Source organism: Alteraurantiacibacter aquimixticola, assembly GCF_004965515.1.
GTDB classification, from domain to species: Bacteria; Pseudomonadota; Alphaproteobacteria; order Sphingomonadales; family Sphingomonadaceae; genus Alteraurantiacibacter; species Alteraurantiacibacter aquimixticola.
The window spans coordinates 114,279-170,670 of the sequence record NZ_SSHH01000002.1 but is presented as its reverse complement, the minus strand read 5'-3'; the positions used below and the strand labels follow the sequence as shown (position 1 = coordinate 170,670).

Annotated in this window: 56 protein-coding genes and 1 tRNA gene (2 of these 57 only partly in view); 35 read left to right on the top strand and 22 right to left on the bottom strand. The window is 63.8% G+C overall.

The window, feature by feature from the left end:
- Positions 1-388 carry the 5' portion of a DNA topoisomerase IV subunit B gene (gene parE, locus E5222_RS07280; RefSeq protein ID WP_136693111.1) on the bottom strand. It extends 1,613 nt beyond the left edge of the window, so 388 of the gene's 2,001 nt are visible here — the first part of the coding sequence; the start codon lies at positions 386-388; its stop codon lies beyond the left edge, outside the window.
- Between the two features lie 74 nt (positions 389-462).
- On the bottom strand, positions 463-1,620 hold the full coding sequence (locus E5222_RS07275; RefSeq protein WP_136693110.1) for a penicillin-binding protein activator: 1,158 nt from the start codon (positions 1,618-1,620) through the stop codon (positions 463-465).
- Between the two features lie 38 nt (positions 1,621-1,658).
- Here E5222_RS07275 and rsmI point away from each other — a divergent pair, with 38 nt between their 5' ends.
- Genes rsmI through E5222_RS07255 form a run of 4 tightly spaced genes read left to right on the top strand, consistent with a single transcriptional unit; the run spans position 1,659 to position 4,528 of the window.
- The gene (rsmI, locus tag E5222_RS07270; protein ID WP_246021600.1) at positions 1,659-2,507 is read left to right on the top strand and encodes a 16S rRNA (cytidine(1402)-2'-O)-methyltransferase; all 849 of its coding nucleotides are present in this window, start codon (positions 1,659-1,661) and stop codon (positions 2,505-2,507) included.
- Complete coding sequence (locus E5222_RS07265; RefSeq protein WP_136693109.1) at positions 2,504-2,854, top strand: YraN family protein; 351 nt, start codon at positions 2,504-2,506, stop codon at positions 2,852-2,854. The genes rsmI and E5222_RS07265 overlap by 4 nt, the downstream gene beginning before the upstream one ends.
- Positions 2,855-2,889: 35 nt before the next feature.
- On the top strand, positions 2,890-3,858 hold the full coding sequence (gene gshB, locus E5222_RS07260) for a glutathione synthase (RefSeq protein WP_136693108.1): 969 nt from the start codon (positions 2,890-2,892) through the stop codon (positions 3,856-3,858).
- A 58-nt stretch (positions 3,859-3,916) separates the two neighbouring features.
- Positions 3,917-4,528, top strand: coding sequence for a DedA family protein (locus tag E5222_RS07255; protein ID WP_136693107.1), 612 nt, complete (start codon positions 3,917-3,919; stop codon positions 4,526-4,528).
- Here E5222_RS07255 and E5222_RS07250 read toward each other — a convergent pair.
- Both E5222_RS07250 and hemW read right to left on the bottom strand, forming a co-directional pair.
- The gene (locus E5222_RS07250; protein ID WP_136693106.1) at positions 4,525-5,421 is read right to left on the bottom strand and encodes a tyrosine recombinase XerC; all 897 of its coding nucleotides are present in this window, start codon (positions 5,419-5,421) and stop codon (positions 4,525-4,527) included. The two genes, E5222_RS07255 and E5222_RS07250, sit on opposite strands and share 4 nt — an antisense overlap.
- Positions 5,418-6,569, bottom strand: a complete 1,152-nt coding sequence (gene hemW, locus E5222_RS07245) for a radical SAM family heme chaperone HemW (RefSeq protein WP_136693778.1) — start codon at positions 6,567-6,569, stop codon at positions 5,418-5,420. Before hemW ends, E5222_RS07250 begins: the two co-directional genes overlap by 4 nt.
- Before the next feature lie 44 nt (positions 6,570-6,613).
- Between hemW and E5222_RS07240 the strand changes: the two genes are divergently transcribed.
- Positions 6,614-7,138, top strand: coding sequence for a CAP domain-containing protein (locus E5222_RS07240; protein ID WP_136693105.1), 525 nt, complete (start codon positions 6,614-6,616; stop codon positions 7,136-7,138).
- A 1-nt stretch (position 7,139) separates the two neighbouring features.
- Here E5222_RS07240 and rdgB read toward each other — a convergent pair whose 3' ends face one another.
- Both rdgB and rph read right to left on the bottom strand, forming a co-directional pair.
- Entirely contained in the window at positions 7,140-7,769 is a 630-nt protein-coding gene (gene rdgB, locus E5222_RS07235; protein WP_136693104.1) for an RdgB/HAM1 family non-canonical purine NTP pyrophosphatase, read from the bottom strand.
- The gene (rph, locus tag E5222_RS07230; protein ID WP_136693103.1) at positions 7,766-8,479 is read right to left on the bottom strand and encodes a ribonuclease PH; all 714 of its coding nucleotides are present in this window, start codon (positions 8,477-8,479) and stop codon (positions 7,766-7,768) included. The genes rdgB and rph overlap by 4 nt, the downstream gene beginning before the upstream one ends.
- 65 nt (positions 8,480-8,544) lie before the next feature.
- Between rph and hrcA the strand changes: the two genes are divergently transcribed.
- Together hrcA and grpE are read left to right on the top strand one after the other, a co-directional pair.
- A complete protein-coding gene (hrcA, locus tag E5222_RS07225; RefSeq protein WP_136693102.1) occupies positions 8,545-9,588 on the top strand; it encodes a heat-inducible transcriptional repressor HrcA in 1,044 nt (347 codons plus the stop codon).
- A 12-nt stretch (positions 9,589-9,600) separates the two neighbouring features.
- Positions 9,601-10,200: a nucleotide exchange factor GrpE gene (gene grpE, locus E5222_RS07220; RefSeq protein ID WP_136693101.1), complete on the top strand. Its 600-nt coding sequence runs from the start codon at positions 9,601-9,603 to the stop codon at positions 10,198-10,200.
- A 100-nt stretch (positions 10,201-10,300) separates the two neighbouring features.
- On the opposite strand, the gene E5222_RS07215 is transcribed toward grpE, so the two are convergent.
- The 3 genes from E5222_RS07215 to E5222_RS07205 all read right to left on the bottom strand — a co-directional run bounded on the left by E5222_RS07215 (position 10,301) and on the right by E5222_RS07205 (position 11,903).
- On the bottom strand, positions 10,301-10,774 hold the full coding sequence (locus E5222_RS07215) for a hypothetical protein (protein ID WP_211196116.1): 474 nt from the start codon (positions 10,772-10,774) through the stop codon (positions 10,301-10,303).
- A gap of 137 nt (positions 10,775-10,911) precedes the next feature.
- On the bottom strand, positions 10,912-11,415 hold the full coding sequence (locus E5222_RS07210) for a vgr related protein (protein ID WP_425456251.1): 504 nt from the start codon (positions 11,413-11,415) through the stop codon (positions 10,912-10,914).
- A complete protein-coding gene (locus tag E5222_RS07205; protein WP_169053517.1) occupies positions 11,412-11,903 on the bottom strand; it encodes a copper chaperone PCu(A)C in 492 nt (163 codons plus the stop codon). The genes E5222_RS07210 and E5222_RS07205 overlap by 4 nt, the downstream gene beginning before the upstream one ends.
- Before the next feature lie 209 nt (positions 11,904-12,112).
- Here E5222_RS07205 and dnaK point away from each other — a divergent pair, with 209 nt between their 5' ends.
- From dnaK to E5222_RS07190, 3 genes are all read left to right on the top strand, one after another.
- On the top strand, positions 12,113-14,047 hold the full coding sequence (dnaK, locus tag E5222_RS07200) for a molecular chaperone DnaK (RefSeq protein ID WP_136693098.1): 1,935 nt from the start codon (positions 12,113-12,115) through the stop codon (positions 14,045-14,047).
- A 71-nt stretch (positions 14,048-14,118) separates the two neighbouring features.
- Entirely contained in the window at positions 14,119-15,249 is a 1,131-nt protein-coding gene (gene dnaJ / locus E5222_RS07195; protein ID WP_136693097.1) for a molecular chaperone DnaJ, read from the top strand.
- A gap of 68 nt (positions 15,250-15,317) precedes the next feature.
- Positions 15,318-16,220 (top strand): MBL fold metallo-hydrolase, encoded by a 903-nt coding sequence (locus E5222_RS07190; protein ID WP_136693096.1) that lies wholly within the window; start codon positions 15,318-15,320, stop codon positions 16,218-16,220.
- Here the strand turns inward: E5222_RS07190 and E5222_RS07185 are convergent.
- Entirely contained in the window at positions 16,217-18,529 is a 2,313-nt protein-coding gene (locus tag E5222_RS07185; protein WP_136693095.1) for a patatin-like protein, read from the bottom strand. The two genes, E5222_RS07190 and E5222_RS07185, sit on opposite strands and share 4 nt — an antisense overlap.
- 70 nt (positions 18,530-18,599) lie before the next feature.
- Between E5222_RS07185 and radA the strand changes: the two genes are divergently transcribed.
- The 9 genes from radA to E5222_RS07140 all read left to right on the top strand — a co-directional run bounded on the left by radA (position 18,600) and on the right by E5222_RS07140 (position 29,677).
- Positions 18,600-19,967, top strand: a complete 1,368-nt coding sequence (gene radA, locus E5222_RS07180; RefSeq protein ID WP_136693094.1) for a DNA repair protein RadA — start codon at positions 18,600-18,602, stop codon at positions 19,965-19,967.
- Between the two features lie 13 nt (positions 19,968-19,980).
- Positions 19,981-20,490 carry a CvpA family protein gene (locus tag E5222_RS07175; RefSeq protein ID WP_136693093.1) on the top strand — a complete coding sequence of 170 codons (510 nt, stop codon included), beginning with the start codon at positions 19,981-19,983 and terminating at the stop codon, positions 20,488-20,490.
- On the top strand, positions 20,490-20,921 hold the full coding sequence (locus E5222_RS07170; protein WP_136693092.1) for an iron-sulfur cluster assembly scaffold protein: 432 nt from the start codon (positions 20,490-20,492) through the stop codon (positions 20,919-20,921). Before E5222_RS07175 ends, E5222_RS07170 begins: the two co-directional genes overlap by 1 nt.
- 33 nt (positions 20,922-20,954) lie before the next feature.
- Complete coding sequence (locus E5222_RS07165; RefSeq protein WP_136693091.1) at positions 20,955-22,598, top strand: MFS transporter; 1,644 nt, start codon at positions 20,955-20,957, stop codon at positions 22,596-22,598.
- Positions 22,585-23,637 (top strand): alanine racemase, encoded by a 1,053-nt coding sequence (alr, locus tag E5222_RS07160; RefSeq protein WP_136693090.1) that lies wholly within the window; start codon positions 22,585-22,587, stop codon positions 23,635-23,637. Before E5222_RS07165 ends, alr begins: the two co-directional genes overlap by 14 nt.
- Before the next feature lie 87 nt (positions 23,638-23,724).
- Complete coding sequence (gene phaR / locus E5222_RS07155; protein ID WP_136693089.1) at positions 23,725-24,276, top strand: polyhydroxyalkanoate synthesis repressor PhaR; 552 nt, start codon at positions 23,725-23,727, stop codon at positions 24,274-24,276.
- Positions 24,277-24,399: 123 nt separating this feature from the next.
- Positions 24,400-25,944, top strand: a complete 1,545-nt coding sequence (proS, locus tag E5222_RS07150; protein WP_136693088.1) for a proline--tRNA ligase — start codon at positions 24,400-24,402, stop codon at positions 25,942-25,944.
- Between the two features lie 37 nt (positions 25,945-25,981).
- Positions 25,982-27,334 carry a M28 family peptidase gene (locus tag E5222_RS07145; protein ID WP_136693087.1) on the top strand — a complete coding sequence of 451 codons (1,353 nt, stop codon included), beginning with the start codon at positions 25,982-25,984 and terminating at the stop codon, positions 27,332-27,334.
- Positions 27,335-27,379: 45 nt separating this feature from the next.
- Positions 27,380-29,677 carry a ribonuclease R family protein gene (locus E5222_RS07140; protein WP_136693086.1) on the top strand — a complete coding sequence of 766 codons (2,298 nt, stop codon included), beginning with the start codon at positions 27,380-27,382 and terminating at the stop codon, positions 29,675-29,677.
- Positions 29,678-29,820: 143 nt separating this feature from the next.
- Here E5222_RS07140 and E5222_RS07135 read toward each other — a convergent pair whose 3' ends face one another.
- On the bottom strand, positions 29,821-30,273 hold the full coding sequence (locus E5222_RS07135; RefSeq protein WP_136693085.1) for a universal stress protein: 453 nt from the start codon (positions 30,271-30,273) through the stop codon (positions 29,821-29,823).
- Between the two features lie 142 nt (positions 30,274-30,415).
- Here E5222_RS07135 and E5222_RS07130 point away from each other — a divergent pair, with 142 nt between their 5' ends.
- The 4 genes from E5222_RS07130 (at position 30,416) to E5222_RS16520 (ending at position 33,948) form a co-directional block, all read left to right on the top strand.
- Positions 30,416-31,678: a pyruvate dehydrogenase complex dihydrolipoamide acetyltransferase gene (locus E5222_RS07130; protein ID WP_136693084.1), complete on the top strand. Its 1,263-nt coding sequence runs from the start codon at positions 30,416-30,418 to the stop codon at positions 31,676-31,678.
- A gap of 233 nt (positions 31,679-31,911) precedes the next feature.
- Positions 31,912-32,244, top strand: a complete 333-nt coding sequence (locus tag E5222_RS07125; protein WP_136693776.1) for an acyl-CoA thioesterase — start codon at positions 31,912-31,914, stop codon at positions 32,242-32,244.
- 11 nt (positions 32,245-32,255) lie between these two features.
- Entirely contained in the window at positions 32,256-33,665 is a 1,410-nt protein-coding gene (gene lpdA / locus E5222_RS07120) for a dihydrolipoyl dehydrogenase (protein WP_136693083.1), read from the top strand.
- Positions 33,666-33,780: 115 nt separating this feature from the next.
- A complete protein-coding gene (locus tag E5222_RS16520) occupies positions 33,781-33,948 on the top strand; it encodes a hypothetical protein (RefSeq protein ID WP_169053516.1) in 168 nt (55 codons plus the stop codon).
- Positions 33,949-33,990: 42 nt separating this feature from the next.
- Here E5222_RS16520 and E5222_RS07115 read toward each other — a convergent pair whose 3' ends face one another.
- From E5222_RS07115 to E5222_RS07105, 3 genes are read right to left on the bottom strand one after another with little or no spacing between them, the layout of a single operon-like run.
- Complete coding sequence (locus E5222_RS07115) at positions 33,991-34,719, bottom strand: TadE/TadG family type IV pilus assembly protein (protein ID WP_211196115.1); 729 nt, start codon at positions 34,717-34,719, stop codon at positions 33,991-33,993.
- Positions 34,719-35,306 (bottom strand): TadE/TadG family type IV pilus assembly protein, encoded by a 588-nt coding sequence (locus E5222_RS07110; protein ID WP_136693081.1) that lies wholly within the window; start codon positions 35,304-35,306, stop codon positions 34,719-34,721. Before E5222_RS07110 ends, E5222_RS07115 begins: the two co-directional genes overlap by 1 nt.
- On the bottom strand, positions 35,306-37,276 hold the full coding sequence (locus E5222_RS07105) for a Tad domain-containing protein (protein WP_136693080.1): 1,971 nt from the start codon (positions 37,274-37,276) through the stop codon (positions 35,306-35,308). Before E5222_RS07105 ends, E5222_RS07110 begins: the two co-directional genes overlap by 1 nt.
- A 159-nt stretch (positions 37,277-37,435) precedes the next feature.
- Between E5222_RS07105 and E5222_RS07100 the strand changes: the two genes are divergently transcribed.
- The gene (locus E5222_RS07100; RefSeq protein WP_136693079.1) at positions 37,436-37,858 is read left to right on the top strand and encodes a hypothetical protein; all 423 of its coding nucleotides are present in this window, start codon (positions 37,436-37,438) and stop codon (positions 37,856-37,858) included.
- Positions 37,859-37,894: 36 nt separating this feature from the next.
- Here the strand turns inward: E5222_RS07100 and E5222_RS07095 are convergent.
- Positions 37,895-37,984 (bottom strand) — tRNA-Ser (locus E5222_RS07095).
- A 188-nt stretch (positions 37,985-38,172) separates the two neighbouring features.
- On the opposite strand from E5222_RS07095, the gene E5222_RS07090 reads away from it, so the two are divergent.
- The 11 genes from E5222_RS07090 to mazG all read left to right on the top strand — a co-directional run bounded on the left by E5222_RS07090 (position 38,173) and on the right by mazG (position 48,065).
- Positions 38,173-39,039 (top strand): DUF8021 domain-containing protein, encoded by an 867-nt coding sequence (locus E5222_RS07090; protein WP_136693078.1) that lies wholly within the window; start codon positions 38,173-38,175, stop codon positions 39,037-39,039.
- Positions 39,040-39,152: 113 nt separating this feature from the next.
- Positions 39,153-40,193 carry a lytic murein transglycosylase gene (locus tag E5222_RS07085; RefSeq protein WP_136693077.1) on the top strand — a complete coding sequence of 347 codons (1,041 nt, stop codon included), beginning with the start codon at positions 39,153-39,155 and terminating at the stop codon, positions 40,191-40,193.
- Positions 40,177-41,106, top strand: coding sequence for an SPOR domain-containing protein (locus tag E5222_RS07080; protein ID WP_169053515.1), 930 nt, complete (start codon positions 40,177-40,179; stop codon positions 41,104-41,106). Before E5222_RS07085 ends, E5222_RS07080 begins: the two co-directional genes overlap by 17 nt.
- Positions 41,107-41,150: 44 nt before the next feature.
- On the top strand, positions 41,151-42,308 hold the full coding sequence (locus E5222_RS07075) for a D-alanyl-D-alanine carboxypeptidase family protein (protein ID WP_136693076.1): 1,158 nt from the start codon (positions 41,151-41,153) through the stop codon (positions 42,306-42,308).
- Complete coding sequence (gene tmk, locus E5222_RS07070; RefSeq protein WP_136693075.1) at positions 42,305-42,934, top strand: dTMP kinase; 630 nt, start codon at positions 42,305-42,307, stop codon at positions 42,932-42,934. Before E5222_RS07075 ends, tmk begins: the two co-directional genes overlap by 4 nt.
- Positions 42,931-43,890 carry an AAA family ATPase gene (locus tag E5222_RS07065; protein ID WP_136693074.1) on the top strand — a complete coding sequence of 320 codons (960 nt, stop codon included), beginning with the start codon at positions 42,931-42,933 and terminating at the stop codon, positions 43,888-43,890. The genes tmk and E5222_RS07065 overlap by 4 nt, the downstream gene beginning before the upstream one ends.
- Positions 43,883-45,445, top strand: coding sequence for a methionine--tRNA ligase (gene metG / locus E5222_RS07060; RefSeq protein WP_136693073.1), 1,563 nt, complete (start codon positions 43,883-43,885; stop codon positions 45,443-45,445). Before E5222_RS07065 ends, metG begins: the two co-directional genes overlap by 8 nt.
- On the top strand, positions 45,445-46,221 hold the full coding sequence (locus E5222_RS07055) for a TatD family hydrolase (protein ID WP_136693072.1): 777 nt from the start codon (positions 45,445-45,447) through the stop codon (positions 46,219-46,221). The genes metG and E5222_RS07055 overlap by 1 nt, the downstream gene beginning before the upstream one ends.
- On the top strand, positions 46,218-46,985 hold the full coding sequence (locus E5222_RS07050; protein WP_136693071.1) for an MBL fold metallo-hydrolase: 768 nt from the start codon (positions 46,218-46,220) through the stop codon (positions 46,983-46,985). The genes E5222_RS07055 and E5222_RS07050 overlap by 4 nt, the downstream gene beginning before the upstream one ends.
- Positions 46,982-47,206, top strand: a complete 225-nt coding sequence (locus tag E5222_RS07045; RefSeq protein WP_136693070.1) for a hypothetical protein — start codon at positions 46,982-46,984, stop codon at positions 47,204-47,206. The genes E5222_RS07050 and E5222_RS07045 overlap by 4 nt, the downstream gene beginning before the upstream one ends.
- A 97-nt stretch (positions 47,207-47,303) precedes the next feature.
- Entirely contained in the window at positions 47,304-48,065 is a 762-nt protein-coding gene (gene mazG / locus E5222_RS07040; protein ID WP_136693069.1) for a nucleoside triphosphate pyrophosphohydrolase, read from the top strand.
- Positions 48,066-48,071: 6 nt separating this feature from the next.
- On the opposite strand, the gene E5222_RS07035 is transcribed toward mazG, so the two are convergent.
- The 7 genes from E5222_RS07035 to E5222_RS07005 form a co-directional block, all read right to left on the bottom strand.
- On the bottom strand, positions 48,072-48,866 hold the full coding sequence (locus E5222_RS07035) for a Stf0 family sulfotransferase (protein ID WP_136693068.1): 795 nt from the start codon (positions 48,864-48,866) through the stop codon (positions 48,072-48,074).
- Entirely contained in the window at positions 48,863-50,134 is a 1,272-nt protein-coding gene (gene hflX / locus E5222_RS07030) for a GTPase HflX (protein WP_246021597.1), read from the bottom strand. The genes E5222_RS07035 and hflX overlap by 4 nt, the downstream gene beginning before the upstream one ends.
- Positions 50,135-50,190: 56 nt before the next feature.
- Entirely contained in the window at positions 50,191-50,760 is a 570-nt protein-coding gene (gene hfq / locus E5222_RS07025) for an RNA chaperone Hfq (RefSeq protein WP_136693066.1), read from the bottom strand.
- Between the two features lie 148 nt (positions 50,761-50,908).
- Positions 50,909-52,306 (bottom strand): nitrogen assimilation response regulator NtrX, encoded by a 1,398-nt coding sequence (gene ntrX, locus E5222_RS07020; protein WP_136693065.1) that lies wholly within the window; start codon positions 52,304-52,306, stop codon positions 50,909-50,911.
- A 19-nt stretch (positions 52,307-52,325) separates the two neighbouring features.
- The gene (locus E5222_RS07015) at positions 52,326-54,560 is read right to left on the bottom strand and encodes a sensor histidine kinase (protein WP_136693064.1); all 2,235 of its coding nucleotides are present in this window, start codon (positions 54,558-54,560) and stop codon (positions 52,326-52,328) included.
- Between the two features lie 76 nt (positions 54,561-54,636).
- Entirely contained in the window at positions 54,637-56,049 is a 1,413-nt protein-coding gene (locus tag E5222_RS07010) for a sigma 54-interacting transcriptional regulator (RefSeq protein ID WP_136693063.1), read from the bottom strand.
- Positions 56,050-56,061: 12 nt separating this feature from the next.
- Positions 56,062-56,392 carry the 3' portion of a two-component system sensor histidine kinase NtrB gene (locus tag E5222_RS07005; RefSeq protein WP_246021596.1) on the bottom strand. It continues 734 nt past the right edge of the window, so only the last 331 of its 1,065 coding nucleotides appear in the window; the start codon falls outside the window, past its right edge; it ends in the stop codon at positions 56,062-56,064.

Here is a 56,392-nt window from a genome sequence, read left to right as displayed (position 1 = left end):
GGCCGCCGCTGGTGGCATAGGCCTTGCCGGAGAACTTGCCGCCCGAATGCAACGTGGTGAGGATCACTTCGAGCGTGGACTTGCCGGGGAACTTGGGATGCTCGTCCACCGGGATGCCGCGGCCATTATCGGTGATGGTCAGGCGCCCAGGAGTTCCAGGTTCTTCCTCCAGCACCATTTCGATGCGGTTGGCATGGCCGGCGACCGCCTCGTCCATCGCATTGTCGAGCACTTCGGCGGCGAGGTGGTGCAGCGCGCGGTCATCTGTGCCGCCGATATACATGCCGGGGCGGCGGCGGACGGGCTCGAGCCCCTCCAGCACCTCGATCGAGGAGGAATCATAATCGCCGCTGGTGGCGGAGGCGTTTTCGAACAGGTCGTCGCTCATATACCAGCTATAGGCCCGCGGAATCCGCGGATACAAGCAGGCAGGGCGAACTTATCGACTGTCTGGGAAGCGCGTCAGAACTGCGAGGGCGCGGCATCGACCACGCGTACGTCGCCATCGCCCACTTCGCGCACCTCGAAGGCCCGCTCGCCCACGCCATCGCTGCGGAAGCGGAATGCGCCGTCTAGGCCGAGGAAACCGCCTTCATCCGCAAGCTGGCGGATCGGGAAATCCTCGCCCGGATCCCAGTTGCGCGCGATACGCAGCGTCAGCAGCACCGCGTCATAGCCGAGCGTGGCGATGCGATAGGGCTGCGCGCCGAAACGCGATTCATAGGAATTGGCGAACTGGCGATAGCGTCCATCCGAAACGGCGGAGAACCACGCGCCTTCCATTGCGTCCGCGCGGGTGAGCGTCGTCTCGCCGCTCCACAATTCGGGGCCGATGATGGAGGGCAGGGCCTCGCCCGCTTCCTTCAACTCGCCTGCGGCCATGGCTGCAAGGCGCGCGCCATCGGCGATCAGCACAGTATCGAACCCGCCGCGCCCGTTCAGCCGGGTGGCGGCGCTGACGATGGAGGTATTGCCCCGGTCATAGGTCTCCGCATCGACAAGCGTCGCGCCATTGGCGTCCACCGCGCGTTGCAGTGCGGCGGCGGCGCGCTGGCCGTATTCGCCATTGGGCACCAGCACCGCAAAGCGGCGCGCACCCTGATCGATGGCGAAGCGCACGGTCCGCTCGATCGACTGTTCGGGCACGTGGCCCATCACGAAGACGTCTCGCGCGGCAACGCCCGTATCGTTGGAAAAGGTGATCAGCGGCACATCCGCCGGGCGCGCCTGTGCCAGCACGGCAGAAACATCCTCGCGGATCAGGGGGCCAAGGATCAGCGCATTGCCATCCTGCACCGCGCGCGAGGCAGCAGTGCCCGCGCCATTGGACGTGTCATAGGTCGTGATGCGGATATTCTCCGCATTGGTATCGAGCAGCGCCATGGTGGTGGCGTTGGCGATCGACTGGCCGACCTGTCCGTTCGCCCCGCTCAGCGGCACGAGCAGCGCAATGCGGTGGCGGCCGGCATCCTGCGGCAATACCGTATCGTCCGGCACTTCGACCGGTCCCGTAACAGGGCCGGTGACCGGACCGCCTTCGCCGCCGGGGATGACCTGGCACGCCGCCAGCGCCATGCTTCCCAGCACAATGGCCAGTCCGCGCTTCCAATTGCCGAACATGCTTGCTGCCTCCACTCAATCTGGTTCATGAGGGGGCCGTGACACAGGCGCCCCATACCGAAAGACTTGATCCCGGCCTCTATATAGTGGCGACCCCGATTGGCAATCTCGGGGATATGACTTTGCGGGCAAAGGAGGTGCTGGAGCGATGTGACGCGATCGCCTGCGAGGATACAAGGGTGACCGGCAAGCTGCTGAAGCTGCTGGGTATATCCAACAAGCTGTGGCGCTATGACGACCATGCTTCCGAAGCCGATCGCGAGCGTTTGCTGGCCGCGATGCAGGATCAGGCGATTGCACTGGTGAGCGATGCCGGCATGCCGCTGGTGTCCGATCCGGGATACCGCCTCGTCCGCGAAGCACGCGCGGCGGGAATTCCCGTCACCGCCTTGCCCGGGGCGAGCGCGCCGCTCCTCGCCCTTGCCATGTCGGGCATGCCCAATGACCGCTTCCTGTTCGGAGGATTCCTGCCGGTAAAGGAGAAGGCGCGGGCGGACCTGTTGGCTGAACTCGCGCCGATCCGCAGCACGCTTATCTTCTTCGAGACCGCGCCGCGCCTCACCAAGTCGCTCACCGCCATTGGCGAGCAGCTGCCCGGACGCGAGATCGCCGTCGCGCGCGAATTGACCAAGCTGCATGAGGAATGCCGCAGCGGCAGCGCCCATGATCTGGTCGCGCATTACACCGACCATCCGCCCAAGGGGGAGATCGTGCTGCTGGTCGGCCCGCCGGTCGAGCCCCATCCGGGCAAGTTCGATATCGATACCTTGCTGATGGATGCGATGGAGACCGCCAAGCCCAGCCAGGCCGCCTCGCAAGTGGCCAAGATCACCGGGCTGGAACGCCGCATGCTCTATACCCGCGCGATGGAGCTGAAGGGCCAGTGAAGCGCCAGAAGGCGGAAAAACGCGGGCGGCAGGGCGAAGCGCGCGCTGCTGCGTGGTTGCGGCTGAAAGGCTGGCACATCATCGATACGCGCGTGAAAACCCCGGTGGGAGAAATCGATATCGTGGCCAAACGCGGCGGCCTCGTCGCCTTTGTGGAGGTGAAGTGGCGCAGCAAGGCGGAGGACCTCGACCATGCGATCGACGCCTACCGCCTGCGCCGCGTGGCCGCAGCGGCCGAAGCGGTGGCGCACCAATATGCGCGCGAGGGGGAGGATATCAGCGTTGACGTGATCCTCCTTGCGCCGCGCACATTCCCTCGCCACATCACCAATGCCTGGCAGCCCTGACCCTTCGACAAGCTCAGGATGAGCGGAGAATTCTTATGTCCCTACGCGTCGCCGTCCAGATGGACCCGATCGAGACCATCAATATCGCAGGCGATTCCAGCTTCGCGCTGATGCTGTCGGCGCAGGCGCGCGGGCACAAGGTTTGGCATTATGATGTGTCGACCATCGCTTATGAGGATGGGCGTATCACCGCCTGGGCCTCGCCCGTCACCGTGCAGCGCGTCGTCGGCGATCACTTCACCAAGGGGGAGCTGCGCAAGATCGACCTCGCCACGGATATCGACGTGGTGCTGATGCGGCAGGATCCGCCCTTCCACCTCGGCTATATCAGCACGGCGTTGCTGCTCGACCGGCTGAAGGGCACCACACTCGTCTCCAACGATCCGCGTGAAGTCGTGAACGCGCCGGAGAAGATGTACGTCCTCGATTACGCGCAATTCATGCCGCCGACGCTGGTGGCGCGCCATCTGGAAGATGTGCGCGAGTTCCAGGCCAAGCATGGCTCGGTGGTGGTGAAGCCGCTGCATGGCAATGGCGGCAAGGCGATCTTCAAGATCGATGAGCAGGGCACCAACACCTCCGCCCTGTTCGAAGTGTTCAACTGGACCTGGCCCGAACCGCATATGGTCCAGCCTTTCCTTCCCGAGGTTGAACGGGGCGACAAGCGCATCGTGCTGGTCGATGGCGAGTTTGCCGGTGCGATCAACCGCAAGCCGGGGGAAGGGGAGTTCCGCTCCAACCTTGCGCAGGGCGGCTATGCCGAAGCGGCGGAGCTGACGCCGGAGGAAGAGGCGATCTGTGCCGCCATGGGCCCGGATTTGAAGCGGCGCGGCCTCGTCTTCGTGGGAATCGACGTGATCGGCGGCAAATGGCTCACCGAAATCAACGTCACCAGCCCCACCGGCATCGTCGCGATCGACCAGTTCAACGGCACCGATACGCCGGGCCGGATCTGGGATGCTTTGGAGCGTCGGCACGCCGCCATGGTGGCGAGCTCAAGTTAAGTTGAGCTATTGTGGAAAATCCGGTGAACCCTCCGCCGGCGCCATGCGTTAGGCTTTCATGGAACAGTTGATCATCGAGGCGATCCGCCAGGGCGGCTACGTCGGCATCTTCCTGCTGATGGTGCTGGAAAATGTCGTCCCGCCCGTGCCCAGCGAAGTGATCATGGGCATTGGCGGCCTGCTGGTGGAGCGCGGCGAGATGCAGTTCTGGCCGCTGCTGCTGATCGGCACTGCCGGGACTGTCGTTGGCAATTATTTCTGGTACTGGATCGGCGACAAATGGGGGTTCGAGCGGCTTGAGCCCTTTATCGATCGCTGGGGCCGCTGGCTGACCGTGGACTGGGAGCAGCTGGTCAGGGCGCAGGTCTTTTTCGCCAGGCACGGCCACTGGGTAATCTTCTTCCTGCGTTTCTCGCCCTTCCTGCGTACGATCATCTCGCTGCCGGCGGGCCTGACACATATGCCCAAGGTGAAGTTCCTCTTCTTCACCTTCGCCGGATCGCTGATCTGGAATGCCGGGCTGATCAAGGGCGGGGAATGGCTGGCGGGCTATCTCGCCGAATCCGAGCACATCATCGGCTGGCTGATCATCGGTTTCGTCGTGCTGGGAGCGGTAGGCTATCTCTACCGTGTGCTGACATGGCACCCGCGGGAGCCGAGCGAGGACTAGTCCTTCTCGCGCGGATGGGCGCCGCGATAGGTTTCCAGCAGCGTGGCCGCATCGACCTTCGTATAGATCTGCGTCGAGCCGAGGCTGGCATGGCCGAGCAGTTCCTGCAGCGTTCGCAGATCGGCGCCCGCGCCAAGGAGGTGCGTGGCGAAGGAATGGCGCAGCGCATGCGGCGTGGCGCTGGCGGGCAGGCCCAGCGCCTTCCGCGCCTTGGCCATCGCCTTTTGCACCATGCCCTGCCCCAGCGCGCCGCCCTTGGCGCCCTTGAACAGCGGGCCAGTGGGGGTGATCGGCCAAGGGCAGAGCTTGGCATATTCGCCCACCGCCTCGCGCACGATCGGGATGAGCGGGACGACGCGCTGCTTGCCGCCCTTGCCGGTGACCGTCAGCACTTCGCCCAGCGGCACATCCGCGCCTGTCAGCGAGAGCGCCTCGGCAATGCGCAGGCCCGCGCCATACATCAGCAGCAGCACCGCCCGGTCGCGCGCGCCGATCCAGTGATCGCTGGCGAGGCCTTCCACCAGGTCGGCCATGTTGGTCGCATCGTCCGGCGTTACGGGGCGCGGCAGGCCCTTCTTCACGCGCGGGCCGCGCAGGCGCGGGGCGGCGGCGTCGTCCTCGCCCAATTGCTCGCGGGCGAAGGCGAGGAAGCCCTTGAGTGCGGAGAGTTCGCGCGCGGCAGAGACATTGCCGAGCCCTTCGGAGCGCCGCCGCGCCATCTGCAGCCGCAGCGCGCCCGCTTCCAGTCGCGCCACATCCGCCCAGCTTTCCGCCCCCGTCTGGTCGAGCAGCCGCGTCGCCGCGCCGAGATAGGCGCGCACCGTATGCGGCGATCGGCGGCGGGCATTGGTCAGGTGGTCGCCCCAGGCCTCGAGCAAATCAGGCTTGCTCATGCGGCAACCAGCCCGTCCGCCACCACGCGCGGCAGGATGGCATCGAGCAACGGCATTCCGGCGGGGGTGACGGTGATATGCGAGGCTTCGCGGGTGACGAGGCCGTAGGACGCAAGCTGCTCCAGTTCGGCGAAATCGACCAGCTGTTCTTCGGGAAGAGCGAAACGGCGGGCGAGGGCGGCGATGTCCAGCCCCTCGGCCAGCCGCAGCCCCATCAGCAGCGCTTCGGAGGCCTGCTCGGGTACAGGAATGGCAAGCTCATGCTGGCAGCCCGATCCGCGCTCTTCGACCGCCGAGAGCCAGTTCTCCGGCTTGCGATGCCGCTGCGTCGCCATTCCGCTACGACGCCCATGCGCGCCGGGGCCTATGCCGACATAGTCCTGGTATCGCCAATAGGTGAGGTTGTGGCGGCTTTCCTCGCCGTGTCGCGCATGGTTGCTGATCTCGTAGGCGGGCAGCCCCGCCGCCGAAGTCAGCTCCTGCGTCAGCGAATAGAGGTCCGCAGCCGCATCGTCGTCGAGCGGCGCGAAATCGCCCTGCCGCACCATGGTGGCAAACTTGGTCCCCGGCTCGATGGTCAGCTGGTAAAGCGAGAGGTGCGACGTGCCCAAACCAAGCGCGCGCGATAGCTCCGCCCGCCATTCCTCCGGCGTATGACCGGGCAAGGCATAGATGAGGTCGAATGAGACCCGCTCAAACACGTTCTGTGCCGTCTCGAGCGCTCTCAGCCCCTCTTCCGCACTGTGTAGCCGCCCCAGGAATCGCAGCTTCGCATCGTCGAGCGCCTGCAGGCCGAGCGAGGCGCGGTTGACGCCTGCACTCGCCAGATCGGCGTAATTCCGCGCCTCGACCGAGGAGGGATTGCCCTCCAGCGTGATCTCGATCCCCTCGGCAAATCCCCACAGCGCCTCCGCCTCTCGCAGCAGCGCTTCGACGAGGGCAGGGGGCATCAGCGAGGGCGTTCCGCCGCCAAAGAAGATCGAGCTCAGCTTCTCGCCGCTCGCAAGCGCCGCCTCCGCCCGCATGTCGGCGACCAGCGCCGCCTGCCAGCGCGCCACATCCACGCCATCGCGCACATGCGAGTTGAAGTCGCAATAGGGGCATTTCTTCAGGCAGAAGGGCCAGTGGATGTAGAGCGCGCGCGCCATCATGCTTCAGATTTCGTTAAAACAACTTCTGCAATCTCGCGCTTATGGGACGGGTTCGCAAGCTTTGCGCCGCTCTGGCGGCTTCTGCGCTGGGCATTGCCGCGCCGCTGGGCGCGCAGGACCAGCCTGCCAGCGCCTTCGAACACGAATTCCTGACCGCGCATAATGAGGAACGCCGCGATGCCGGTGTCCCGCCGCTCGCCTGGAGTGACGAGCTGGCCGAGGAAGCGCATGCTTGGGCACGCCGCCTCGCTCGCCAGGGGCGCCTCCAGCACGCCAGCCGCGACGAGCGTGGGGACAAAGGCGAGAACCTCTGGATGGGGACCGCCGCGCTCTATAGCGCGCGCACCATTTTCAGCACATTTGTCGCCGAAAAGCGCCATTTCATGAACGGGAGCTTCCCCAATGTCTCGCGCACCGGACGCTGGCGCGATGTCGGCCATTATACGCAGGTGATCTGGCGCGAGACGCAGCAACTGGGCTGCGCGGTGGCACGCAACGATGCGCATGATTTCGTCGTCTGCCGCTATTGGCCTGCGGGCAATTGGTACGGTCGTACCCCGCTTTGAGCTAGACGCCGAACTGGTCGGCCACCAGCTTGGCAAAGGCATCGGCGCGGTGGCTGATGCGGTGCTTTTCCTCCGGAGCGATCTCGGCAAAGGTCTGCTCGCGACCGGCTGGAACGAAGACCGGGTCGTAGCCGAAGCCCATTTCCCCGCGCGGAGGCCATGTCAGCGTGCCGTCCACCCGGCCTTCATAGACCGCATGCTCCCCATCGGGCCAGGCGAGCGCGAGGACGCAGGAGAACCACGCATCGCGCGGCACATCTGCGCCCTTGGCCTGCAACATGCCTTCGACCTTGCCCATGGCCATGTACCAGTCGCGCCCGGGAGGTCCTTCGAAATGACGCGTCTCCGCCCAGTCGGCAGTATAGACGCCGGGGCGGCCATCGAGCGCGGCGACCGACAACCCGCTATCATCGGCGAGGGCGGGGAGGCCCGAAGCCTCCGCCGCCGCGCGCGCCTTGATCAGCGCGTTCTGGACGAAGGTCGTGCCCGTCTCGGGCGGTTCGGGAAGGCCCAGCGACCCGGCGGAGATGCAATCCAGCCCATAAGGCGCGAGCAAGGCCGAAATTTCCTTCAGCTTGCCCGCATTATGCGTGGCGATCACCAGCTTTCCCGAACCGATTTTCCGGGTCATTTCACTGCGGTGCCCTGAGCCGTGAAGATCTGTCCGCAACCGATATTGGCGAGGCGCAGCAGGCGCAGCAGGCCTTCCTCGTCATAAGTCGCGCCTTCGGCCGTCGCCTGCACTTCGGCGATCTGGCCGCCTTCGATCAGTACGAAATTGGCATCGGCATCGGCAGAGCTGTCCTCGTCATAGTCGAGATCGAGCACCGGGTTGCCCTGGTAGATGCCGCAGGAAATGGCGGCGATCTTCGCGGTGATGGGGTCATGCTTGATCGCGTCGGCCTCCATCAGCTTGTTCACCGCCATGCGCAGCGCCACCCAAGCGCCGGAGATCGAGGCGGTGCGCGTGCCGCCATCGGCCTGGAGCACGTCGCAATCCAAGGTGATCTGCCGCTCGCCGAGCTTGTTGAGGTCGCACACGGCGCGCAAGCTGCGGCCGATCAGGCGCTGGATTTCCTGCGTGCGCCCGCTCTGCTTGCCCTTTGCCGCCTCACGGCTGCCGCGGGTGTGGGTTGCGCGCGGGAGCATCGAATATTCGCCGGTGACCCAGCCCGAACCCTTGCCGCGCATCCACGGCGGCACGCGCTCTTCCACGCTGGCGGTGCACAGCACGCGCGTATCGCCGAAGCTGATCAGGCAGCTGCCCTCGGCGTGCTTGGTGAAACCGGTTTCGATAGTGATGGCGCGCATTTCGTCTGCGGCGCGGCCGGAAGGTCGCATGGAATTCTCCGATAATGGGACTCGATATTGCCAGCGCGGCCCTAGCGCCTAGATAGGGCGATGTCATGGCATCTCCACCGATCACTGAATTGACGACCCGTGCGCGCGATGTCTTCCGCCTGGTGGTGGAGGATTATCTGGCGAGCGGGCAGCCGGTGGGATCGAAGACCCTGGCCGCGCGCGGCGGCCTCAACCTCTCGCCCGCCTCGATCCGTTCGGTGCTGAGCGACCTCGAGCAATTGGGCCTGCTCGCCGCGCCGCATACCAGCGCGGGGCGCATGCCGACCGAGACTGGCCTGCGCCTTTTCGTTGACGGCATGATGCAGGTGGCGGAGCCCACGGCGCAGGAACGCGCTGCGATCGAGGCGCAGCTGGCGCGGCCCGGCCCGATCGAGGAAGCGTTGGAGAATACCAGCACGCTCCTCTCCGACCTGTCCGGCGCGGCGGGTATGGTGATGGTGCCGCAACGCGAACCGCGCCTGACGCAGATGAATGTCGTCCCGCTCGATGCCGGGCGCGCGCTTGTCGTGCTGGTGGGTGAAGACGGGCATGTGGAAAACCGCGTGCTCGACCTGCCGGCGGGGATCGCCAGCGGGGCGCTGCAGCAGGCGAGCAATTACGTGACCGCAAGGCTTGCCGGTCGCACATTGCCGGAGGCGGTGAGGGCGATCGAGACCGAAATCCGCAGCGGTCAGAGCGCGCTCGACGATGCGAGCCGCGACCTTGTCGAACGCGGCATCGTGACCTGGAGCGAGGATGCCGCGCGGCGCAAGGTGCTGATCGTGCGCGGGCAGGCCAACCTGCTCGACGAAAGCGCGCTGGGCGATATCGAGCGTATTCGATCCCTGATCGATGACCTTGAAAACAAACAGACAATTGCCGATCTTCTCGACAGTGCGAAGGAGGCGGAGGCGACGCGCATCTTTATCGGCGCGGAAAATCGCCTATTTGCCCTGTCGGGTTCCTCCGTTATCGCCGCCCCCTATCGCGACCGCGAGGGCAGGGTGGTCGGCGTTTTGGGGGTTATCGGGCCGACGCGCCTCAACTATGCGCGCGTGGTGCCCATGGTGGATTTTACCGCCCAGTCACTGGGCAAGAGAATTGGATAGTCAGAAAAGTCGATGAACGAGAACGATAGCGAAAACGGCCGGAAGCAGGATCCCGAAGTCGAAAAGGAACTGGAAGGCGTGCCCGAAGAGTTTCTCGAAGGGGAAGGGTATCCCGAGGGCGAAGGCTTCCCGGAAGAAGACGAGGATGCGCTGGCTATGCTGCGCGGCGAGCTGGAAGAAGCCAAGCAGCAGGTCCTCTATGCCCGCGCCGAAACGCAGAACGTGCGCCGCCGGATGGAGAAGGACGTTGCCGATGCGCGCGCCTATGCCGCGACCGGCTTTGCCCGCGATATCCTCTCCGTGGCGGACAATCTCGCCCGCGCATTGCAGGCCGTGCCGGAAGAAATGCGCGAGCATTCCAAGCTGGAAGGCCTCGTCGCCGGTATCGAGGCGACGCAGCGCGAGCTCGACAAGGTCTTCGGCCAGCACGGCATTAGCCGCATCGCCGCCATGGGCCTGCCGCTCGACCCCAACCAGCACCAGGCGATGATGGAAATTCCCACCAATGATGCCGAACCCGGCACGATCGTGCAGGAAATGCAGAGCGGCTACATGATCAAGGACCGCCTGTTGCGCCCCGCCATGGTCGGCGTGGCGAAGAAGCCGGACTGACCGTAGGGAAACAGCCGGGACGCAATGTCCCGGCTGCGATGGTTGTGGCCAAGGCGAACGGCGGGGACACCGCGCCTAAGCGGCGGGTGCCCTGTCGCGGCTATTCGCTGACGAGTTCGGAAATCTGCAGCGTGGCGGTTTCAAAGGAACTATCGGAATAGGTCCCAACCCAAATCTCGTAACGACCGCTCATGGGTTTTTCGAAACGCAGTGACGGGTTCAGGCCTTCGCCACCATCGTCGTTGCAATACCAACGCCCGTCCGGGGCGTTGATGACCAGCGTCGTATCCGCATCGGAGGCGACCGAGATGATCAGCGGCAGGCTGCCGCTCGAATAGCGCAATCGGAAATCAGGATTGTTGGCGATAAACCCGCTGCACGAACTGCCGAGTTCGCTGGCGGCAACGCTGCCGCCCGACTGGAGGTTGACGGAGTACGGGTCTGGCGTGAAGCCCGAGCTTAGATCGATCTCGCCATAGGCGGGGGTGCCGCCCGTGTCTTGTGCCGCTGCCGGAATCGCATGGGCAGCAACAGTCATTGCGGCCATTGCCGCGATCTTGAATACGGTATTCATCGATAAACCCCCTGATTTCAGTGCCCGCCGTTCCTCTCGGCATAAGGGCAACCTTGCGACCACGGCGATTACCCTATCGTTCACCCATTTCAAGGACCTGAGTGAGCCTATACGGTGTTCGTCATATGCGGGGTGGTTTAACTGGACGAAGCAAAGGGAAGAATGCCGGCATAGGTTTCATATGGCGCGGCTCCGGGAATCTTGGCTCCCTTGCGCAGCAGGAAGGCGTGTTTGACGATCTCCGCCTGCTGTTCGATCCCATAGCGGGTGAGCGGCCAGCCAGGCTTCAGGCTGTAATCGTAGCGGCACCAGGGATGGCGGTGGAGGACGAGGTACCAGTCCCCGCGCGTCTGCGTCTGCCAGACATGTGTCATCTCATGGATGAAATGCGCCTGGCTGTGGAGCGCGGCCGTCGCAAAGTCCTCACAATAGGACTGTCCATGTGGATGGAAGTGCAGGTGACCGCGCGGCGCCATGGTCACCTTCCTGGGGTGGAAGGGAAACCACTTACGGCGCCGGATCATCACCTTCTCATAGGAGATCGCACCGCCGAAGACGGAGCGCGCCAGCGCAACCTCGCCTTCGCTCAGCGGCCGCTCGCCACCGACGGGGCAGGATTGCGTTGGCGCGTCCAGTGTTATTCGCCTGCTTCGTATTCTTCGCCGGGCGCGAGCAGCGTGACCGGGAAGCTGACCTTGTCGCCGCGCACGAAGCTGAGCGTGACTTCGAGCTCTTCACCGGCTTCCAGACCCTCGGGCAGGCCGAACACCATCACATGCTTGCCGCCCTGCTCGAAGGTGACGCTCTCGCCGGCAGGGACGGGTACCTGCAACAGTTCCTGCATGTCCATCTGACCGCTCCATTCGGCAGTCTCGTGGAATGTCGCGCTGTCGGCGCCGATCACGCTGGCGGCGCGCAGCATCTGGTCTTCGCTGCCCTCATTGGTGATCGTGAAATAGACCGAGCCGGGATTGCCGGCCACGGCAGGCAGGTTCATCCGCCCGTCGGTGACCGAAATGCCTTCGGGCGCTTCGGGAGCGGTCTGGACCGGCGCTTCAGGCTCGCTGCTGCAGGCGGCGAGGCCAACCACGAGTGCGGAGGCGGCGAGGCTGGCAAGAATACGTCTCATTTCGGGTCTTTCCCCCTTTTGTTCATTGTCATGCATCCTATTGCGGGGACAGCATACTGCCAAGTGGCGCGCATCCCTTGTCCGGCAAAAAAGCGCACCTATATCCGCCCTCGAACGATCTGTTCTTATTCGAGCCGCCAAGAGGTTTTGCCGTGGGACATGGGAAACCGGCTGTGCGGCGTCCAACGTAAGGAAAGAGTGGGGAATCCATGAGCAAAGTTATCGGTATCGACCTTGGTACGACCAACTCCTGTGTCGCCGTGATGGACGGCGGCAAGCCCAAGGTTATCGAAAATTCGGAAGGTGCGCGCACGACGCCCTCCATCGTCGCCTTCACCAAGGACGGCGAACGCCTGATCGGCCAGCCTGCAAAGCGCCAGGCCGTGACTAATCCAGACAATACGCTTTTCGCGATCAAGCGCCTGATCGGCCGCCGTTTCGACGATCCCATGACCAAGAAGGACATGGAACTCGTCCCCTATGACATCGTCAAGGGCAAGAATGGCGATGCATGGGTCAAGGCCGGCGGCGAAGACTATTCTCCCAGCCAGGTTTCCGCCTTCATCCTGCAGAAGATGAAGGAAACCGCCGAAAGCTATCTCGGCGAAACCGTGACGCAGGCGGTCATCACCGTCCCTGCCTACTTCAACGACGCGCAGCGCCAGGCGACCAAGGATGCCGGCCAGATCGCGGGCCTTGAAGTGCTGCGCATCATCAACGAACCGACTGCCGCGGCGCTCGCCTATGGCATGGACAAGGAAGACGGCAAGACCATCGCCGTTTACGACCTTGGCGGCGGTACCTTCGACGTCTCCGTCCTCGAAATCGGTGACGGCGTGTTCGAAGTGAAGTCGACCAATGGCGACACCTTCCTGGGCGGTGAGGATTTCGACGGCGCGATCGTCGAATATCTGGCGGACCAGTTCAAGTCGAAGGAGAACATGGACCTCCGGACCGACAAGCTGGCCCTGCAGCGCCTCAAGGAAGCTGCGGAAAAGGCCAAGATCGAGCTCTCCAGCTCGCAGTCGACCGAAGTGAACCTGCCCTTCATCACCGCGCGCATGGAAGGTGGCTCGTCCACCCCGCTGCACCTGGTGGAGACCCTCAGCCGTGCGGACCTCGAAAAGCTGGTCGACAAGCTGATCCAGCGCACGCTGGAGCCGTGCAAGAAGGCTCTCGAGGACGCGGGCGTCACCAAGGACCAGATCGACGAGGTGATCCTCGTCGGCGGCATGACCCGCATGCCCAAGGTGCGCGAAGTGGTGGAGAAGTTCTTCGAAGCCAAGCCGCATACCGGTGTGAACCCCGATGAAGTCGTCGCCATGGGTGCTGCCATCCAGGCCGGCGTGCTGCAGGGTGACGTGAAGGACGTGCTGCTGCTCGACGTGACCCCGCTTTCGCTGGGTATCGAGACACTGGGCGGCGTGTTCACCCGCATGATCGACCGCAACACCACGATCCCGACCAAGAAGACCCAGACCTACTCCACCGCCGAGGACAACCAGAACGCGGTGACGATCAAGGTCTTCCAGGGCGAGCGCGAGATGGCGGCTGACAACAAGCTGCTGGGCAATTTCGACCTCGTCGGCATCCCGCCCGCGCCGCGCGGCGTGCCGCAGATCGAGGTGACTTTCGATATCGATGCCAACGGCATCGTGTCGGTGGCCGCCAAGGACAAGGGCACCGGCAAGGAACAGACCATCAAGATCCAGGCATCGGGCGGCCTGTCCGATTCCGATATCGACCAGATGGTCCAGGACGCCGAGAAGTTCGCCGAGGAAGACAAGAAGCGCCGCGCCTCCGCCGAAGCGCGCAACCAGGCCGATAGCCTGGTGCACACGACGGAGAAGCAGCTCGAAGAAAACGGCGACAAGGTCGATGCCGATACCAAGGCTGCCGTCGAGGCTGCCCTGGCCGAGGCGAAGACCGCGCTGGAAGGCGACGATGTCGATGCCATCAATGCCAAGGCGCAGGCGCTGACCGAAGCGGCCATGAAGATGGGCCAGCAGATCTACGAAAAGGAACAGGCCGCGGCCCAGTCCGAAGGTGGTGACGCCGGCGCAAATGCCGATGCTTCCTCCGATGACGAGGACGTTGTCGACGCCGAGTTCTCCGAAGTCGACGAAGACAACAACAAGGGTTGATTACCCAGATGCAAACCAGCACCGCCACCGATGCCCCCGCATCGGTGGCGGTCGGGTTTTGAGGGGGCCGCATGTCTGCGACCGAAGTCGATTTCTACTCTCTTCTCGAAGTCAGCCGCGATGCCGATGGCGACACCATCAAGCGTGCCTATCGCAAGCTGGCGATGAAGTACCACCCGGACCGCAATCCGGGCGATGACGAATGCGAAGCGCGTTTCAAGGCGATCAGCGTCGCCTATGATTGCCTGAAGGACCCGCAAAAGCGCGCCGCCTATGACCGCTATGGCCACGAGGCCTTCACCAGCGGCATGGCCGGCGGTGGCGGCGGGCCGGGCGGCGGCGCCGATTTCGGCGACCTGGGTGATATTTTCGAGACCATTTTTGGCAGCGCCTTCGGTGGCGGCGGCGGGCGTGCGCGCCCGCGGCGCGGGGCGGACCTGCGCTATGACATGGAGATCGGCCTGGAAGAGGCCTTCCATGGCAAGAATGCCGAGATCGAAGTGGAAGTTGCCACCGCCTGCGACACATGTTCGGGCAGCGGCGCCGCGCCGGGTACGTCCAAGCGCGGCTGCAATACCTGCAACGGTCATGGCAAGGTGCGCGCGCAGCAGGGCCTGTTCGTGATCGAGCGGCCGTGCCCGGTCTGCCACGGTCATGGCGAAGTGCTGGAGCAGCCATGCTCCGATTGTCGGGGCGAGGGACGGGTGGACCAGCTCCAGCGGCTCGATATCGAAATCCCGCCGGGCGTCGACAATGGCACGCGCATTCGCCTTGGCGGCAAGGGCGAGGCGGGGCCGATGGGCGCGCCTCCGGGTGATCTCTACATCTTCATCCATGTCCGCCCGCACACAGTGTTCGAGCGTGAGGGAACCGCGCTGTTCACCCGCATGCCGATCAGCTTCACCACGGCAGCCCTTGGCGGCTGCGTGGAAATCCCCGGCCTCGATGGCGAGACGCATAGCATCGATATTCCCGCCGGTATCCAGTCGGGCCGCCAGCTCCGGAAGCGTGGCGCGGGCATGCCCGTGCTGCAGGGCAGGGGGCGCGGCGACCTGGTGGTGGAAGTGGCGGTCGAAACGCCGACCAAGCTCTCCGCCCGCCAGAAGGAAATCCTGCGCGAGTTCAAGGAAACCGAGACGGGCGACGAATGCCCCGAAAGCCGCGGTTTCTTCGACCGGCTGAAGGACGCCTTTTCCGGCTAGGATCTCGCGAATCGACAGGGTGACGCTGCCGCGTTAGTCTCCCCGCCAAAAGATGGGGAGGATCAACCATGCGCAATGTCGCCCGTATCGCCTTGTTCGCCAGTGCTGCCGTCGGCGCCACCGCCGTCTGGGCGCAGCAGGATATGAGCGAGGTGGAAATCACCGCGCAAGAAGTCGCGCCCGGCATCGCCGTGCTGTTCGGCAATGGCGGCAATATCGGCGTTGCCTATGGTGAAGACGGCACCGTGCTGGTGGACGACCAGTTCGCCGAGCTTTCGGGCAAGATCCAGCAGGCGGTGGCCGATCTGGGTGCCAGCCCCACGCGCTTCCTCGTCAACACGCATTACCATTTCGACCATGCCGGCGGGAATGAGAACTTCGGCAATGCCGGGGCGACGATCGTCGCGCATGACAATGTCCGCAAACGCCTCGCCGATGGCAGCAATGTGCTGGGCAATGTGACGCCGCCCGCGCCCAAGGCGGCGCTGCCAGTCGTCACCTATGACAAGGGGATGAGTTTCCACCTGAATGGCGACGTGATCGACGTCATGTTCCTTGGCGGCGGCCATACCGATGGGGACAGCGTGGTGCGCTGGCGCAATGCGAACGTCGTCCATATGGGCGACATGTTCATGCATAATGCCGGCTGGCCCTTCATCGATGTGGGATCGGGCGGCAATGTCGAGCACCTGCTCAATTCGCTGGGCCAGGTGATCGCCATGACCGATGCCGAAACCGTGATCATTCCCGGCCATGGCGAAATCGCCACGCGCAGCGACCTGATGGCTTTCCGCACCATGGTGCAGACCGGCGTCGACCGGGTGAAGGCGCTGAAGGATGGTGGCTCCACGCTGGAGCAGGCGTTGGCTGCACGTCCGGTGGAGGGGCTGCGCAATGTGGATGGCGGCTTCATCGCCGACGACGCCTTCGTCACCGCCGTGTGGCAGAGCCTGGAGGCGCATAACCGCTAGGGCGTCATCGCCTTTACCTCGGCGCGGATACCGGAAATGAGCGAGGGATCGGCTCTCAGCCGCTCTTTCTCCTCGTCCAATATCGCCAGGAACAGTTCCTGCTTCATTGCACGGCATTCGCTATCGGGCATTGGCTCGGGCAGGGTGGAGCAGATCAAATCCACCATTCGCTCGGCGCCGTGGAGGCGGCCCCAGAGATAGTCGTTCTCGCGATAGGCGCGGCTGAAGAAGGCCCCGAAATTGTAGAACTCGATCCCGCGCAGGCAGGCTTCCGCCCCGCCGCCGCGAATGGCGCTGGCATCGTCCGGCGAGATGCGATCCACCTTGATCGGGTCGAACTCGGTCAGGCCCTCATTGCGCATCAGCGGCAGCGTGGCGACGTCGTAGAAAGGGAAGCCGAGATAGGCGAGCAGCATCTTGCGCCGCAGCGGCTGGCACATCTCCTCCAGCCCCTCGGCGAGGATTTCCTCGGCCTTGATGTCCACGCCGGCGAGGTCCCGCTTCTCCGCCAGATGATCGAGCACGGCGCCCGGATCGGTCAGTACGCTTTCGGTCAGCTCGGCAAAGCCCGGTCCCAGCGCCTCCTCGCCATCCCTCTCGAAATAGAGCGAGAGCACGCGGAAGAGCATTTCTCGCGCCTTGTCGCGATCAGCATCGGTGATTTCCGCATCATCCTCCCAATCGCGCGACAGGCGGCGGGTGAGCAGGCGCAACCGGCGAATGCGGAAGCCCAAATCATGTGCGCGCAGGAAGGCAATCGCCTCGTCGCTCGCCCCGCCTTTCGGGTTGGCGAGGCTGGCGAGGCCATTTGCCTCCAGATGCGCACGCAAGCGGCGGGCGATGGTCGGGTGGTCGGATAGCTGCGGGCCATTGCCATATTTGACGATCAGCCGCGCGAGCCGGTCGAGAATGCCGCTGAACTTTGCCTGCGCATAGGAGTGGAAGGAATAGCCCGCCTGCTCCGCCGCCGCCTGCTGCGCCTTTTCGCGCCAGTTGGCGAGGCGCTTGGTCGTGGGCCGGTCGAGGAAAAAGGTGCGGCCGAACAGCCTGTCCACCGCTCGCTCCACATCCGGACGCAAGGCGGCAAGGATATGCGCCATGCGCGTTGCTTCGCGCGACATGTTCTGAATCACTTCCAAATTGTCGCGGATCGGCTGTTCGCGCGGGATCGAGGAGACCGAGCCGAGGATCGCCTTGAAGAAGCCGACATCGGTGCGCCGCGCCCCCGTCCGCATGCGCCGGTCTGGCGTGGGATCGATATAGACGAAGCGCCGGTCCACCTCGCGCTGGGCCGGGCGGTCCTTCAGTGCATCGAGCGCTTCGGAGAAGGGCGCATTGACCAGAACCGAGCCATCGACCAGCGACACGCCGCCCAGTTCCTGGTCCCGCACATGAACCGGCATCACCCTCTGCAGGAATTGCGCTCGATTGTCCCAGGCAAGGCCGCGCAGGTCCGCGAGTTGATCGATCTCCTCCAGCTTCAGGGGAGGAAAAGCGCCGGGAAAGCTCGCAGTGGACCGTGCCGCAAGCGTCAGCTCCAGCGGATTGGCGAGCGAGATGCCCGATTGCGCCGGAACGCGGGCGCGGAAGCCGATCGGCAGGCGATGCTCGCTCTCCTCCACCAGCGGCGGAGAATGGAGTTGCAGCGCTTGCAGATAGCCGTGGAAGTCGGTGGCGGTGACGAACAAATCCATCGGATGGCCCGCCGGAAGCAATGGATCACCCGCCGGAGCCTGCTCCATCGCGGCAAGCGCATCGGCCAAAAGGCCCGAAAAGCCGATCCCGGAAAAAGGCGGCTGGAACCAGCGGCTGCGGACAAAGCGAGCCAGCTTCTTGCGCACCTCGCGCCGCATTTCGGGCGCGACGCTCTCCTGCACCACGCTGTTCGGGCGCGATAGCAGGTAGCGCACGACTGGCGGCGCCCAGAATTTTGCCACCCAGGTCCACAATTGTGCTTCGGGGTCGAGCAGCCGGTCTACATCAGCGTTCTTGAGCCACAAATCCGTCAGCGGATCGAGCGACTGGCCCGAATGCACTGCCTGCGCAAGGAACACGGCATTGATCCCGCCTGCGCTCGCCCCGGTGAGGATGTCGGGCAGAACGCGCAGCCGTATCTGCTGCTCGCTCTCCACCCGCTCCAGCAACCGGCGATAGATCCGCTCACCCGGCGTCAGCTCCCCCACACCGGAATGGAAGGAGCGGCTGGCGCGCGTCAGCTTCCAGATCTCCTTGGTGACGCCATGCATGTAGACCGCCAGGCTGATCCCGCCGTAGCAGATAAGGGCAATGCGGAGTTCCTTCTGGCGCATTCCCCATGTCTGGCGCGGGGAAAGAGCAAAGGCAATTGCGTTCCACCTATGTTCTGGTTATTCGTCCACCATGGCAAAGCCCAAACGCAAATATGTCTGCACCGAATGCGGCAGCGTGTCGCACCGCTGGCAGGGGCAATGCCCCGATTGCGCGGAATGGAACACGCTGGTGGAGGAGGCGCCCGAAACCAAGTTCGCCGCCAAGCATGACCTTTCCAGCGGGGGCAGGGCGATCATTTTCGAATCGCTCGACATGCCCACCAAGCCATTGGCGCGCACCACTACGGGCCTTGCCGAATTCGACCGCGCTTTGGGTGGCGGGGTCGTGCCGGGAAGCGCGATCCTCATGGGTGGCGAGCCGGGCATCGGCAAGTCGACACTGCTGCTGCAAGCCGCCGCCGCCATCGCCCGCGCGGGCAAGGATGCGGTCTATGTCAGCGGGGAGGAGGCGACCGGGCAGGTGCGCATGCGCGCCGGGCGGCTGGGCCTTGCCGATGCGCCGATCCGCCTCGCCGCCGCGACGTCGGTGCGCGATATCCTCACCACTTTGGCCGACGGTACGCCGCCTGCCTTGCTGGTGGTCGATTCGATCCAGACCATGCATTCGGACATGATCGAAGGCGCGCCCGGAACGGTCAGCCAGGTGCGCGCCTCCGCTTTCGAGCTGATCCGCTACGCCAAGGAAAACGGCGTGGCACTGGTGCTGGTCGGCCATGTCACCAAGGACGGCAACATCGCCGGGCCGCGCGTGCTCGAACACATGGTCGATGTTGTGATGAGCTTCGAGGGTGAACGCAGCCACCAGTACCGCATATTGCGTGCGCTCAAGAACCGCTTCGGTGCTGTGGACGAGATCGGCGTATTCGCGATGGAAGGCGACGGCCTGGCCGAGGTTTCCAACCCCTCAATGCTGTTCCTTTCGGGGCGTGAGGAGCCGGTGGCGGGCAGCGCGGTCTTCCCGGCGCTGGAAGGCACGCGGCCCGTACTTGTGGAAATCCAGGCGCTGATCGTGCGGCTGCAATCGGGCGCGACGCCGCGCCGGTCGGTGGTTGGTTGGGAATCGAGCAGGCTTGCCATGCTACTGGCGGTGCTCGAATCGCGCTGCGGGCTCAATTTTTCCTCGGCTGAGGTCTATCTCAATGTCGCAGGCGGATATCGCCTGTCCGATCCCGCCGCAGACCTTGCGGTGGCCGCCGCGTTGGTCTCGGCATTGGCGGACAAGCCGCTGCCCCTGCGCAGCGTGTGGTTCGGCGAAGTCTCGCTTTCGGGAGAGATTCGCCCCGTTGCCCATTCGAACCTGCGGGTGAAGGAATCGGCCAAGCTCGGCTTCGATCAGGCATGCGGCCCGGCGGATGACGGGCAGAGTGTTGCAAAACTGCGCTATTCGGGAATATCCGGGCTCATGGCACTCGTTGACCGGGTGATGGCAACCGCATAATCTGAAATACGACATGAACGCTTTCGACATTATCGTGCTGATTATTCTCGGCATCGCGGCCATTGGCGGTTTCCTGCGTGGATTCGTGCAGGAGGTTCTCTCGCTTGCGGCCTGGGGCGTGGCGATTGCCGCGATCTACTTCCTCCACACCGACCTTACGGCGCTGATCTTCCAGTATATCGGCACGCCGGTGGCGGCGTCGCTTCTGGCCTTCGCCTTCCTGCTGCTGATTCCCTATGTCGCCATGCGCATGATCGCCCGGCGCGCGGGTGATGGTGCGCGCAATTCGCTGCTCGGCCCGATCGACCGCGTGCTGGGCTTCGGCTTCGGCGCAGTGAAGGGCATGATCATCGTGGTGATGGCCTTCTCCATGCTGGCGCTGGGTTATGACACGGCGTGGGGCGTTGCCGGGAGGCCGGCATGGATGACGACCGCGCGCACCTATCCCTTCGTCAATGCCAGTGCAGAGGCGATGGTGAAGCTGATCGAGGAGCGGCGCGCGGTGCTGAATGGCGAGGGATGATGAGCGCGGAGAAGCTCTATACGCCCGAATTGCTGGCTCTGACTGTCGAACTGGCCGGATGGCCGGCGATGGAGAACCTGCCGTTCCATGGCGAAGCGCGCTCCACGACTTGCGGCAGCACGCTCGCGCTCGACGTGTCGCTGGATGACACCGGGCGGATCGAAACGCTGGGCATGCGTGTGCGGGCATGCGCGGTAGGGCAGGCCTCCGCCGCCATTTTCGCGCGCCATGCCAAGGGTATGAACCTTGAAGAAATGCTCGCCGCGCATGACCGGATCGAGGGCTGGCTGGATGGCGAGGCGCCCATTGCCGAATGGCCCGACCTCGTCCTGATCGCTCCCGCACGTGACTATCCGGCGCGCCACGGCGCAATAATCTTGCCGTGGAAGGCCGCCATATCGGCACTATCCAGCGCACCCGCTGCAAGCTAGGCACCATTCCTTACGGAAAGTCGGGGGGAAGTGATGGCAACGGACAGCCAGGGTGTGCAGCATGAACCCAGCGCGAAGGAAGTGCGGCTCGTTATCGCAGCATCCTCTGCGGGCACGGTGTTCGAATGGTATGACTTCTTCATCTACGGCACGCTCGCTACGCTGATCGGGCAGGCCTTCTTCCCGGCCGATAACGAGACGCTGTCGATCCTGCTCGTCTGGGCGGGTTTCGCGGTCGGCTTCGGTTTCCGTCCGCTGGGTGCGATCCTGTTCGGCTATCTGGGCGACAAGCTGGGGCGGAAATACACTTTCCTCGTCACGGTGACGCTGATGGGCATTGCGACCGCTGGCGTTGGCCTTGTGCCGGGCGCCGAGACCATCGGCCTGTGGGCACCCGCCATCGTGCTGCTCTTCCGGGTGTTGCAGGGCCTTGCTCTGGGCGGCGAATATGGTGGCGCGGCGATCTATGTTGCCGAGCATGCCCCGGCCGAAAAGCGCGGCCTTTACACCAGCTTCATTCAGGCGAGCGTGGTGGGCGGTTTCGTCCTTTCCATCATCGTGGTGATTGCCTGCCGCACGCTGATCCCGGCCGAGGAATTCAATGCCTGGGGCTGGCGGGTGCCGTTCCTGCTGTCCATCGTGCTGCTGCTGATCAGCCTGTGGATGCGCATGAAGCTGTCCGAAAGCCCGGTGTTCCAGGCGATGAAGGCGGAAGGCAAGATGTCCGCCAACCCGTTCAAGGAAAGCTTCACCTATCCCGGCAACCACAAGCGCATCTTCATCGCGCTGTTCGGCATCACCGGCATCCTGACCACGATCTGGTACACCGCCTTCTTCAGCGGCCTTTCCTTCCTGCGCGGACCGATGCGGATGGAGAATTCGCTGGTCGAATGGATCCTGCTGATCGCCGGTCTCGTGGCGATGAGTTTCTACATCGTCGTCGGCAAGTGGTCGGACAGGGTGGGGCGCAAGAAGCCCATCGTGCTGGGCGCGGGGCTGACCCTGGTGCTGCTCTTCCCGGTCTTCTGGGGCATTGGCGCGCTCGCCAATCCAGGCCTGCAGGAAAGCGCGCGGGCGGCTCCGGTGACGGTGGCGGGACCGGAGTGCAGCTTCGATCCTTTTGCCGAGGTGCAGGATAGCGATTGCGGCAAGCTGCTGGAGGATCTGACCAGCCTCGGCATTCCCTATGATATCGCCGATGCGGGATCGGAAACCGTCGCGCTGCAAGTGGGCGCCACCAGCCATGCAATGAATGGCGAGGGGGCGATCGCTTGGGACGATGCTGTCTCCCGCCGAGGTCAGGTGCAGCAATGGCTGGAGGAGGCGGGGTACGACTTCTCCCGCCAGACGCCGCCGCTGCTCAACATATTGGGAATTATCGCCCTGTTGCTGGTACTGGGAATGCTTTCGGCGCTGACATATGGCTCGGTCGCTGCGCTGCTGACCGAGATGTTTCCGCCGCAGATCCGTTACTCTTCCATGTCCATCCCCTATCATATCGGCGCAGGCTATCTCGGCGGGTTCCTGCCGCTGATCGCCGGTTTCATCGTCGCGACGACCGGCAATGCCTATGCCGGCCTGTGGTATACGTGGGCGGTGGTTGCCTTCGGGCTGGTCGTGGCCTGGTGGGGCCTGCCGGACGGGCCGCCACGCGATTTCTCCGATGAGCATAGCTGAGCCGCCCCCCGCCACGCTGCGGCTGCGGATCGACCGGGAGGCGCTGGCGGATAACTGGCGCGCGCTCGCGCGGCTTTCCGGCAAGGCCAAGGCCGGGGCGGCGGTGAAGGCCGACGCCTATGGGATCGGTATCGATCACGCCGTGCCGACCCTGCGCAATGCCGGTTGCGAGATCTTCTTCGTCGCGCATTGGGGTGAAGTGACCGCACTGTTGCCGCACGTCCCGGCAGGGCAAGTCGCCGTGCTGCATGGCGTTGGCTCCGCTCAAGAGGCGCAATATGCCCGCGCCACAGGTGCGATCCCCGTCATCGACAGCCTGAAGCAGGCTGCGCTGTGGCAGGAGAGCGGGGGAGGGCGCTGCCACCTGATGGTCGATACCGGCATCAACCGCCTTGGCATTGCCCCGTCCGAAGCGGGCGATCCGGCGGTTGCCGCGCTGGAGGTCGACGTGCTTATGTCGCACCTCGCCTCCGCCGATGAGGACGTGCTGCTCAATGCCTTGCAGCTGGAGCGTTTCAGCGAAGTCGCCCCTCTCATCTCCCACAAGGCGCTCAGCCTCGCCAACAGTGCGGGGATTGCGTTGGGTAGTGACTATGCCTTCGACCTGACGCGCCCGGGCCTTGCGCTTTATGGCGGCATCCCGCGGCCAGAACTGGAAGGCGTCATTCGCCAGGTCGCTTTTCCCGAAGCCGCGGTCATCCAGCGCCGCCGCATCTCGGCGGGTGACAGCGTGGGTTACAACGCCCTGTTCACGGCAACACGAGAGATGGAAGTCGCCACCGTCTCCATCGGCTATGCCGACGGCTTCCTGCGTTCGCGCGGGCCGGGCACAATGCTGCACTTTGAAGGCCACCCGCTTCCCGTGATCGGCCGCGTTTCGATGGATATGATCGTGGTGGATTGCAGCACCTGCGAAACCCTGCGCGAAGGCGATTTCCTCGCCATTCCCTTTGCTTTGCCGCAGGTCTCCGCTGCATCGGGCCTGTCGCAATATGAGCTGCTCACGACCTTGGGATCGCGCTTCGATCGCTGTACCTGAATCGCACAGGCGAATGTCCATGATTGCCATGCCGATGTTGCAGGTGCTAAGCGCTTAGCAATCGCAAAAAGCAGGGAAGCGTCGGCCATGGCCTCCAAGAACGACAAGGGCGACGAGCCCATCATTATCAAGAAATACGCCAACCGGCGCCTCTACAACACCCAGTCCTCCAGCTACATCACGCTGGACGATCTGGCGCGGATGACGCGCGAAGGCGTGGATTTCCAGGTGCTGGACGCCAAGACCGGCAGCGACATCACCCATGCCATCCTGACCCAGATCATCATGGAGGAAGAGGCGAGCGGAGAGCAGATGCTGCCCGTCAGCTTCCTGCGCCAGCTGATCTCCATGTATGGCAATTCGATGCAGGCGATGATGCCGTCCTATCTCGAAGCGACGATGGACAATTTCCGCGCCAATCAGGCCAATCTGCAGGAAGCCTTTAAATCGAGCATGGGCCCCGATGCCTTTGCCAAGATGGCCGAAACCAACATGGCGATGTTCCAGGCCGCGGCCGAAGCCTTCATCCCCAAGGGCGGCAAGGCGGCCAAGCCCGCTGCCGGCGACGATGATGATCTGGACGAACTGCGCGCGCAGATGAAGGCGATGCAGGACAAGCTGGACAAGATGGGCGACTGAGCCGCCCCGGCCAGCCTCCAGCCTCCAGCCACCTACAATCCACACAACTCAGCCCTCGACTTGTCGCCCCCATGGCGGCAAGGGGAGGGCGATTGTCATTTCAGCAGGGTAATTGCCACCGCCATGTCCGCCATCCGCCACGCCTTGAACACGAAGCGCGAAGACGATTTCGCCGCCTGGTACCAGGAGGTGATCTCCGCCGCCGACATGGCCGAGGAGTCGGGTGTGCGCGGCTGCATGGTTATCAAGCCGTGGGGCTATGGCATCTGGGAACGCATCCAGCGCCTGATGGATGACCGGATCAAGGCGGCAGGCGTGCAGAACTGCTATTTCCCGATCTTCATCCCGCTCGCCAATTTTGAGCGTGAGGCGGAGCATGTCGAAGGCTTTGCCAAGGAAATGGCCGTGGTGACGCATCACCGCCTGATCGCTGACGGCAAGGGCGGGCTGATCCCCGATCCCGAAGCCAAGCTGGAAGAGCCGCTGGTGGTGCGCCCGACCTCCGAAACGATCATCGGCGATGCCATGGCGCGCTGGATCCAGAGCTGGCGCGACCTGCCGCTGCTGACCAATCAGTGGGCCAATGTCGTGCGCTGGGAAATGCGCACCCGCATGTTCCTGCGCACCAGCGAATTCCTCTGGCAGGAAGGCCATACCGCCCATGCGACCCGAGAGGATGCGCTGGAAGAAACGCACCGCGCGCTGGAAATGTATCGCGCTTGCGCCGAGGATGACCTCGCCATGCCCGTGATCGCTGGCGAGAAGCCGGAGAATGAGCGTTTTCCGGGCGCGGACGAAACCTGGTCGATCGAGGCGATGATGCAGGACGGCAAGGCGCTGCAGGCCGGCACCAGCCATTATCTCGGCACCAATTTCGCCCATGCGGCGGGCATCAAGTATCAGGACAAGGAAGGCGGCGAGCAGTTCTGCCACACGACCAGCTGGGGCGTCTCCACGCGCCTCGTCGGCGGCATCATCATGACGCATGGCGACGATGACGGGCTGCGCGTGCCGCCGAAGATCGCGCCGCATCAGATCGTCATCCTTCCCATGCTGCGCGACAAGCCCGAGGATGGGGCCGTGCTCGCCTATTGTGAGGAAGTACGCGCCGCTCTCGCCGACCAGTCCGCGCTGGGCGAACCGATGCGCGTGCTGCTCGACAAGACGCCGGGCAAGGCGGCGGGCAAGCGCTGGGACTGGGTCCGCAAGGGCGCGCCGATCATCGTCGAAGTCGGTCCGCGCGACATGGAGAACGGCAAGCTCGCCGTGCTGCGCCGCGACCGGCTGTGGAATCCTGACAACGGCAAGCCCAATTTCGACTTCGCCGACCGCGATGCCTTCATCGGTGGCGCAGCGGACATGCTGGGCGAGATCCAGCAGGCGCTGTTTGCCGAGGCGCGCGAACGTCGCGATGCGAACATTACGCGCGGCGTCACCAGCATGGACGAGGTCGCGGCGCACTTCGCCGAGGACAAGCGCTATCCGGGCTGGGTCGAAGTCGAATGGTCGAAGCCGAGTGGCGAGACGCTGGATAAGGTGGTCGAGCAGCTGAAGGCGCTCAAGCTCACCCTGCGCAATGTCCCGCGCGGTGGCGAAGCGGCGAGCGGCACCTGCATCTTCACCGGCGAACCGGCGGTCGAGCGGGTCTTGGTCGCGCGCGCCTATTGATCTTGCGGCAGGCCATATCCTGCGCATAGGATTGCCTATGCGCATCCTGCCCCTGCTCGCCATCCTGATCGCCGCGCCCGTCGCTGCGCAGGACGATCCCGCCGCCCCCGTTTCCGAACAGCGCCTTCGCGCCGATGTGGAGGCCATGGTTGCCTTCGGCACGCGCCACACTTTGTCCGATCCCGACGATCCGGAGCGCGGCATTGGCGCCGCGCGGCGCTGGGGCACGGCGGAGTTCGAGGCGATATCAGCGGCCTGCGGCGGGTGCCTCGAGATCGTCCATCCCGAGCGGGTCGTCACCGGCGACCGCATTCCCGAAGGCGTGCTGATCCAGAACGTCGTCGCCATCCAGCGCGGCAGCGAACGGCCTAACGAGGTCGTCATCGTGCAGGGCCATATCGACAGCCGCGTGTCGAACGTGATGGATGCGGTGAGCGATGCGCCGGGCGCGAATGACAATGCCAGCGGCAGCGCGCTGGTGTTGGAGGCGGCGCGTGTCCTTAGCCAGCGGCAATACCCGACCACGGTAGTCTACGCGCTGCTCTCGGGCGAGGAGCAGGGTCTGTTCGGCGGTCACCTGATGGCGGATTACGCGCTGGAGCAGGGCTGGACGGTGAAGGCCGTGCTCAACAACGATGTGGTCGGCGGCTCCTGCGGATCGGACGGCACTTGCGACAATGCGCATGTGCGCGTCTTCTCCGAAGGCGTGCGCGCCGATGCGGACGATGCCACGCGCGCAGCGATGCGCAGCCGAGGCGGGGCGAATGACAGCCCCAGCCGCAATATCTCGCGCTGGCTGGACGGGTTGGCGGCGGACTATCCCGACGGCCTCGACGTGCGCCAGACCTGGCGCAGCGACCGCATGGGGCGGGGCGGGGACCACCTCCCGTTCCTCGAACGCGGATTGCCCGCGATCCGCTTCTCGGTCGCGATCGAGGATTACGAGCACCAGCACCAGGACCTGCGCGTCGAGGATGGCACCACTTACGGCGACACGGTGGACGAGATGGACTTCCCCTACCTCGCTGAGGTGACGAAGCTGAATATCCGCGCGCTGGATAGGCTTGCTCGCGCACCGATGCCTCCAATGGTGGAAGTGGACGGGATCGTCAGGCCCGACGTTGGTCTGCTGATCCACCAGGTGCAAGGCGCTGCCAGCTATGACGTATGGTACCGCCCCACCGACGCGCGCGATTGGCAATGGCGCGCCAATATCCGCCCGGAAGACATGCCCGAAGGCAGGCGAGACGATCCCATCGACGTGGTTCTCTATCCCGAACGCGGGGACGACTGGATATTCGGTGTCAGCTCAGTCGCCGCAGACGGAAGCTCCAGCCCGGTGACAAGCGGCGTGCCGGGTGGCGATTTCTACCCGCTGGCGGGCGAATAGCGGGAAAGCTTGTCTTTTTGCGCCCCTGCGCCCACATCGCAGGACATGCCATCGCGCCCTAAAAACCCCCACAAATTCGTCGGCCTGCCCAGCAAGGAGCAGGTGCTCGACTTCGTCAAATCGTCCGAAACCACTGTCGGCAAGCGGGAAATCGCCAAGCATTTCCGGCTGAAGGGACAGGAAAAGATCGCCTTGAAGGCCTTGCTCAAGGACATGGCCGAGGAAGGGCTGATCGACGGGAAGAAGAGCGCCTTCCACCGCATGGGCGGCGTGCCCAAGGTCACCGTGCTGCGCGTGGTCGAGATCGACGAGGGCGAGCCTGTGGCGATCCCCGAAAGCTGGCAGCCCGACGATGCGACACCGCCGCCGCGCTTGCGCGTGATCGAGAAAAAGAAGCAATCCGCCCTTCGCGTGGGTGACCGAATTCTTGCCCGTACCGAGGAAGCGGGACGCGGGTGGCTCGCCCATCCGATGAAGAAACTGCCTTCGCAGGAAGGCGCGATGCTGGGCGTGATCGAGATCGACCGTTCGGGCAAGGGCTGGCTGGCGCCCGTGGACAAGAAGATCCGCAATGCCTCGCCCGTCTCCGACCTTGGCGGGGCTGAGGAAGGGCAGTTGGTTCTCGCCGAACCCGCCGGCCGCTCACCGCGATCGGGCGTCAAGGTGATCGAGGTGCTGGGCGACCCACTCGCCCCGCGCTCCTACAGCCTGATCGCGATCCACAAGTTCGGCATCCCGCACACATTCTCCGACCTCGTGCTGAAGGAAGCGAGTTCGGCGGCGCGCCTGACGCTGTCCGAGGAGAAGCGCGAGGATTTGCGCCATATCCCGATCCTCGCCATCGACCCCGCGGATGCGCGCGACCATGACGATGCGATCTATGCCGCGCCGGACGGGAAGGGTGGCTTCAACGCACTCGTCGCGATTGCCGACGTGTCCTACTATGTCCGTCCCGGTGGCGCGTTGGACCGCGAGGCGCGGCGGCGCGGCAATTCGGTCTATTTCCCCGACCGCGTCGTGCCCATGCTGCCCGAAGTGCTCTCTGCCGATGCCTGTTCGCTCAGGCAGGACGAGCCGCGCGCGGCCATGGTCTGCCACATGCATATCTCCGCCGATGGCCTCGTCAGCGACTGGCGTTTCAGCCGCGCGATTGTGAAGATCGCGGAGAACATCGCCTATGAGGATGCGCAGGCACGGATCGACACGGGCAAGGCGGACGACAATCTCAAGAACCTGTTTGCTTGCTGGAAGGTGCTCGAAAGTGCGCGCAGCGACCGCGATCCGCTGGAGCTGGAACTGCCCGAACGCCGCGTGATGCTGGACGAGCAGGGCCGGATTGCGGAGATCGCCGTGCGCGACCGGCTCGATGCGCATCGCGTGGTCGAGGATTTCATGATCGCCGCCAATGTCGCGGCGGCCAAGGCGCTGGAGGCGAAGGCCAGCCCGGTAGTCTATCGCATCCACGAACCGCCCACGCGCGAAAAGCTGATCGCGCTGAAGGAATATTTCGATTCGATCGGCAAGAATCTGGCGCTGGGGCAGGTGGTCACGCCCGGCCTGTTCAACCGCATGATGAAGGATATCGTTGACGAGGGCGAGAAGGCGCTGGTGATGGAGGCGGTGCTGCGCAGCCAGACGCAGGCCTATTACGGGCCGAAGAATGCGGGGCATTTCGGCCTCGCGCTCGGCTCCTATGCCCACTTCACATCGCCCATCCGCCGCTATGCCGACTTGCTGGTGCATCGCGCGCTGGTGGAGGCCTATGGCCTGGAACAGCCCAAGCCCGATGCGAAGCTGGACCTGCCGCCGAAGACCGGCCTGTCCGAACAGGACCGCGACGACCTGACCAAGATCACCGACGCGATCTCCATCACCGAACGCCGCGCGATGGAGGCGGAGCGCGATACGATCGACCGCTATGTTGCCGCATGGCTCTCGGGCCGTGTAGGCGAGGTGTTCGATTGCCGCATCACCGGCGTGCAGAAGTTCGGCTTCTTCGCCACCATCGTGAAGCTGGGCGGGGACGGGCTGGTGCCGGTCTCCTCACTGGGCCGCGAATATTTCCGCCATGACGAGGGTGCACAGGCGCTGATCGGCGAGGATAGCGGCCAGCGCTATACGGTGGGCGACACGCTGAAGCTCAAGCTGGCGGAGGCCAATCCGCTGACCGGCGCGCTGAAATTCGAGCCCGTCGATGCCGATGGCCAGCCGATCGAGCCGCGCGGCAGCCGCCCGCAGCGAAAGCCTCGCGGCCCGCGCAAGGACAGGCAGGGCAAGCACATGGTCGGGAAACGCGGCCGTCCCGGCAATATCCGCCACCAGGGGCGGGGAAAGCGGAAGTAACAACATCCTCCCTGTCGCGAAGCGATGGGGAGGTGGTGGCGCGCAGCGCTGATGGAAGGGCCTTTACACAGGGTTGGCCCACGGCCCCACCACCACCCTTCGGGCGGTCCCCCTCCCCATGCCTTCGGCACAGGGAGGAAGTTCTAGCTCAACCGGTCGATCTCTTCCTCGGAAAGCCCGCCCGGCACGATAAAGAGCGGGCAGGGCAGCTGGCCCACACAGGCGGAGAAATGCGCCACCAGCGGACCGGGAGGGCCTTCCGCCGCCGCGCCCAGCACCAGCGCCGCGACTTCCGGGTGCTCGCCGAGATATTCGGTAATCACCGCCTTGCCGTCGCCCACGCGCACGGCGATCTGCGGCATCTTGCCGCTTTCGCTCATCAATTCGCCGGCGGCGCTGTTGGCCAGCACCTCCGCCCGGTCGCGCGCTTCTTCCTCGATCGTGGCTTGCACACCGCCGAATGCGTTAAAGGCCTGCTTGGGCACCAAAGCCAGCAGATGGACGATGCCGCCAGTCTTGGCGGCACGCCGTGCGGCGAAGCGCAAGGCGACGCGCGCCTCCTCCGTCTCGTCGATGATTGTCAGGTAAACGCGCATTATTATTCTCTCCCCCGAAGGCCGGGAAATATCGTTCGATACCGCCTTTCGCGCAAGGTCCTTGCTTGTGACGCACAAATTGGCTTTAGACGCCTTGATATCGCGCTCACTCATTCGACGCTGGAAGGAAACGCGCCAGACCATGCCGATTGCCATCAAGATGCCCGCCCTTTCCCCCACGATGGAGGAAGGAACGCTCAGCAAGTGGCTGGTGAAAGTGGGCGACCAGGTTTCCGCCGGGGATATCATGGCGGAGATCGAGACCGACAAGGCGACCATGGAATTCGAAGCCGTGGATGAAGGCGTGATCGCCCATATCCAGGTGGAAGAAGGCACGGAAGGCGTGCAGGTCGGCACCGTGATCGCCACTCTGGCCGAGGAAGGCGAGGATGCCGCATCGGTCGCGCCCGCTGGCGGTGGCGCTGCCGCTCCTTCGCCCGCTCCCGCTCCGGTCGAGGAAAAGGCCGCCGCACCGGCTCCCGCGCCTTCGCCGACGCCCGCTCCCGCACCGGCCCCTGCCGCATCGGGCAGCCGCATCGTCGCTTCGCCGCTGGCCAAGCGGATTGCCGAACAGAAGGGCATCGACCTGTCGACCGTGAAGGGCTCCGGCCCCAATGGCCGCATCGTGAAGGCCGATGTCGAGGGCGCGAAGCCCGGCGCGGCCGCTCCCGCCGCGGCCCCGATTGCCGCGCCTGCCGAAGCGCAGGATTTCGGCATCCCGCACGAGGTCGAAAAGCTTTCCGGAATGCGCAAGACCATCGCGCGCCGCCTGACCGAATCGAAGCAGCAGATCCCGCACATCTACCTCACGGTGGACATCCAGCTCGACAAGCTGCTCAAGCTGCGCAGCGAGATCAACGCATCGCTCGAATCGCAGGGCGTGAAGCTCTCGGTGAACGACCTCTTGATCAAGGCGCTGGCCAAGGCGCTGGTCGCCGTGCCGGTCTGCAATGTGCAGTTTGCGGGCGACACGCTGCTCAAGTTCAGCCGTGCCGATATCTCGGTCGCCGTCTCCATCGATGGCGGGCTGATCACGCCGATCATCAAGGATGCGGGCAACAAGACGGTCTCGGCCATCTCGACCGAAATGAAGGACCTTGCGGGCCGCGCTCGCGAAGGCAAGCTGGCGCCAGAGGAATACCAGGGCGGCACCGCCTCGCTCTCCAACATGGGCATGTTCGGTATCAAGCAGTTCGAAGCCGTCATCAACCCGCCGCAGGCGATGATCATGGCGATCGGCGCGGGCGAGAAGCGCCCCTATGTCGTCGACGACAGCCTGCAAATCGCCACGGTGATGAGCGCCACCGGCAGCTTCGATCACCGCGCCATCGACGGTGCGGACGGCGCGCAGCTGATGAAGGTGTTCAAGGAGCTGATCGAGAACCCGCTGGGGCTGCTGGCCTAGGCTTTCCTACAAGCCGGCGATGCTGCCATGGCCGAGGTTTCGTCAAAGGTGTGCAAAGTGAATTTGTTCTGCGATCTGTCAACTTCGCAAGAGAGCGGTAAACTTCTGACACTGCGGTATAATTCTGTCGAATCCGGGATCGTCACGATGTCAACTTCGTCAATTTCGCGGGACCGATTTTGACCGAGGCGGAGATCCATGCGGGCCGCGATCCGGCCATTCGCGTCACCGCCATGCCGCGCGACACCAATGCCTATGGTGACATCTTTGGGGGTTGGCTGGTCTCGATCATGGACAATGCCGCCGGTCTCACCGCGGCGCGCCACTCGCGCGGGCGGGCGGTGACGGTGGCGATGGACGGCATGCAGTTCCTCCAGCCCGTGAAGGTCGGCTGCGAGGTTTCGGTCTATACCGAGATCGAGAAGGTCGGCCGCAGCAGCATGGTCATCGCCGTGGAAGCCTGGCGGCGCGAACGGCATACCGAAAACGCCGTCAAGGTCACCCAGGCCAAGTTCACCTTCGTCGCCGTCGACGATAGCGGGCGACCGCGCCCGATAGAAGCATAGGAGCATACCCAGTGGCCAACAGCTACGACGTCATCGTTCTCGGTTCCGGTCCCGGCGGCTATGTCGCCGCCATCCGCTGCGCGCAGCTGGGGCTGAAGACCGCCATTGTGGAGCGTGAGCTGCTGGGCGGCATCTGCCTCAACTGGGGCTGCATTCCCACCAAGGCGCTGCTGCGCTCGGCGGAGATCTTCCACTATATGCAGCATGCCGGCGATTACGGGTTGAAGGTGAAGGAGATCGAGGCCGATCTCGACGCGGTGGTGAAGCGTTCGCGCGGCGTGGCGAAGCAGCTCAACCAGGGCGTCACGCACCTGATGAAGAAGAACAAGATCACCGTGCATATGGGGGTAGGGACCATGACCGGCCCGACCTCGCTGACGGTGAAGGGCGAGAAGGGCGAGGAGAAGCTCACCGCCAAGCATGTGATTGTCGCCACAGGTGCGCGGGCCCGCGACCTGCCCTTCGCCCCGGCGGACGGCAAGCGTGTTTGGACCTATCGCCATGCGATGACGCCTTCGGAAATGCCGAAGAAGCTGCTGGTCATCGGCTCCGGCGCGATCGGCATCGAATTTGCCAGCTTCTACAACGATATGGGCGTGGACGTGACCGTGGTCGAGATGCTCGACCGGATCGTGCCGGTGGAAGATGCGGACATCTCCACCTTCCTCGAAAAGAGCCTCACCAAGCAGGGCATCGCCATCAAGACGGGCGCCGGGGTGGAGGAGCTGAAGGTCTCCGACAAGGGCGTGACCGCCAAGATCAAGACCAAGGACGGCAAGGTCGAAACCACCGAGTTCAGCCACTGCATCACCGCCATCGGCATCGTCCCGAACACCGAGAATATCGGGATCGACAAGCTGGTGGAGATGGATCGCGGCTTCATCCAGATCGATCCCTATGGCCGCACCAAGACCAAGGGACTGTGGGCGATCGGCGATTGCACGCCCGGCCCGTGGCTAGCACACAAGGCGAGCCATGAAGGCGTGACCTGTGCGGAAGCGATCGCGCAGGAACTGGGCAACAAGGACGTGCATCCGCACCCGCTCGACCGCAATGCCATCCCCGGCTGCACCTATTGCCATCCGCAGGTGGCATCTGTCGGGATGACCGAGGCGAAGGCGAAGGAAGCCGGCTACAAGGTCAATGTCGGCACCTTCCCCTTCATCGGCAATGGCAAGGCCATCGCGCTGGGAGAGCCCGAGGGCATCATCAAGACCGTGTTCGATGCCAAGACCGGAGAGCTGCTGGGCGCCCACATGTGCGGTGCCGAAGTGACCGAGCTGATTCAGGGCTACACGGTCGGCAAGGTGCTGGAGACGACCGAGGCGGAACTGATGCAGACCGTCTTCCCGCATCCGACGCTGAGCGAGATGCTGCATGAAAGCGTGCTCGCCGCCTACGGACGCGCGCTGCATATCTGAGCCCGGCAAACCACCTGGTGGCAACCGGTAGGAATCAGGTGAGGGAAGGGTAGGATCCTTGCGCGGCCCGTGCGAAGGTCTATGACGCGAAACGGGCTTCGTACGGATAACGCCAATGCGCGACAGAAAACATAGTCATTACCACGACCTTGAACGCAAGCCGCAGAAGGAGAGCTTTCGCAAGGCATACGGCAAGAACGACCGCAGCTTCGGCATCGGCAAGTTGTTGCTGCTGGTGGTCGCCGCCGCCGTACTTGGCGCGGCGATCAGCGTTCTGACCTGACCCCGGAAGGGGAGCGCGGAGCTTTCTGCCAGCCCCGAGCGATCAGGGCGTCGGCGTCGGTGTGGGCGTCGGGCACGTCGCTGTGGCCAGGCCAGCCGTCGGATAGAGCCGGGTCAAGTCGCGTGCATCGCGCACGTTGAACGAGCCGGTATAGATGATCTGTTGGCCATCGAAGACGGAGAAAGGGCTGATCGACTCATAGTCGAAAGCCACTTCGACGAACATCACCGCCTCGCTTTTGGTGGCTTTGATCAGGGCGGTGTCGTCGCCCATGCCTTGGAAGTTGTCCTCTTGCTCAAGCCCGTCGCCTTGACTGCCATAGCTCGAGTAGTAATCCTTCTGGCCGTAGCAACGCTGCCAGTGAATATATTGAGGCTCGACTCCCTCTTCGCGCTCCTCACCTGGCGCGGGGGGCAACACTTCCAGACTGGAGAGGATGATCCGCCCGTTCTGGCCGATCTTCAGGCCGCTGGCATAGCGTTCCGCACCGACGAAGACGTCGTTGATGTCCGCCTCGGTCACCTTGCGCTCTTGCAAGACATCCAGTTCGCCCACGCGTGAGGCGTTGTCGGCCACTTGCAGTGCAACCTGGCTGATGCGCATGTGGGTGACCACGAAATTAGCCGTGTCGAGACCGAGAATCCCCAGCGTCATGAACATAGGCGCGACATAGGCGAACTCGGTCAACGCAACACCGCTGGTGTCGCTCATCAACCTGCTGAAGAGGCTCTGCAAAGGAGCGGTGCGCTTGGAGTCGATCATGTTCGTCATCAGCTGCAATTCCCCGTCGGAAACGTGCGGTCCTGGTCGTCGAAAGGCTGGTTCCGGAGTACCGTCGATGCGCGGATCGTCACCGTGTCGGTCAGGCCCAGAAGCCCGTCCATCGGGAACAGGCGCGGATAGGTGACGATGGAGGTGAACAGCACCGCGTCACGCGCACCACCGAAGCCGGATTCGCCGCGGTCCAGGTCGAAAGTGCCGTTGCCGTTATAATCGTCGAAGATCTCGCCATTGTTGCATTCGCCGTCGCTATTGCCGTCAACGAAGGTTTCGGGCTCGCCAACGTCCGAGAAGTCGAAATAGGCATCACGCACGAACTGCAACTGGGCGCCGGGGGCCACCAACTTGATCTGGTCGGTGATATAACCCTCGACCTTCGCCTGGCGGTCACGCGAATCCTCCAGCGAGAATTCGCGGCCGGCCTGCTGCATCAGCCCCTGCAGGACCGACTGCGCGTAGAGGTTCATCGCGACATCGAAGATGCCGATGACCATCACGAGCAGGATCGGCAGGACCATTGCGAATTCGACAACGGTAGCGCCCGTCTCGTCGGAGCGGATCTTGCGCAGCCGGGCCATCAGTTGGTCAACCTCAGCGAAGCGATCTTATCGGCGATTTCCTTGAACTTGGCTGACAAGTCCGAGGACTTCGCGGCTTCAAACGCACGGCCAGGCGTGGCGCAAGCCTTGAGGTCGTCCGAAAGAGAGGTGCCGAAGGCCACCACCCAGACCGAGATGTTTTCGGCGCGGGCCTGGCGGCAGGCCGCCAGGAAGCGGGCCGTGTGAACACTCGTAAGCGTATCACTGCCAGTGGCGGTAGTTACTCGGCGATCCCACCAGTGCACGCCATATGGCGAGTAGGCCGTTGCATTCGGTTGCATGATACCGTCAGTCATGAAGACGATGTGGCGCGAGATCGCCTCACCATTCGGCAGGGCTTCGTTGTCGCTACGGTACATGCCGCGCGGGCTGATGAAGCGCGCGCCCCACAGCATGCCGATATCATGGTAGGTGCTGCCACGGGCCCTGAAGCCATGGCTGTAGGAGACGTAATTCGTCACGGTATCAAGATCCATCTCGGCGAGACGAACGGCCGCTTTCGGGCACAGGGTGGCGTCGGAGTCCGGCTGGTCCTGATTGGGCCAATCGATGGAGGTCACCTCATCGAGGGTGCTCCTGTACTTCTTGCGTTCCCAATAGACCGACGGCAATGCCGGCTTCCACCTCTGCTCGTCGGTGGAAGGCACAAGATTGATGTCGAGGTCGTAGGCGTTGGGATTGAGCGGATCAGTCGTGACGTTCTTGATCGTCTTGGCTTCCTCGATACAGCCGTTCCAGGTGTGGATTTGATCGGTACCGTTCTCCCCGGTCGGAAGCGTAATGCGTTTATTGGGGCCATAAAGCCCGCTCACATCCCACTCATTCGACTTGTAGTTCCAGTAGCCGAACGGTTCGGGATCCCAATGCGTGATGAGCTTGCCAGTGTAATCGGCAGAGTACTCGTCAACGCGAAACTTGATCGTGCATTTCCCTGGTTGACGACGAGGTTTCACCCAATCACCATATACTACACCCCGCCTGAATTTCCCACTGCCGCGCACATCGGTAGTGATCGTCACTTTGGGTATAGTTGTCTCATTCCCTTCGGACACATTCCAAAGTTCGCCGGTCCAGGCGTCTTCGTAATTTACTGTTGCCCCGGCCGCAAGGCCCGCAGCCTCACACTGGGACTCGCTGGTGACGTCCTCGTCCACCCGGAGGTCTTCCGTGGACTTGGTTTGGTAATTTCGGCGGTTGGAGATTTCTCCCCACTCAAAGTCTTCTTCGGATCCCCACTTGCCGAATTCCGGCACACGGGTGTTGTAGCTTGCCGAATTCGCCATGTATTGCGGGTCGATCGAGCCACCGACATTGACCTGCTGGGAGTAAGGCACGAAGCCGTAGCGGATACGCGCGCTACCGTCAGAGGCGCCTTCAACCGTATTGTAGAAATCGACCACCGCCTGCCGCAAACCGACGATCTTGGAAGTGTCTTCCTCTTTATTGCCGTTGTTACCGCAACCCGAGTTGGTTTCCGGGCAGTTCATCGAGCCGGTAACGTCGAGCACGAACATGATATCCGTGTGCGAGATGTTGATTTCGGCGGAGCACCTCACCTTGAGCGGGAAGGTGCCGAGACCGAAGATGCTCATCATGGAGGTCGGCAGAACGCCTTTTCCTTCACCTTTCACAATGCCTTCGGAATCCGCGACGTAGCTACGCTCCAGGTTCTGCAGGTTGAAGGTGCCGGCCGGATAGTTGTTGTCGAAGAAGGCAAGGCCCTGCTGCAGGTCCTTTTCCTCGAACGTGTCCGAAGTCATGGATTTTCGTGCGGCCAGCGCGCCGGCGTCGCATGCGTTCTGCAGGCGCGTTCTGGCCATGTAATAACGGCTGACATCGACCGTGCTGCCGACAACAACCACCAGCGGAATGAGCGCCGCCGCCGACAGCGCCAGGACGTTGGCCGACGTATCGCGAAGCAATGTTCCCAAGAAAGTCTTCGTGGTCATACCTACAGCCCCAATGCAGCTTCGAACCTAAAGCGCCGACAAATTTCGACACACTTGCAGGGGAGTAGCGGGAAAGGGGTTACCAAAGTATTGACGAATCCTCGTTAACGGAAAATCAACTCTGATGTGTGAATGCGGGCATATGAGAGGTCCCGTATTATGAAGCCGAAAAGTGCATTGGCCTTTGCCGCTGTCTTTGTTTTCCTGGCCCTGATGATCGTTGGCGGTGAAGACAGGTCGGGGCTGGCCGGCAACGTGACCGGAATGGTCGAGAGCGACTGGGAAGAAGGCGGCTCCGACGCCGACAATGCCCCACGCCTTGCGGCACGTCCTGCAGGTGAGGTGGACCAACAGCCTTCCGGAGGCGGTTGGGGTGAAGACTCCGGCGACGACTTCTGGGAGAGCGATTCTGACGGTTGGGATGATGCCGAAGCCGACCAGGACCTGTCTGGCGAAGACGATGGACTAGCAAGCAATGGCGACGGTCCAGCCAGGAACAGCTCAGATGTTCCTCGAGGCGCGGATATCGTCGAGCGATCCCGCGCGAACATGGCCGAGGACATTCGGCGCGCGCTCAATTGAAGATCCAGCCTCCCGCGCTCTTCGGGCGCATGAGGCTGGCGGACAGGGTGGGATTCGAACCCACGAAGGGCTTGCACCCTTGCCGGTTTTCAAGACCGGTGCATTCAACCGCTCTGCCACCTGTCCAGTTGCGAGCGGGGCGTCAGCTAGCGGTGTTTTCGGCAAATGTCACCTGTTCAGCCACTCGTCACCCACGATGCGTCATCACGCACGTGACAGCCTTGCGAGGCGACGCTAGGGTTCGCCTGTCCGTTTGATGGAGAGAAGGGGCTCCCGCCAAGCCGGGAACCCATGGAGAGGAACAGGAAACCGACATGAAGCGCAAGCTGACAGCCGCAATGGTCGCCGCGACCGCAACTTTCGCCTTTGCCCAGCCCGCCGCCGCGCAGGGCGCCTGCGACCGGGAACTGACCCAGAGGATCGCCAATGACTGGGTCGCCGCGCTCGAACAGGGTACGATGATGACCATGCAGCTCGGCGAATGGGTCGATTACAACGAGAATTTCCGCCGCAGTTCGCTGGGTGGCTTCCTTTCGGAGGCGCGCGAGGTGGTCTGGCACATGGCGCTGCTCGATACGACCAGCTGCCAGGTCTATGTGGAGGCAGTGACCAAGACCGAAGCCGGCAAGTGGGAAGTGATCGCCACGCAGATGGGCAATGGCTTCTTCGGCGTCGGCCCGTTCGACAACATCACCACCGATGAGGGCGATTGGCTGTTCGATGCCGAGCGCACCGCGTATTACGCCAGCCGCGAGAACTGGGGCGAGATCCCGGTTGGTGAGCGCGCCAGCCGTGAAGAGCTGATCGCCGCGGCCGACGCCTATCTCGACCTGTTCAATGACAAGAGCGTGGTCGTGCCCTGGGGCACGCCCTGCGCGCGTCTTGAAGGCGGCGTCTATACCGGGCGCGGCGAACCGACCGACACCTGCAATGTCGGCGTTCCCGAAGGCGTGGAACTGGTCAACCGCCGCTATGTGGTCGACGAGGCCAAGGGGGCGGTGAACGTCTTCCTCGAATTCGGGGAGAGCAAGCGTCCGGACAGCCACACCTTCCGCGTGGAAGACGGGACGCTGCGTTATGTTCACACGGTGACCAATTGCGGTGACCAGGACAATTGCGGCTTCCCGCCCTTCGCGGAAATGATCGCCAACAATCCGGACATGCAGCCGGATCTCGACTAAGGGGGCTGGCCGGAGGAGAGGGAGGGGCGCCCTTCCGGCCTGCACCTGACAATACAATCCGATCGGCCCGGCCGGCTTGTCCTGCCGGGCCATCGCAAGAAACAGATGGATCGATGACACGAACTGCCCCTTTGCGCCGCGCTATGATCGCTGCCGCCGCTTCCCTTGCCCTCCTTCCCGCCGCTGCCGCCGCGCAGTCGGAGAGCTTTTCCGAATATCTCGACCAGGTTGAAGCCAAGGCGCTGTCCGAAGGCGTCAGCCAGCGGACGATCACTGCCGTCTTTGCCGGAATGACACCAAACAACCGCGTGATCGAGCTCGATCAGGGCAATGTCTCGCAGGGCAGCAGTGTCAATCCGGCGACCGGCTTTGCGTGGATGTCGAGCTATATCAACCGGCACAATACGCAGGCACGCATCAATGGCGGCGTGAGCGCGATGCGCCGCGTGGCCTCGCTCGCCGGAGAGGTGGAGCGGACCTATGGCGTTCCGGCGGAAATCCTCGTGGCGATCTGGGGGCATGAAACCGCCTATGGCGTGGTGAAGGGCGGGTTCGACCTGCCGCGCTCGCTTGCCACGCTCGCATGGGAAGGCCGACGCCGCGACCTGTTCGAGCGTGAGTTGATCGACGTGCTCAAGATCGCCGATAGCGGCGTTCCGCGCGAAACGCTGGTGGGCAGCTGGGCGGGCGCCTTCGGCAACCCGCAATTCCTTCCGAGCGTTTACCTGCGCCTCGCCGTCGATGGCGACGGGGATGGTGATCGCGACATCTGGAACTCCGATGCGGACACGCTCCATTCCATCGCCAATTACTTCCACGATGCGGGCTGGCGCACGGGCCAGCCTTGGGGCGTGCGCGCCTATGTGCCCAATTCGGTAGACCGGGCGGCCATTGAGAGTGACGTCACGTCGCCAGTCTGTCCCCGCGTGCACGAACGCCACAGCAAGTGGATGACGGTACGCGAATGGCGGGCTCTTGGCGTCGAACCGCGTGGACCCATCGGTGACGACGTGATGGTGTCACTTTTCGAGCCGGACGGTCCGGCATATCCGGGCTACCTCTTAACGCAGAATTATAGGGTTATCCTCGAATACAATTGCTCGAACTACTACGCGATGAGTGTCGGGTTGCTTGCAGATGAGATTTCACGGTGACGACAGGGCTTCCCGCCTGAAGCAGGCTTTCCTGCTGCTGGCGGGATCGGCTGCGCTTGCATCATGCAGCGCGTCGGGCCGCGGCGGCGAGGGTTTGGAGACCGCCGCCAACGCCTCGCCCGCCAATGGCCCGCAGGCGGATTATCCGCTCGTCGTCGGCGAGCCCTACGCGGTTGACGGCACCAGCTACACGCCTGCCGACGTGCTCAACTATGACCAGGTCGGCTATCTCGCCGGCGGTACGGGCGCGGGGATCATGGGCGCGCATCACACGCTACCCTTCCCGAGCTATGTCGAGGTGACCTCGCTGGAGACGGGCAGGACGATCCTGGCCCGAATCGAAGCGCGTGGTCCGATGGATACGACGCACCTGCTCGCGCTCTCGCCCGCCGCGATGGAGCAATTGGGCGCAAGCGCCGAGACCCCGGTGCGCGTACGCCGCGTGAACCCGCCCGAAGAACAGCGCCGCCTGCTGCGCGAAGATCTGCCCGTACCGCTCCGCATGGATACGCCGATGCAGCTGGTGGAGGTCCTGCGCCGCCGTCTGCCGGAAGTGGGTTCCGCCAGCCTGCGCGTGGGTGTGCCCGCTCCCGCCGACCCGGTGTCCGAAACGGTCGCGGAAGCCTTCGCCGAGGTTACGGCGGAGCCGGCCGAGGTGGCCGAGGCCGCTCCGAAACCGGCACAGGCACCGGCACCCGAAATCACCGCTGGCTTCGTGGTCCAGGCTGCCGCCTTCTCCAGCGCCGCAAATGCCGATCGCGCGGCTGCGGCGCTGGGCGGAACGGTCTCGCAATCGGGCCGCTTCTACCGCGTCCGCACCGGGCCCTTCGCAACTCGGGATGAAGCAGAGGCCTCGCTCGCCAATGTGCAGGCAGCGGGTTATAGCGATGCCCGAATCTATTCCACCGGATAGCCACTGATGCGGAAACTCCCGCATCGGTTAGAGCGGGAGCGAGTTTGGCCATTTTTGCCAGAGTATCAGGGATTTTGCTGAGCGGCGCGCTGCTCGCGGCCAGTCCCGCCGCCTCCGCCTCCGCCCCCGCGCCGGTTCCGGTCGAGGTGCCGATCGCGCTGATCGTGGATATCTCCACCGGCCAGACCCTGTTTGCGCGTGAAGAGGAGCGGCGCTTCGTTCCGGCATCTGTGGTCAAGGTGATGACCGCCTACACCGCCTTCGGCCTGATCGAGGAGGGGCGCATCACGCCCGCCACGCCATTCCAGGTCTCGCAGGAGCTGGCGGACGAATGGTCGGGGGAGGGTTCGACCATGTTCCTCAAGGCAGGCGACCGGCCAACTTTCGGCGAATTGCTGCTTGGGGCGACGACTGTCTCCGGCAACGATGCCAGCGTGGCGATTGCGATGGCGACGACCGGATCGCTCGAAAGCTGGATCGCGCTGATGAACGCCAACGCGGCGGAGCTTGGCATGCGCAACACGCATTTCGGATCGGCCAATGGCTATCCGGATGAGGGACGCACCTTCACCAGTGCGCGCGACCTGGCAGTGCTGGCCGAGGCGTTGGTGACGCGCCATCCCGATCTCTATCGCCGCTATTTCGGCCGCCGCACCTTCAGCTGGAACGGCATTACCCAGCAAAACCACGAACCGCTGACCGGCCGCGTTGAAGGCGCGGACGGGATCAAGACCGGCTTCACCAATGAAGCGGGCAATACGCTGGTCGGTTCGGGTGAGCGTGACGGGCGCAGGCTGGTGCTCGTGCTGGCAGGCGTGGCCGATTACGACATGCGTGGCGATGTCGGGCGGGCGCTGCTGGAATGGGGCTTCTCCGATTTCGAAACGCGGCCGCTGGCCGGGGCCGGCACGCCCATGGGCACGGCGCTTGTGCAGGACGGGGCGAGCAGCCGCGTGTCCTTGCGGCTCCCCAGGGACCTGGCGCTTTCTCTGCCGCTGGATAGCAATGGCGCGATCACCGCCGCGATCCGCTACAACGGCCCGCTAATGGCCCCGATTGCCGAGGGCGACACGGTAGCGCAATTGCGAGTTTCGGTAGAGGGGATGGAGCCTTTCGATGTGCCGCTCGAAGCTGCGGAGAATGTCGGCGAGGCCAATTTCCTCCAACGCATCGTCAATGGCCTCAGGGGGCTGTTCACCTGATGGCCGGACGGTTCATCAGCTTCGAGGGCGGGGAGGGCTGTGGCAAGTCCACGCAGGCGCGCATGCTGGCAGAGGCGCTGGAGGCGCGTGGCATCGCCACGGTGCTGACGCGTGAGCCGGGCGGCACGCCCGGCGCCGAGGCGATCCGGCAGCTGCTGCTCGATCCCACTGGTCCCGGATGGGACTTGCCGGCCGAAGCCCTGCTCTTCGCCGCTGCGCGTGCCGATCACGTCGGCCGGCTGATCAGACCTGCAGTGGAAGAGGGCAAGTGGGTCGTAAGCGACCGCTTCCTCGATTCCTCGCGCGCCTATCAGGGCGGGGAAGGGGAGCTGCATGACAGCGATATCCTTGCGCTCCACCAGCTGGGATCTGGCGGCTATCTCCCCGACATGACTGTGCTGGTCGAGGTCTCGCCTGAAACCGCCGAACAGCGGGTGCACGCGCGCGATGGGGCGGATCGCGATCGGATCGGTGGCCGCAATGCCGAATTCCACGCCCGCGTCGCGCGCCGCTTTACCGCCATCGCCGATGCCGAAAGCGACCGCGTGATCCGCATAGATGGCAATGGCAGCGCCGAGGAGGTCCACGCCCTTGTCATGCAGGCAATCGAAGGCTGGCTGCCATGACCATGGTCGGCCACGAAGCGGCCTGGGCCGAATGGCGCGCTGCGCTCTCCGGACCGCGCATGCACCATGGCTGGATCCTCGGCGGCAAGCGCGGCCTCGGCAAGGCGAGCTTCGCGCTCGCCGCCGCGCGCGAACTGGTGGCGGAGCCCGGCGCTCCGACCATGGCGGGTGAACACCCCGACATCATCACCCTCACTCACCTTCCCATCAAGGGCGACGAGAAGAAGAAGGAAGAGGGCAAGCCCTACCAACTGCGCCGCAACATTACCGTCGACCAGGTGCGCGAGATGCAGGCGCGGCTTACCACGCGGCCGACACTCGGAAGCCGCCGGGTGATCATCATCGATCCGGCAGACGATCTGGAAAAGGGTGCCTCCAACGCGCTGCTCAAGAGCCTGGAGGAACCGCCCGCCGGAACCTATTTCCTGCTGGTGACGCATCGCCCTGGACGCCTGTTGCCCACGATCCGCTCGCGTTGCCGCGTGTTGCGCTTCCCGCAGCTCGCGGATGAGGAGATCGACCGCGTGCTGGCCCGCGAAATGCCCGAAGCCGATGCGGCGACCCGCGCTGCTGCGGTTGCGGCTTCCGGAGGCTCGCCCGGCGCGGCGCTCGAATTCGTCGAGCTCGATCTCGGCAAGCTGCACGCGCTGATGGAGGAAATTGCCGAGCAGGGCGACCCGGCCTTCACCCTGCGCGGCCGCCTGGCCGATGCGATGGGCGCCCGGCCCGACCGGCAGCGCCAGCTTGCCGTGGTGGAACTTGCCCGCGCGGTTGTTACGCGAAAGATGGAGAGCGTGCCCCGTTCCGCCATTCCCGCGCTGGCGGATGCACATGCCGATCTGGCCCGCCTCGTTACCCAAGTGCCGACCTATAACTTCGATCCCGGCCTGCTGGTGATGGAAATAGGCACCTTGCTCGCCTCGCTGGCCGCATCTAGGGAAGCGGCCAATGGCTGAACCCTATTACCTGACCACCGCGATTCACTATCCCAACGGCAAGCCGCATATCGGCCATGCCTATGAGACGATCGCCGCCGACGTGATGGCGCGCTACCAGCGCCTGCGCGGGCGCGACGTGCGTTTCCAGACCGGCACGGACGAGCACGGGCTGAAGATGGCGCAGAAGGCCCGCGACCTTGGCGTGACTCCGCGCGAACTGGCGGACGAGATGTCCGGCTATTTCCGCGAGCTGTTTGACAAGCTCGACATCTCCTACGACCGCTTCATTCGCACGACCGAGGCAGACCACCACCGCGCCAGCCAGGCAATCTGGCAGGCGATGGAAGCCAATGGCGACCTCTATCTCGACCGCTATGAAGGCTGGTACTCGATCCGCGACGAGGCCTATTACGACGAGAGCGAGCTGGAAGAGGGTGAGGGCGGCGAAAAGCTCTCACCGCAGGGCACGCCGGTCGAATGGACCGTCGAAGAAAGCTGGTTCTTCCGCCTGTCCAAATATGCCGAGCCGCTGCTGGCGCTCTATCGTGACAATCCCGACTTCATCCAGCCCGACAGCCGCCGCAACGAGGTTGTCCGCTTCGTCGAAGGCGGATTGCGCGATCTCTCGGTCAGCCGGACGAGCTTCGACTGGGGTGTGAAGGTGCCGGGGCATGAAGACCATGTGATGTATGTTTGGGTCGATGCGCTGACCAACTACCTCACCGGTGTCGGCTACCCCGATCAGACGGAGGACTTTGCCAAGTTCTGGCCGGCCGACCTCCACCTGATCGGCAAGGACATCGTCCGCTTCCACGCCATCTACTGGCCCGCCTTCTTGATGAGCGCGAAGATCGCGCTGCCGAAGAAGGTTTACGGGCATGGCTTCCTGCTCAATCGCGGGCAGAAGGAGAGCAAGTCGCTCGGCAATGTCACCGATCCTTCGGAGCTTGCTGACAAGTTCGGCGTCGATCCGCTGCGCTATTTCCTGCTGCGCGAATTCAGCTTCGGTCAGGACGGCAGCTATTCCGCGGAGGCGATCGTCAGCCGCAACAATGCGGAGCTGGCGAACAGCTACGGCAATCTTGCCCAGCGCACGCTTTCGTTGATCTTCAAGAATTGCGAGGGGAACCTGCCGGCGATCGACGGGCACACGGATGAGGACAACGCGCTCTTCGCCCATGTCGACCGGGTGATCGCGGAGGAAATGCCCGCCGCGATGGACCAGCTGGCCTTCGCGCAGGCGCTTGAGGCATGGATGGGCGCGGTGTTCGCCTGCAACGCCTATATCGATGCGCAAGCGCCCTGGGCGCTGAAGAAGACCGATTTCGAGCGGATGAAGACCGTGCTGGCGACGCTTTATATCGTCATTGCGCAGCTGACCGTGGCGATTTCTCCCTTCATTCCCACCTCTTCGCGCAAGCTCCTCGACGCGATGGGAATTGCCGAGGATCTGCGGAGCATCGAGGGGATCAGATCGCACTGGTATTCTCCGCTCGCCGAAAGCGACTACCAGCTCGACAAGCCGCAGGGCCTGTTCCCGCGCCTCGAACTGCCCGAGGAAGAGGATGCCTGATGCTGGTCGATAGCCACTGCCACCTCAACTACAAGGGTCTGGTCGAGCGTCAGGGTGAAGTGCTGGATGCCGCGCGCGCTGCTGGTGTCACCGCCTTCCTCAACATCTCCACGCGGCAGAGCGAATGGGACGATATCGTCGGCACCGCCACGCGTGAGCCCGATGTCTGGGCAACCATCGGCATCCATCCGCATGAAGCGGACCAGCATGCCGATCTGGGGAAGGGCGCCCTGCTCGAAGCCGCACAGAACCCACGCGTGATCGGTATCGGTGAGACCGGGCTCGACTATTATTACGACAAGTCGGATCGCGAGGTGCAGAAGGCGCTGTTCCGCACGCATATCGAGGTGTCGCGCGAGACGGGCCTACCGCTGATCATCCATACGCGCGATGCGGAGGAAGATACGGCGGCGATCCTGGCTGAGGAAATGGGGAAGGGGGCCTTCCCGGCGCTGATCCACTGTTTTACCGCCTCGGCCGAGTTCGGGCGCAAGGTTCTGGATCTTGGCCTGACGGTCTCGCTTTCCGGTATAGTCACTTTCAAGAACGCGGCGGAAATACAGGAATTTGCAAAGGAAATTCCTGCCGACCGTATCCTGGTCGAAACCGACAGTCCGTTCCTTGCGCCGGTCCCGCATCGTGGCAAGACCTGCGAGCCGGCCTTCGTGCGCAACACTGCCGAGTTCGTCGCCGAGCTGCGTGGCGAGAGCGTGGAGGAACTCGGGGCCAACACCACGCGCAATTTCTACAAGCTGTTCAGCCGAGCGACGCCGTGAAGCTGATCGTGCTCGGTTCGGGAACGTCGACAGGCGTGCCGCGCATTGGCAACGACTGGGGCGAATGCGATCCGAACGAGCCGAAGAACCGGCGCAGCCGAGTGTCGATCATCGTCCAGAGCGATGAAGGCTCGCGCTTGCTGGTCGATACCTCGACCGACCTGCGTCAGCAGTTGCTCGCCAACAATATCGACAAGGTGGACGGCGTTTTCTGGACGCATGACCATGCCGATCACTGCCACGGGATTGATGACTTGCGTCCCATGCGTTTCGGTCGCGCAGGGCCGATCCCGGGGTTTGCCGATACTGAGACCGCGCGCAGGCTGCGCCAGCGCTTCAGCTACGTCTTTTCGGGCCAGTTCGGCTATTCCACGATCGTCGAACTGGAAACGCTCGACCGCCTGCGCATTCATGCCGGTTTTGGCGTGCAATCGGTGGAGATGCCGCACGGGCCGACGCATAGCATCGGATATCGTTTCGAGGCGGACGGAAAATCAATCGCTTACGCGACGGACTTCAGCGAGATTACGAAGGAGATGATCGCCACCTTCGCCAGGGTCGATATCCTGGTCACCGATTGCCTGCGCCGTGAAGCGCATCCGACGCATGCGAACCTGACCATGGCGCTGGAATTCGCGCGCGAGACCGGCGCCGGCACCACGGTGCTGACGCATCTGGACAAGAGCATGGATTATGCAAGCCTGTCCGCCGAATTGCCATCCAACGTGCTGGTCGGCTTCGATGGAATGGAGCTTGTCGCATGACATCCTTTGGCTGGATCCACCTGATATGGCTCGCCGTGACGCTGGGCGTGATGCTGACAGCTTATCGGTCGTATCGCGTTGGCGGGAAGAAGACGCTGATCTTCCTCCTTGCATGGGTCGCCATCTTCCTTGCAGCGGCAGGGATCGCATCCTTGTTCTACCAGGGCGGCGAATTGCGCCAGATTACCGTGCCGGAGGATCCCGATGCGCCTTATGTTTGAGGGAATTACCGAGAGGAGCGGGGACAAATCTGCTCGCGTAGGCCCATCCTCAATTTAACATAATATATATTATCATCCTTCCAGAAGTCTCATTGCGATGTCCGATCAACTCACCCGCCTCTTGAAGATCATGGCGCGCTTGCGCGATCCGCAGCGTGGGTGCGAATGGGATCTGGCGCAGGACTTCGCCAGCATCGCGCCGTACACGATCGAGGAAGCCTACGAAGTTGCCGACGCGATCGAGCGCGCGGATATGGCAGACCTGCGCGGTGAGCTCGGCGATCTCCTGCTGCAGGTCGTGTTCCACGCGCGCATGGCCGAGGAAGAAGGTCATTTCGCCTTTGAGGATGTCGCCAAGGCGATTTCGGACAAGATGGAGGCCCGCCATCCGCATATCTTCGGCGATGAGGACGGCCAGATGACCTCTGGCCGCTGGGAAGCGCTGAAGGCGGCCGAGCGTGAGGAACAGGGCGCGACCAGCGCCATGGACGGCGTGGCGCAGGCTCTCCCGGCGCTGATGCGCTCAGAAAAGCTCCAGAAACGCGCAGCGCGTCATGGTTTCGATTGGCCGGACACTTCGGGTCCAGCAGCGAAATTGCGCGAGGAAATGGCCGAGCTGGCCGAAGCTTCGCCCGAAAAGCGGGTCGAGGAAGCCGGCGACCTGCTGTTTGCCGCGGTCAACCTCGTGCGCGCGCATGGAATTGCAGCCGAGGACGCACTGCGTAGCGCAAATTCGAAGTTCGAGCGCCGCTTTCGCCGGATGGAGGAACTGGCAGCGGCGGACGGCAAGGACTTCGCCGCGCTCTCCCTGGATGAGCAGGAAAGCTACTGGCAGTTGGTGAAAAAGGCGGAAGGCTGAGCGCACCTAGCGCTGCGCATGCGCCTCGGCCCAGGCGTGTGCACCTTCACGGGATTGTTGCCTTATTTCAGGGATATCGACTTCTATCTTCGGATCGATTGTAATGCCGAGATAGTCGACAACCTGTTCGGCGGCACCCTTTCCGTCCTCCAGCACATCCTCGAACCACAGCACCAGCGGCGTGATCTGCAAGTCGCGTATCATCGCGTCCCATGCGGCTTCCTGCTGTTCGATCGAAATTGCCGCCCGCTCGACCGCTTCGGCGGAATAGGCGGGTTCGGGCCGACCGCCCTCCTCCTGCTCCTGCCTCCAGATGCCGCTCAGCGTGGCGCGGGCATAGGAAATCGCATGCGCATCCCCCTCCCGCCGCCGCAATCGCACCACCTTGCGCGCCGATCCGCTGCCGAGGAGGAAGCGTATCACCTCGTCCACCAAGGCCGGATTGCCCAGCTGCAGGTCATGGAGCAGCGCGGGAAAGGCCTTGAGACCGAATACGCCATTGGGCGATGTGCGCCGGACCAAAGCGCGCTGCCATAACTGCACCTGCTTCGCCCGGTCGCCATGGGCAAAGCCATAGGGACCGGCGGGTTCGAAATTGAGATATTCGAGGGGCGCGCCGAGGCAGCCGGTACGCCAGAGCAGATGGCTCAGATAAGTGCTGCCCGCTCGTGGGACCGAGGCGAGTAGGTAGGAGATCTGCGGCTGCCAGGCGCGTTCGGGGAAATCGAAGCGCTCCTCATATCCGGTGGTGATCCCCTCCAGCATGGCGGCGAACATCTCCGCCACCGCGGGAGCGGTCAAGCATCAAGCGCCATGAAACGCCCGAATTCCTTCTCGCTCAGCCGCACGGTGACCTGCCGCGTGGGCGCGCCTTCTTCCGCTGCACCCTCGGCATCGTCCAGCACCTCGCCATGGGCATAGAGCCAGGCAATGCGCTGCCCGTCGCTGGCCGGGACGGTCAGTTCATGCACCCGCGAGCCTTTGGTGAGCATCTCGCCCAAGCGGTCCAGCAAGTCGTCCACGCCCTGCCCGGACATGGCGGAGATTCCGACAATGTCGGGATCGCTATCGGCCAGCCCGCCCAACTCATTGGCGCGTTCCTCGTCCAGCAAGTCCCACTTGTTCCAGACTTCGATCATCGGGATGGCGCTTTCGCCCCCGTCCCCGTCGATCACGCCGAGATCGGTCAGCACGGAGAGCACCTGCGCCTTTTGCGTCGCGCTGTCCGGATTGGCGATATCGCGCACATGCAGGATGATGTCGGCTGCGGTCACTTCTTCCAGCGTGGCGCGGAAAGCAGCGACGAGCTGCGTCGGCAGGTCCGAGATGAAGCCCACCGTGTCGGACAGGATCGCCTTTTCAACGCCGGGCAGAGAGATTGCGCGCATGGTTGGGTCAAGCGTGGCGAAGAGCAAATCCTCTGCCATCACGTCCGCCCCGGTGATGTGATTGAAAAGGGTGGACTTGCCGGCATTGGTATAGCCGACCAGCGCGATCACCGGCCAGGGCGCCCTGCCCCGCCGCTTGCGATGCAATTCGCGGGTCTTGCGCACCTGTTCCAGTTCGCGCCGCAGCTTGGCCATGCGGTTGCGGATCATGCGCCTGTCGGCCTCGATCTGCGTTTCGCCGGGGCCGCCGAGGAAGCCGAAGCCGCCGCGCTGGCGTTCGAGGTGGGTCCAGCTGCGCACAAGACGGCTCTGCTGGTAATCGAGATGGGCGAGTTCGACCTGAAGCCGGCCTTCCGCCGTGGCTGCGCGTTCGCCGAAGATTTCAAGGATCAGGCCGGTGCGGTCGATCACCTTGCGCTTCAGCCGGTCTTCCAGATTGCGCTGCTGGATCGGCGAGACGGCGGCGTCGATGATGACCAGCTCCGCCTCTGCCAGCTCGCAATCGCTAAGCATGCGCTGCACCTGCCCCTCACCGAACAGAGTGTTCGGTTTCACATCGCGCACGGGCAGGATGTATTTCTCCGCCACGACGATGCCGATGGCGAGCGCAAGGCCCTCCGCCTCTTCCAGACGGGCCTCGGGGTCCTGGCTGGAACGGCGGCCACGGATGTCCGGACACACGACAAGGGCCCGCGCCCCGCGGGTAACCTCGCCCTCTACCTCTTCATTATCGAATATCAGGCGTCGTCACCTGCTTCATCGTCACCGAAATCGCCGCTGAGGTCGACATGGGTGGCGGGCTGGATGGTGGAGACAGCGTGCTTGTAGGCCAGCTGCACCATGCCTTCGCGTTCCAGCAGCATGCAGAACAGGTCGAAGCTGGCGATGCGGCCCTGCAGCATCACGCCGTTCACCAGGAACATCGTCACCTGCACGCCGGCATCGCGGACGCGAGTGAGGAAGATATCCTGCAACAGGCGCTGCTTGCGATTCCCCTCCCCGCCCATGCCGAAATGTTCGGCCTCGACGGGCGAGCCCGGCATGATGGTGGAAATGGCGTGTTTGTAGACCAGCTGCGATTGGCCGTCGCGGCGTAGCAGGATCGAGAAGTTGTCGAACCAGGTGACAATGCCCTGCAGCTTCACGCCCTTCACCAGGAACATGGTGACGGGAATCTTCTCCTTGCGGAGGAAATTGAGGAAGATGTCCTGCAGGTTTCCGGCCTTGCCTGCCGGTTCGGGCGCAGCGGCAGCAGCGGGCTTTTCGGCCTCCGGGCGTGCGCGTGCGGAAAGTGTCGTCCTGGTCATAGCTTTGACTCCTGTTATTGGCGCCGGCTTGGTGCCGCCGCATTCTGGCCAGATCTCCCTTCGCAGAGCGGTCTGACCGGTTGATTTCACTTGCGCCTATATCATAGCAATTGCTGCAAGTGCGAGAAATTCTCTCCCTGTCACAAAGTCATTCACTTCCGTCAGGTTTTTCGACGATTTCCTTGCGATCGCCCATGCCCAGGATCTTCAGCTTGCGATGCAAGGCGGAGCGTTCCATCCCGATAAAGCCCGCGGTCTTGGAGATGTTCCCGGAAAAGCGGCGAATCTGGATGCGCAGATATTCGCGTTCGAAGCTCTCACGCGCCTCGCGCAGGGGCACACCCATCAGTTGCGAGATGCCGCCCCCGCCATCGCCCGAACTGCCGGTGATTTCCTCGGGCAGCATGTCGGGCTCGATCTTGCCGAACTTGTCGCGCGGGGCGAGGATCACCGTGCGTTCCACCACATTGCGCAGCTGGCGGACATTGCCGGGCCAGTCATAGGCTTGCAAGGCGGCCATCGCCTCGGGCGAAACCTCGGGCGGTTGCAGCCCCTGCTCACGCGCGTAGCGGGTGAAGAAATGCTTGGCGAGCGCGGGGATATCGTCGCGCCGCTCGGAAAGCGAGGGGATGGTGATCGGTACGACGTTGAGGCGATAGAACAGGTCTTCGCGGAAGCGCTTCTCAGCGATTTCCGCCTCAAGGTCGCGAGCGGAGGAGGAGACGACGCGCACGTCCACGCCAACCTGCCGCGTGCCACCCACGCGCACGAAGCTCTGCTCCGTCAGCACGCGCAGGATGCGGGCCTGCGTGTTGATCGGCATGTCGGCCACTTCGTCGAGATAGAGCGTGCCGCCATCGGCCAGTTCCAGCAAACCCTGGCGCACCATATTGCCGTCCGCCTCCTCGCCGAACAGCTCCTGTTCGAAGCGTTCGGGCGTGATGCGTGCGGAATTCACGGTGACGAAGGCGTTCTTGGCCCGCGGGCTCCAGGCGTGGAGCAGGCGTGCCGCCACTTCCTTGCCCGATCCGCCCGGCCCGGCAATCAGCACGCGGCTGCCGGTGTTGGCGACGCGTTTCAGCGTGGCGCGGACCTGGTTGATGATGTTCGAATTGCCGGTGAATTCCTCGGGTGAGCCGAAGCCTTCGCGCAATCGCGCATTCTCGCGCCGCAGCCGCTCGGTTTCGGTCGCGCGTTCGACGAGGTGGAGCAGGCGCTCGGCCTCGAAGGGCTTTTCGATGAAGTCCATCGCCCCGCGGCTGACGGCGGAAACGGCGGTGTCGATATTGCCGTGGCCGGAGAAGATGATCACCGGCAGTTCCGGCTCGCGCGCCTTGATCGCATCGAGCACTTCGAGCCCGTCCATCGCGCTGCCATGCAGCCACACGTCGAGCAGCACGAGGCTGGGCCGCTTTTCATCGATCATCGCCAGCGCGCGGGTGCTGTCACCCGCGGTGCGGCATTCATAGCCCTCGTCGCTGAGGACGCCGGCCACGAGTTCGCGAATATCCTGTTCGTCATCGACGACGAGGATGTCGAGCGCCATTATTTGTTCTCCTTGGCCGTCATTCCGCGGCCTCGCTTCCTGTCTGCATGTCGCCGGGGTGCAAGGCGAAGCGCATGCTGGCCACGGTCCCGCCTTCATCGGCAGGCGTGAACGCCAGTTCTCCGCCATGTTCCTCGACGATCTTCTTTACGATCGCGAGACCCAGGCCGGTCCCCTTCTCACGCGTAGTGACATAGGGTTCCATGATGTTTTCCTGGCTGGCCGGAAGGCCGATGCCGTTGTCGGTGATGGTCAGCGCCAGGTAAGACTTGTCCGCCTTCACCTGCACTTGCACGCGCCCGCGATAGTCGGGTTCGGCATCCCGCCGCCGCGCATCGACCGCCTCGGCGGCGTTCTTCAGCACATTGGTCATCGCCTGGCCGAACTGGTGCCGGTCGCATTCGATCACCGGGATATCGCCCTCCACTTCGAGGTCGTAAGCGATATCCGGATTGGCGACTTCCTGCAGGAAGAGCGCCTGGCGCACCAGGTCCACCGCATCCTCCTGCCGGAACACCGGCTTGGGCAGCCGCGCGAAGGAGGAGAATTCGTCGACCATCTTCCTGAGGTCGCCCACCTGCCGGATGATCGTGCCGGTCAGCTCGTCGAACAGCTCGGTATCCTGCTCGATCTGCTTGCCATAGCGGCGCTTCAGCCGCTCGGTGGCGAGCTGGATCGGGGTGAGCGGGTTCTTGATCTCATGCGCGATGCGGCGGGCCACATCGGACCATGCGGCCTGCCGTTGGTCGAGCAGCTGGCGCGTGATATCCTCGAAAGTGATCACATGGCCTTCGGAAGAGGGCGCAACCTTCACCGCCAGCGTCAGCAGCTCGCCATCCTTGCTGTATTGCACCAGCCCGCTGGTCGCCTCGCTCTGCACCAGAGAAGCGATATCGGGCGCGAAATCGGCCAGCGTCTTGCCCACCGGCGTGGGGCCGGCCTTGTCGAGCAGCAATTGCTGGGCGGAGCTGTTCATCAGCAGTACCTGCCCATCCCAGTCGATCGAGATGATGCCCGCGGTGATCGATTGCAGCACCGCCTCGATAAAGGCGCGGCGATCGGCCAGCTGGCGGTTGGCACCGATCAAGGCGTCAGTCTGCGATTCGATCTGCGCGCTCATGCGGTTGAACGCGCGATTGAGCAGGCCGATCTCGTCCGGCCCGGTGCGCCCTTCCACGCGCATGGCGTAATTGCCGCTGCCGATCTCGCGCGCGGCGGTGACCAGTTCGGCCAGCGGTTTCACCTGCCGGTCGGCAAAGCGCAAGGCGGCCCAGACGGCGAGGCTCACCAGTGCGAGCGCCACGCCGAACAGCCACAGGTTGAAGCGCAATTGCAGCACGCGCGCCCGTTCGGTCAGCGCCTGGTAGGAAGTGACGACGCTTTGCGCACGCTCCCACTGAGCCAGTGCTTCCGCCTTCGAATCCTTCGATATTTGCAGGTAGAGCCCGGTATCCTCGTCCAGTGTAATCACCGCCTCCGTGCTCTTGGCCGTGGCGGAGACGACGATCGGCTGTCCCGTCTCGCGCAATTCGTCGACCATTGCCGTGGCGCTATCGGTGCCCCACTGGTCGGCATCGGGATCGGTGATGGCCAAGGTGCGCAACTCACCATCCTCACCTTCCATCAGGATCGCGCTACCGCTTAAATTGCGGCTGAATGCCTGCAGGAAATACTGCTCCGCGAATTCCGGGCTGGTGATCGGCATGGTTTGCAGGAGGTAGCGCATGTCGGTGGCCATGGCCGCCGCTTCCTCGCCCACTTCGCGCTGGTTCTCGTCATAATAGCCGCGCGCCAGCTCATTGGCGTTTTCCAGAATGCCGCGCTGCTGGTCGGAGAACCAGAACTCGACGCCCGACTGGAACAGGACCGAGGCGAAGACCGCGACGAACAGCGTCGGAATCGCCGCGATCAGAGAAAAAACGAAGACGAGGTTCACATGCAGCCGTGCGGTGGTGTCGCCCGCGCGGCGAATGGCGATGCGGCGGCCCCACAGCACGATAAGGCCCAGCGCCGGGATCAGCGTGCCCACCAGCATCGCGGCGGCCTGCGCCGATGGCACCAGCTCTCCCGGATCGCCCATGCGCGAGATGGAGACCCAGGAGGTGAACAGCATGATGGCGAGCGCGGCCGCGCAAAGCACTTCGAGCCAGAGGTAGAAATTGGCGCGCCGCGCAGTCAGCTGTGCCCGCCGCCACCAGCGCGGTGAACGTCGGGGCGCAGAAACGGGCGCTTCGGTGAGTTTGGCCTCAGCCACGTTGCAGGGTTACAACGCCGCTGTTGCTAATTTGCAAGGGGTTTGTGGCCCCCCTCCCCCGCAATTCATCGCAAAATCACCCGTTGTGGGTGAATTGCTCCGGATTGATGGCGAGATCGCTGAGCCGCTTGCGCAATGTATTGCGGTTGATCCCCAGCATTTGCGCCGCGCGCAGCTGGTTGCCGCCGGTCTTTTCCAGCGCGTGTTCGAATAGCGGCTTTTCGAAAACGGCCAGCGCGGCATGATAAAGGTCGCCTTCGGGCAGGCCGGCATCGAGCAGCCACTGGCCGATCAGCGCGCCGATGTCGCTATCGACCGGCAGGCTCGCTTCGGCGGCGGAGCTTTCGAGCAGTGCATTGACGGTGGCCGCGTCGATCTCCTCTTCACGTGCCATCAGCGCGGCGCGGAACATGAAATTGCGCAATTCGCGGACATTGCCGCGCCAGGCCTGGCGGCCGAGCAGGTCCGCCGCTTCATGGGAGAGGCGGCGTGGCGGCAGGCCTTCCTTGTTCGCCACGCGCAGGAAATGACGCGCCAGCGGCTCGATATCGCCGGTCCGCTCACGCAAGGGCGGAAGCTGGATCGGAACGACATTTAGGCGATAATAGAGATCCTCGCGGAAGGATCCCGCTGCGATCATCGGCTCGAGGTCCCGATTCGTCGCGGCGATGATGCGCACGTCGATGGCGATTTCCTGGTCCCCGCCCACGCGGCGGATACGGCCCGATTGCAATGCGCGGAGAAGGCGGGTCTGCGCCTCGGGCGGCATGTCACCGATCTCGTCGAGGAACAGCGTGCCGCCATGCGCCTGCTCGAACTTGCCGATATTACGCGCGGTGGCGCCAGTGAAGGCGCCCTTTTCGTGGCCGAACAGCTCGCTTTCGATCAGTTCGCGCGGGATGGCGGCGGTATTGACCGCCACAAAGGGCCCGCTGCGGCGTGAGCCGAGCTGGTGGATCGCTTCTGCCACAAGCTCCTTGCCCGTGCCGGATTCGCCCAGGACCAGCACGGTGAGATCGTTGCGCAGGACGCGCGTGATCATGCGGTAGACGTCCTGCATGGGCTGGCTGCGGCCAATGAGGGGCATGCCGTCGCCGGCATCGGCATCCGCCTCTCCCGTATCGCCGTTGGAATCCGCTGCCTGGATCGCCGCGCGTACCAGCTCGTCGAGGTCGAAGGGCTTGGGGAAATACTCGAAGGCGCCGGTATCGCTTGCGCGCACGGCGGTATCGAGCGTGTTCTGTGCCGAGAGGATGATGATCGGCATGGCAGGATAGGCGTCATGCACCGCGCCCAGCGTCTCGATGCCGTCACCATCGAGGAGGATAACGTCAGTCAGCATGACGTCATAGCTGCCATCCGCCAGCAGGCGGTCGCGATCGGCAATCTTGTCGCAGCGATCGACGGTGAAGGCCTCATCCTCCAGCGCGGCGGTGATGACCATTGCGATGGCGGTATCGTCTTCGACGACCAGTGCACGGCGGGCCATGGCCTCTCTCCCCTATTTCGCCATCGGCAGGTGCACACGGAAATGCGTCCAGCCGCCGGAATCGTCACGTTCGTGGCTGATCCTGCCATCCATGTCGCGCACCAGCTTCTGCACCAGCGCCAGGCCCAGGCCCTGCCCGTGCGGTTTGCTTGACACGAAGGGTTCGAAAATATGCTCCTCCACCGACGGATCGATCCCTGGGCCATTGTCGCTGACCGAAATCTCGATCGGCAATTTGACCGGGCGGCCGAGGCGGATGACATTCATCACCAGCCCGCTGACGAAGCGTGTCTGGATAACGACTTGTGGTTCCCGCCGTCCGGCGCAGGCATCGCGGGCATTG

Excerpts from the sequence above, each read along its gene's own strand:
- dnaK (WP_136693098.1), top strand. The coding sequence starts at position 12,113 with ATGAGCAAAGTTATCGGTATCGACCTTGGTACGACCAACTCCTGTGTC.
- E5222_RS07215 (WP_211196116.1), bottom strand. The coding sequence starts at position 10,774 with ATGAATACCGTATTCAAGATCGCGGCAATGGCCGCAATGACTGTTGCT.
- metG (WP_136693073.1), top strand. The coding sequence starts at position 43,883 with ATGGCTGAACCCTATTACCTGACCACCGCGATTCACTATCCCAACGGC.
- E5222_RS07090 (WP_136693078.1), top strand. The coding sequence starts at position 38,173 with ATGAAGCGCAAGCTGACAGCCGCAATGGTCGCCGCGACCGCAACTTTC.
- hfq (WP_136693066.1), bottom strand. The coding sequence starts at position 50,760 with ATGACCAGGACGACACTTTCCGCACGCGCACGCCCGGAGGCCGAAAAG.
- dnaJ (WP_136693097.1), top strand. The coding sequence starts at position 14,119 with ATGTCTGCGACCGAAGTCGATTTCTACTCTCTTCTCGAAGTCAGCCGC.
- E5222_RS07100 (WP_136693079.1), top strand. The coding sequence starts at position 37,436 with ATGAAGCCGAAAAGTGCATTGGCCTTTGCCGCTGTCTTTGTTTTCCTG.
- E5222_RS07165 (WP_136693091.1), top strand. The coding sequence starts at position 20,955 with ATGGCAACGGACAGCCAGGGTGTGCAGCATGAACCCAGCGCGAAGGAA.
- E5222_RS07170 (WP_136693092.1), top strand. The coding sequence starts at position 20,490 with ATGAGCGCGGAGAAGCTCTATACGCCCGAATTGCTGGCTCTGACTGTC.
- hrcA (WP_136693102.1), top strand. The coding sequence starts at position 8,545 with ATGGCATCTCCACCGATCACTGAATTGACGACCCGTGCGCGCGATGTC.
- E5222_RS07080 (WP_169053515.1), top strand. The coding sequence starts at position 40,177 with ATGAGATTTCACGGTGACGACAGGGCTTCCCGCCTGAAGCAGGCTTTC.
- E5222_RS07135 (WP_136693085.1), bottom strand. The coding sequence starts at position 30,273 with ATGCGCGTTTACCTGACAATCATCGACGAGACGGAGGAGGCGCGCGTC.
- E5222_RS07185 (WP_136693095.1), bottom strand. The coding sequence starts at position 18,529 with ATGCGCCAGAAGGAACTCCGCATTGCCCTTATCTGCTACGGCGGGATC.
- E5222_RS07255 (WP_136693107.1), top strand. The coding sequence starts at position 3,917 with ATGGAACAGTTGATCATCGAGGCGATCCGCCAGGGCGGCTACGTCGGC.
- phaR (WP_136693089.1), top strand. The coding sequence starts at position 23,725 with ATGGCCTCCAAGAACGACAAGGGCGACGAGCCCATCATTATCAAGAAA.
- E5222_RS07175 (WP_136693093.1), top strand. The coding sequence starts at position 19,981 with ATGAACGCTTTCGACATTATCGTGCTGATTATTCTCGGCATCGCGGCC.
- rph (WP_136693103.1), bottom strand. The coding sequence starts at position 8,479 with ATGCGACCTTCCGGCCGCGCCGCAGACGAAATGCGCGCCATCACTATC.
- E5222_RS07045 (WP_136693070.1), top strand. The coding sequence starts at position 46,982 with ATGACATCCTTTGGCTGGATCCACCTGATATGGCTCGCCGTGACGCTG.
- gshB (WP_136693108.1), top strand. The coding sequence starts at position 2,890 with ATGTCCCTACGCGTCGCCGTCCAGATGGACCCGATCGAGACCATCAAT.
- E5222_RS07010 (WP_136693063.1), bottom strand. The coding sequence starts at position 56,049 with ATGGCCCGCCGTGCACTGGTCGTCGAAGACGATACCGCCATCGCAATG.
- E5222_RS07205 (WP_169053517.1), bottom strand. The coding sequence starts at position 11,903 with ATGAGACGTATTCTTGCCAGCCTCGCCGCCTCCGCACTCGTGGTTGGC.
- E5222_RS07065 (WP_136693074.1), top strand. The coding sequence starts at position 42,931 with ATGACCATGGTCGGCCACGAAGCGGCCTGGGCCGAATGGCGCGCTGCG.
- E5222_RS07130 (WP_136693084.1), top strand. The coding sequence starts at position 30,416 with ATGCCGATTGCCATCAAGATGCCCGCCCTTTCCCCCACGATGGAGGAA.
- E5222_RS07115 (WP_211196115.1), bottom strand. The coding sequence starts at position 34,719 with ATGACGAACATGATCGACTCCAAGCGCACCGCTCCTTTGCAGAGCCTC.
- E5222_RS07110 (WP_136693081.1), bottom strand. The coding sequence starts at position 35,306 with ATGGCCCGGCTGCGCAAGATCCGCTCCGACGAGACGGGCGCTACCGTT.
- alr (WP_136693090.1), top strand. The coding sequence starts at position 22,585 with ATGAGCATAGCTGAGCCGCCCCCCGCCACGCTGCGGCTGCGGATCGAC.
- grpE (WP_136693101.1), top strand. The coding sequence starts at position 9,601 with ATGAACGAGAACGATAGCGAAAACGGCCGGAAGCAGGATCCCGAAGTC.
- E5222_RS07145 (WP_136693087.1), top strand. The coding sequence starts at position 25,982 with ATGCGCATCCTGCCCCTGCTCGCCATCCTGATCGCCGCGCCCGTCGCT.
- E5222_RS07190 (WP_136693096.1), top strand. The coding sequence starts at position 15,318 with ATGCGCAATGTCGCCCGTATCGCCTTGTTCGCCAGTGCTGCCGTCGGC.
- E5222_RS07085 (WP_136693077.1), top strand. The coding sequence starts at position 39,153 with ATGACACGAACTGCCCCTTTGCGCCGCGCTATGATCGCTGCCGCCGCT.
- proS (WP_136693088.1), top strand. The coding sequence starts at position 24,400 with ATGTCCGCCATCCGCCACGCCTTGAACACGAAGCGCGAAGACGATTTC.
- E5222_RS07125 (WP_136693776.1), top strand. The coding sequence starts at position 31,912 with ATGCCGCGCGACACCAATGCCTATGGTGACATCTTTGGGGGTTGGCTG.
- E5222_RS07240 (WP_136693105.1), top strand. The coding sequence starts at position 6,614 with ATGGGACGGGTTCGCAAGCTTTGCGCCGCTCTGGCGGCTTCTGCGCTG.
- ntrX (WP_136693065.1), bottom strand. The coding sequence starts at position 52,306 with ATGGCGCTCGACATCCTCGTCGTCGATGACGAACAGGATATTCGCGAA.
- rdgB (WP_136693104.1), bottom strand. The coding sequence starts at position 7,769 with ATGACCCGGAAAATCGGTTCGGGAAAGCTGGTGATCGCCACGCATAAT.
- E5222_RS07055 (WP_136693072.1), top strand. The coding sequence starts at position 45,445 with ATGCTGGTCGATAGCCACTGCCACCTCAACTACAAGGGTCTGGTCGAG.
- hemW (WP_136693778.1), bottom strand. The coding sequence starts at position 6,569 with ATGGCGCGCGCGCTCTACATCCACTGGCCCTTCTGCCTGAAGAAATGC.
- E5222_RS07250 (WP_136693106.1), bottom strand. The coding sequence starts at position 5,421 with ATGAGCAAGCCTGATTTGCTCGAGGCCTGGGGCGACCACCTGACCAAT.
- radA (WP_136693094.1), top strand. The coding sequence starts at position 18,600 with ATGGCAAAGCCCAAACGCAAATATGTCTGCACCGAATGCGGCAGCGTG.
- mazG (WP_136693069.1), top strand. The coding sequence starts at position 47,304 with ATGTCCGATCAACTCACCCGCCTCTTGAAGATCATGGCGCGCTTGCGC.
- E5222_RS16520 (WP_169053516.1), top strand. The coding sequence starts at position 33,781 with ATGCGCGACAGAAAACATAGTCATTACCACGACCTTGAACGCAAGCCG.
- E5222_RS07140 (WP_136693086.1), top strand. The coding sequence starts at position 27,380 with ATGCCATCGCGCCCTAAAAACCCCCACAAATTCGTCGGCCTGCCCAGC.
- E5222_RS07105 (WP_136693080.1), bottom strand. The coding sequence starts at position 37,276 with ATGACCACGAAGACTTTCTTGGGAACATTGCTTCGCGATACGTCGGCC.
- E5222_RS07275 (WP_136693110.1), bottom strand. The coding sequence starts at position 1,620 with ATGTTCGGCAATTGGAAGCGCGGACTGGCCATTGTGCTGGGAAGCATG.